53 protein-coding genes and 5 tRNA genes (2 of these 58 running past the window's edge) are annotated in these 56,238 nt (G+C 66.3%); 38 read left to right on the top strand and 20 right to left on the bottom strand.

The features are described 5' to 3' along the window. The 9 genes from rlmN to aroQ form a co-directional block, all read left to right on the top strand. On the top strand, window positions 1–1,010 hold the 3' portion of the coding sequence (gene rlmN / locus GV044_RS06665; RefSeq protein WP_159867129.1) for a 23S rRNA (adenine(2503)-C(2))-methyltransferase RlmN. The gene continues 271 nt to the left of window position 1, outside the view; the window shows 1,010 of its 1,281 coding nt (coding positions 272–1,281); the start codon falls outside the window, past its left edge; the stop codon is at window positions 1,008–1,010. Window positions 1,011–1,159: 149 nt separating this feature from the next. Beyond that, on the top strand, window positions 1,160–1,489 hold the full coding sequence (locus GV044_RS06670) for a glycine zipper 2TM domain-containing protein (protein ID WP_159867132.1): 330 nt from the start codon (window positions 1,160–1,162) through the stop codon (window positions 1,487–1,489). Window positions 1,490–1,648: 159 nt separating this feature from the next. Next, the gene (locus GV044_RS06675) at window positions 1,649–2,449 is read left to right on the top strand and encodes an SDR family oxidoreductase (protein ID WP_159867135.1); all 801 of its coding nucleotides are present in this window, start codon (window positions 1,649–1,651) and stop codon (window positions 2,447–2,449) included. A gap of 110 nt (window positions 2,450–2,559) precedes the next feature. Further along, window positions 2,560–3,813, top strand: a complete 1,254-nt coding sequence (locus tag GV044_RS06680) for a cyclopropane-fatty-acyl-phospholipid synthase family protein (protein WP_159867138.1) — start codon at window positions 2,560–2,562, stop codon at window positions 3,811–3,813. Beyond that, window positions 3,810–4,334: a hypothetical protein gene (locus tag GV044_RS06685; protein ID WP_159867141.1), complete on the top strand. Its 525-nt coding sequence runs from the start codon at window positions 3,810–3,812 to the stop codon at window positions 4,332–4,334. Before GV044_RS06680 ends, GV044_RS06685 begins: the two co-directional genes overlap by 4 nt. Before the next feature lie 73 nt (window positions 4,335–4,407). Continuing rightward, complete coding sequence (locus tag GV044_RS06690; protein ID WP_159867144.1) at window positions 4,408–5,625, top strand: argininosuccinate synthase; 1,218 nt, start codon at window positions 4,408–4,410, stop codon at window positions 5,623–5,625. Window positions 5,626–5,763: 138 nt separating this feature from the next. Next, on the top strand, window positions 5,764–6,306 hold the full coding sequence (locus GV044_RS22085; protein ID WP_236554762.1) for a septal ring lytic transglycosylase RlpA family protein: 543 nt from the start codon (window positions 5,764–5,766) through the stop codon (window positions 6,304–6,306). A 258-nt stretch (window positions 6,307–6,564) separates the two neighbouring features. Next, window positions 6,565–6,930 carry a 3TM-type holin gene (locus tag GV044_RS06700; protein WP_159867147.1) on the top strand — a complete coding sequence of 122 codons (366 nt, stop codon included), beginning with the start codon at window positions 6,565–6,567 and terminating at the stop codon, window positions 6,928–6,930. A 57-nt stretch (window positions 6,931–6,987) separates the two neighbouring features. Further along, window positions 6,988–7,431, top strand: coding sequence for a type II 3-dehydroquinate dehydratase (gene aroQ / locus GV044_RS06705; RefSeq protein WP_159867150.1), 444 nt, complete (start codon window positions 6,988–6,990; stop codon window positions 7,429–7,431). 5 nt (window positions 7,432–7,436) lie between these two features. Here the strand turns inward: aroQ and GV044_RS06710 are convergent, their stop codons facing one another. Both GV044_RS06710 and GV044_RS06715 read right to left on the bottom strand, forming a co-directional pair. Then, complete coding sequence (locus GV044_RS06710; protein WP_159867153.1) at window positions 7,437–7,724, bottom strand: hypothetical protein; 288 nt, start codon at window positions 7,722–7,724, stop codon at window positions 7,437–7,439. A gap of 21 nt (window positions 7,725–7,745) precedes the next feature. Beyond that, window positions 7,746–8,210, bottom strand: coding sequence for an Lrp/AsnC family transcriptional regulator (locus GV044_RS06715; protein WP_159871013.1), 465 nt, complete (start codon window positions 8,208–8,210; stop codon window positions 7,746–7,748). A gap of 255 nt (window positions 8,211–8,465) precedes the next feature. On the opposite strand from GV044_RS06715, the gene GV044_RS06720 reads away from it, so the two are divergent. The 11 genes from GV044_RS06720 (at window position 8,466) to GV044_RS06765 (ending at window position 23,651) form a co-directional block, all read left to right on the top strand. Next, entirely contained in the window at window positions 8,466–10,124 is a 1,659-nt protein-coding gene (locus tag GV044_RS06720) for a HAMP domain-containing sensor histidine kinase (RefSeq protein ID WP_159867157.1), read from the top strand. Between the two features lie 73 nt (window positions 10,125–10,197). Beyond that, the gene (locus GV044_RS06725) at window positions 10,198–11,202 is read left to right on the top strand and encodes a polysaccharide deacetylase family protein (RefSeq protein ID WP_159871016.1); all 1,005 of its coding nucleotides are present in this window, start codon (window positions 10,198–10,200) and stop codon (window positions 11,200–11,202) included. Window positions 11,203–11,280: 78 nt separating this feature from the next. Beyond that, window positions 11,281–11,356: transfer RNA gene (locus GV044_RS06730), tRNA-Ile, on the top strand. A gap of 35 nt (window positions 11,357–11,391) precedes the next feature. Continuing rightward, window positions 11,392–11,468, top strand: a tRNA-Pro gene (locus GV044_RS06735). Between the two features lie 129 nt (window positions 11,469–11,597). Then, on the top strand, window positions 11,598–14,720 hold the full coding sequence (locus tag GV044_RS06740) for a response regulator (protein WP_159867160.1): 3,123 nt from the start codon (window positions 11,598–11,600) through the stop codon (window positions 14,718–14,720). 18 nt (window positions 14,721–14,738) lie between these two features. Next, window positions 14,739–15,605 carry a protein-glutamate O-methyltransferase CheR gene (locus tag GV044_RS06745; RefSeq protein ID WP_159867163.1) on the top strand — a complete coding sequence of 289 codons (867 nt, stop codon included), beginning with the start codon at window positions 14,739–14,741 and terminating at the stop codon, window positions 15,603–15,605. Then, complete coding sequence (locus GV044_RS06750; RefSeq protein WP_159867166.1) at window positions 15,595–17,433, top strand: response regulator; 1,839 nt, start codon at window positions 15,595–15,597, stop codon at window positions 17,431–17,433. Before GV044_RS06745 ends, GV044_RS06750 begins: the two co-directional genes overlap by 11 nt. A 104-nt stretch (window positions 17,434–17,537) precedes the next feature. Continuing rightward, window positions 17,538–17,687, top strand: a complete 150-nt coding sequence (locus GV044_RS21805) for a hypothetical protein (RefSeq protein ID WP_201299026.1) — start codon at window positions 17,538–17,540, stop codon at window positions 17,685–17,687. Window positions 17,688–17,830: 143 nt separating this feature from the next. Continuing rightward, the gene (locus tag GV044_RS06755) at window positions 17,831–19,747 is read left to right on the top strand and encodes a prolyl oligopeptidase family serine peptidase (RefSeq protein ID WP_159867169.1); all 1,917 of its coding nucleotides are present in this window, start codon (window positions 17,831–17,833) and stop codon (window positions 19,745–19,747) included. Window positions 19,748–19,900: 153 nt separating this feature from the next. Beyond that, window positions 19,901–20,701, top strand: a complete 801-nt coding sequence (gene purC, locus GV044_RS06760; RefSeq protein ID WP_159867172.1) for a phosphoribosylaminoimidazolesuccinocarboxamide synthase — start codon at window positions 19,901–19,903, stop codon at window positions 20,699–20,701. A 103-nt stretch (window positions 20,702–20,804) separates the two neighbouring features. After that, entirely contained in the window at window positions 20,805–23,651 is a 2,847-nt protein-coding gene (locus GV044_RS06765; protein ID WP_159867175.1) for a pitrilysin family protein, read from the top strand. Here GV044_RS06765 and GV044_RS06770 read toward each other — a convergent pair whose 3' ends face one another. Together GV044_RS06770 and GV044_RS06775 are read right to left on the bottom strand one after the other, a co-directional pair. Further along, window positions 23,652–24,536, bottom strand: a complete 885-nt coding sequence (locus GV044_RS06770) for an oxaloacetate decarboxylase (protein WP_159867178.1) — start codon at window positions 24,534–24,536, stop codon at window positions 23,652–23,654. Window positions 24,537–24,621: 85 nt separating this feature from the next. Then, entirely contained in the window at window positions 24,622–25,293 is a 672-nt protein-coding gene (locus GV044_RS06775; RefSeq protein WP_159867181.1) for an HAD-IA family hydrolase, read from the bottom strand. Window positions 25,294–25,353: 60 nt separating this feature from the next. Between GV044_RS06775 and glmU the strand changes: the two genes are divergently transcribed. The 3 genes from glmU to glmS all read left to right on the top strand — a co-directional run bounded on the left by glmU (window position 25,354) and on the right by glmS (window position 29,597). After that, window positions 25,354–26,742 (top strand): bifunctional UDP-N-acetylglucosamine diphosphorylase/glucosamine-1-phosphate N-acetyltransferase GlmU, encoded by a 1,389-nt coding sequence (gene glmU, locus GV044_RS06780; protein ID WP_159867184.1) that lies wholly within the window; start codon window positions 25,354–25,356, stop codon window positions 26,740–26,742. 14 nt (window positions 26,743–26,756) lie between these two features. Next, complete coding sequence (locus GV044_RS06785) at window positions 26,757–27,608, top strand: TIGR00266 family protein (RefSeq protein WP_159867187.1); 852 nt, start codon at window positions 26,757–26,759, stop codon at window positions 27,606–27,608. Window positions 27,609–27,773: 165 nt separating this feature from the next. Beyond that, complete coding sequence (gene glmS, locus GV044_RS06790) at window positions 27,774–29,597, top strand: glutamine--fructose-6-phosphate transaminase (isomerizing) (RefSeq protein ID WP_159867190.1); 1,824 nt, start codon at window positions 27,774–27,776, stop codon at window positions 29,595–29,597. A 92-nt stretch (window positions 29,598–29,689) separates the two neighbouring features. Here glmS and purQ read toward each other — a convergent pair whose 3' ends face one another. Beyond that, window positions 29,690–30,370, bottom strand: coding sequence for a phosphoribosylformylglycinamidine synthase subunit PurQ (gene purQ / locus GV044_RS06795; protein ID WP_159867193.1), 681 nt, complete (start codon window positions 30,368–30,370; stop codon window positions 29,690–29,692). Further along, window positions 30,367–30,603, bottom strand: a complete 237-nt coding sequence (gene purS / locus GV044_RS06800) for a phosphoribosylformylglycinamidine synthase subunit PurS (RefSeq protein ID WP_159867196.1) — start codon at window positions 30,601–30,603, stop codon at window positions 30,367–30,369. The genes purQ and purS overlap by 4 nt, the downstream gene beginning before the upstream one ends. Before the next feature lie 121 nt (window positions 30,604–30,724). On the opposite strand from purS, the gene GV044_RS06805 reads away from it, so the two are divergent. Next, window positions 30,725–31,633 (top strand): SDR family NAD(P)-dependent oxidoreductase, encoded by a 909-nt coding sequence (locus tag GV044_RS06805; RefSeq protein ID WP_159867199.1) that lies wholly within the window; start codon window positions 30,725–30,727, stop codon window positions 31,631–31,633. A gap of 87 nt (window positions 31,634–31,720) precedes the next feature. Here GV044_RS06805 and GV044_RS06810 read toward each other — a convergent pair whose 3' ends face one another. Genes GV044_RS06810 through GV044_RS06825 form a run of 4 tightly spaced genes read right to left on the bottom strand, consistent with a single transcriptional unit; the run spans window position 31,721 to window position 34,760 of the window. Beyond that, window positions 31,721–32,086: a DUF2794 domain-containing protein gene (locus GV044_RS06810; RefSeq protein ID WP_159867202.1), complete on the bottom strand. Its 366-nt coding sequence runs from the start codon at window positions 32,084–32,086 to the stop codon at window positions 31,721–31,723. 7 nt (window positions 32,087–32,093) lie between these two features. Further along, window positions 32,094–32,795 carry a serine O-acetyltransferase EpsC gene (gene epsC, locus GV044_RS06815; protein ID WP_159867205.1) on the bottom strand — a complete coding sequence of 234 codons (702 nt, stop codon included), beginning with the start codon at window positions 32,793–32,795 and terminating at the stop codon, window positions 32,094–32,096. Between the two features lie 46 nt (window positions 32,796–32,841). Further along, window positions 32,842–33,453, bottom strand: a complete 612-nt coding sequence (locus GV044_RS06820; protein WP_159867208.1) for an ATPase — start codon at window positions 33,451–33,453, stop codon at window positions 32,842–32,844. A gap of 14 nt (window positions 33,454–33,467) precedes the next feature. Further along, the gene (locus GV044_RS06825) at window positions 33,468–34,760 is read right to left on the bottom strand and encodes a heavy-metal-associated domain-containing protein (protein WP_159867211.1); all 1,293 of its coding nucleotides are present in this window, start codon (window positions 34,758–34,760) and stop codon (window positions 33,468–33,470) included. Between the two features lie 71 nt (window positions 34,761–34,831). Between GV044_RS06825 and purM the strand changes: the two genes are divergently transcribed. Then, a complete protein-coding gene (gene purM / locus GV044_RS06830) occupies window positions 34,832–35,947 on the top strand; it encodes a phosphoribosylformylglycinamidine cyclo-ligase (protein ID WP_159867214.1) in 1,116 nt (371 codons plus the stop codon). A gap of 132 nt (window positions 35,948–36,079) precedes the next feature. Here purM and GV044_RS06835 read toward each other — a convergent pair whose 3' ends face one another. After that, a complete protein-coding gene (locus GV044_RS06835) occupies window positions 36,080–37,129 on the bottom strand; it encodes an AI-2E family transporter (RefSeq protein ID WP_159867217.1) in 1,050 nt (349 codons plus the stop codon). Window positions 37,130–37,292: 163 nt separating this feature from the next. Between GV044_RS06835 and purN the strand changes: the two genes are divergently transcribed. Continuing rightward, window positions 37,293–38,249 (top strand): phosphoribosylglycinamide formyltransferase, encoded by a 957-nt coding sequence (gene purN / locus GV044_RS06840; protein ID WP_256377247.1) that lies wholly within the window; start codon window positions 37,293–37,295, stop codon window positions 38,247–38,249. A 79-nt stretch (window positions 38,250–38,328) separates the two neighbouring features. On the opposite strand, the gene GV044_RS06845 is transcribed toward purN, so the two are convergent. Both GV044_RS06845 and GV044_RS06850 read right to left on the bottom strand, forming a co-directional pair. Continuing rightward, a complete protein-coding gene (locus GV044_RS06845; RefSeq protein ID WP_159867220.1) occupies window positions 38,329–39,051 on the bottom strand; it encodes a hypothetical protein in 723 nt (240 codons plus the stop codon). Between the two features lie 55 nt (window positions 39,052–39,106). After that, the gene (locus GV044_RS06850) at window positions 39,107–39,535 is read right to left on the bottom strand and encodes a flavodoxin family protein (RefSeq protein WP_159871022.1); all 429 of its coding nucleotides are present in this window, start codon (window positions 39,533–39,535) and stop codon (window positions 39,107–39,109) included. 140 nt (window positions 39,536–39,675) lie between these two features. Here GV044_RS06850 and recJ point away from each other — a divergent pair, with 140 nt between their 5' ends. The 10 genes from recJ to GV044_RS06900 all read left to right on the top strand — a co-directional run bounded on the left by recJ (window position 39,676) and on the right by GV044_RS06900 (window position 49,141). Further along, the gene (gene recJ / locus GV044_RS06855; protein WP_159867223.1) at window positions 39,676–41,457 is read left to right on the top strand and encodes a single-stranded-DNA-specific exonuclease RecJ; all 1,782 of its coding nucleotides are present in this window, start codon (window positions 39,676–39,678) and stop codon (window positions 41,455–41,457) included. A 242-nt stretch (window positions 41,458–41,699) separates the two neighbouring features. Continuing rightward, window positions 41,700–41,774: transfer RNA gene (locus tag GV044_RS06860), tRNA-Glu, on the top strand. A gap of 39 nt (window positions 41,775–41,813) precedes the next feature. Beyond that, window positions 41,814–41,888: transfer RNA gene (locus GV044_RS06865), tRNA-Glu, on the top strand. Between the two features lie 212 nt (window positions 41,889–42,100). Beyond that, window positions 42,101–44,446: a TonB-dependent receptor domain-containing protein gene (locus GV044_RS06870; protein ID WP_159867226.1), complete on the top strand. Its 2,346-nt coding sequence runs from the start codon at window positions 42,101–42,103 to the stop codon at window positions 44,444–44,446. A gap of 3 nt (window positions 44,447–44,449) precedes the next feature. Next, entirely contained in the window at window positions 44,450–45,787 is a 1,338-nt protein-coding gene (locus GV044_RS06875; protein WP_159867229.1) for an alkaline phosphatase family protein, read from the top strand. A gap of 142 nt (window positions 45,788–45,929) precedes the next feature. Continuing rightward, window positions 45,930–46,106, top strand: coding sequence for a hypothetical protein (locus tag GV044_RS06880; protein WP_159867232.1), 177 nt, complete (start codon window positions 45,930–45,932; stop codon window positions 46,104–46,106). Window positions 46,107–46,214: 108 nt separating this feature from the next. Beyond that, window positions 46,215–46,481, top strand: a complete 267-nt coding sequence (locus GV044_RS06885) for a DUF2171 domain-containing protein (RefSeq protein ID WP_159867235.1) — start codon at window positions 46,215–46,217, stop codon at window positions 46,479–46,481. A gap of 32 nt (window positions 46,482–46,513) precedes the next feature. Next, on the top strand, window positions 46,514–47,149 hold the full coding sequence (locus GV044_RS06890) for a YbhB/YbcL family Raf kinase inhibitor-like protein (protein WP_159867238.1): 636 nt from the start codon (window positions 46,514–46,516) through the stop codon (window positions 47,147–47,149). A gap of 130 nt (window positions 47,150–47,279) precedes the next feature. Next, entirely contained in the window at window positions 47,280–48,344 is a 1,065-nt protein-coding gene (locus GV044_RS06895; protein WP_159867241.1) for a sensor histidine kinase, read from the top strand. Continuing rightward, on the top strand, window positions 48,344–49,141 hold the full coding sequence (locus tag GV044_RS06900; protein WP_159867243.1) for a LytTR family DNA-binding domain-containing protein: 798 nt from the start codon (window positions 48,344–48,346) through the stop codon (window positions 49,139–49,141). The genes GV044_RS06895 and GV044_RS06900 overlap by 1 nt, the downstream gene beginning before the upstream one ends. 208 nt (window positions 49,142–49,349) lie before the next feature. Here the strand turns inward: GV044_RS06900 and GV044_RS06905 are convergent. From GV044_RS06905 to grxC, 4 genes are all read right to left on the bottom strand, one after another. Continuing rightward, window positions 49,350–49,426, bottom strand: a tRNA-Arg gene (locus GV044_RS06905). 39 nt (window positions 49,427–49,465) lie between these two features. After that, window positions 49,466–49,966, bottom strand: a complete 501-nt coding sequence (locus tag GV044_RS06910; protein WP_159867246.1) for a DUF1178 family protein — start codon at window positions 49,964–49,966, stop codon at window positions 49,466–49,468. A 9-nt stretch (window positions 49,967–49,975) separates the two neighbouring features. Then, window positions 49,976–50,791, bottom strand: coding sequence for a carbon-nitrogen hydrolase family protein (locus GV044_RS06915; protein ID WP_159867249.1), 816 nt, complete (start codon window positions 50,789–50,791; stop codon window positions 49,976–49,978). 8 nt (window positions 50,792–50,799) lie between these two features. Continuing rightward, window positions 50,800–51,060, bottom strand: coding sequence for a glutaredoxin 3 (grxC, locus tag GV044_RS06920; protein WP_159867252.1), 261 nt, complete (start codon window positions 51,058–51,060; stop codon window positions 50,800–50,802). Between the two features lie 164 nt (window positions 51,061–51,224). On the opposite strand from grxC, the gene GV044_RS06925 reads away from it, so the two are divergent. Then, window positions 51,225–51,695: an Hsp20 family protein gene (locus GV044_RS06925; protein WP_159867255.1), complete on the top strand. Its 471-nt coding sequence runs from the start codon at window positions 51,225–51,227 to the stop codon at window positions 51,693–51,695. Window positions 51,696–52,015: 320 nt separating this feature from the next. After that, a complete protein-coding gene (locus GV044_RS06930; protein WP_256377261.1) occupies window positions 52,016–53,077 on the top strand; it encodes an acyltransferase in 1,062 nt (353 codons plus the stop codon). Between the two features lie 199 nt (window positions 53,078–53,276). Here GV044_RS06930 and GV044_RS06935 read toward each other — a convergent pair whose 3' ends face one another. From GV044_RS06935 to tpiA, 3 genes are all read right to left on the bottom strand, one after another. Then, a complete protein-coding gene (locus GV044_RS06935; RefSeq protein ID WP_159867261.1) occupies window positions 53,277–54,908 on the bottom strand; it encodes a CTP synthase in 1,632 nt (543 codons plus the stop codon). A gap of 119 nt (window positions 54,909–55,027) precedes the next feature. Then, window positions 55,028–55,423, bottom strand: a complete 396-nt coding sequence (gene secG / locus GV044_RS06940; protein WP_159867264.1) for a preprotein translocase subunit SecG — start codon at window positions 55,421–55,423, stop codon at window positions 55,028–55,030. Window positions 55,424–55,611: 188 nt separating this feature from the next. Continuing rightward, window positions 55,612–56,238 carry the 3' portion of a triose-phosphate isomerase gene (tpiA, locus tag GV044_RS06945; RefSeq protein WP_159867267.1) on the bottom strand. 132 nt of this gene lie beyond the right edge of the window, so 627 of the gene's 759 nt are visible here — the last part of the coding sequence; its start codon lies beyond the right edge, outside the window — the gene reads right to left on this strand; it ends in the stop codon at window positions 55,612–55,614.

Below are 56,238 nucleotides of genomic sequence, written 5' to 3' on the forward strand. Positions count from 1 at the left end.
GGCTTGCCGAGCGGTTCGTGATCGGCCGGCCCGACATCGTCGAAGCGCAGCATTCGACCGACGGCACGCGCAAGTGGCTGTTGCGCACGCCGGACGGCCACGACTTCGAGATGGTGTTCATCCCCGATGCGGACCGCGGCACGCTCTGCGTGTCCAGCCAGGTCGGCTGCACGCTGAATTGCCGCTTCTGCCACACCGGCACCATGCGCCTCGTGCGCAATCTGACGGTGGGCGAGATCGTCGGCCAGGTCATGCTCGCGCGCGATGCCCTGGGCGAATGGCCCAAGGGCGCTGGCGAGCTGACCGGCACCATGGCTGGGCTCGACGACGACGAAGACGAAGGCTCTTACTCCGCCGATGGGCGCCTGCTGACCAACATCGTGATGATGGGCATGGGCGAACCGCTCTACAATTTCGACAACGTGCGTGACGCGCTCAAGCTGGTGATGGACGGCGACGGGCTCGCCTTGTCCAAGCGCCGGATCACGCTCTCGACCTCGGGCGTCGTGCCGAAGATGGCGCAATGCGGCGAGGAAATCGGCGTCAATCTGGCAGTGTCGCTCCACGCGGTGACGAAGGACGTGCGCGATGAGATCGTGCCGATCAACCGCAAGTACGGCATCGAGGAACTGCTGCAGGCCTGCGCCGATTACCCCGGTGCCAGCAATGCGCGGCGGATCACCTTTGAGTACGTCATGCTCAAGGACAAGAACGACAGCGACGCGGACGCCCGTGAGCTGGTGCGCCTGATCAAGCAGTACAATCTGCCTGCCAAGGTCAACCTGATCCCGTTCAATCCCTGGCCCGGCGCCCCATACGAATGCTCGACACCCGAGCGCATCCGCCGCTTCTCGGACATCGTGTTCGAAGCGGGTATCTCGGCCCCGGTGCGCACCCCGCGCGGCCGCGACATCGATGCCGCATGTGGGCAGCTGAAGACCGCGGCGGAGAAGAAGAGCCGTGCCGAGTTGGACAGGCTCTACGAGGAGAAGCAGGCCGCACTCAACTAGGTGGCGGCCGTTGCACTCAGCTGGTCGTGCATTCAGCCCGCCTGGGCGCGCTGCGATAGGGGCAAATGCTCGTTCATCTGACGTTGTGGATCAATGAACGAAGTACGGCGTTACCCCATCACCAAGCGCAATTACTGAGGGCATAGACCATGCGTAAACTCGTTCTCACCGCACTTCTCGCCGCCGTGACCGTTCCGGTCATGACCAGCGCGCCCGCTGAGGCTCGCCGTCGCGACGACCGCCGCTACTACCAGACCGACAACGGTGTTCGCTACTGGCGCGGCAACGACGGCCGTTACCGCTGCCGCAAGTCGAACGGCACCACCGGCCTCCTGATCGGCGGCGTCGGTGGCGCCCTGCTGGGCCGCACTATCGACGGTGGCCGTGACAAGACGTTGGGCACCGTTCTCGGCGCGGGCGCCGGCGCTCTGCTCGGCCGCGAAGTGGACCGCAACAACTCGCGTCCGCGTTGCCGCTAAGCCGAACCTGAGTTCCCCTGCAAAGGCGCGTCGTTCCCCTGAACGGCGCGCCTTTTCGCATGTGCGATGGATCGGTTGCGCCCTTCCCCCGATCGCGTTCCTATGCTCGAACCGCCCATGCAGCCCATGCCGACGAGGTGAACCGATGCAAGGCATTCGATGTCGATAGTTGATCGGCCCGCAGTGCTGGTCACCGGCGGCGCTCGCCGGATCGGCGCGGCGATCGCCGCCGCGTTCGGCGCAGCGGGGTGGCACGTGCTCATCCACTACGGGACGTCGCGTTCAGAGGCCGAGGCGCTTGCCGCCAGGATCGAGTCGGCCGAGGTGATCGGCTGCGACTTGAGCGACATAGCCTCGGCCACCGCCATGATCGCCGATCTCGCCGAACAGCTTTCCGATTGGCGCGTGCTGGTGAACTGCGCCAGCGTGTTCGAGCTGGACGAAGTTACCGGCCTCCAGCGCGCGGTGTTCGAGCATGCCATGCAGGTCAACGCGGCGACGCCCGCGGCCATGGCGCAGGCATTTCTCCGCCACGCGAGGGCGCAAGGTGGCCGCCGAGCAATCTCGGTCACGGACCAGAAGATCGCCAACCCCAACCCGGACTTCTTCTCCTACACTATGAGCAAGCATGCGCTCTCCTCGACGGTCCCCATGCTGTCGATCGCCCGCACGGACCCGCGTGACCGCATCTATGGCCTGGCGCCCGGAGCGATCCTTGCCAGCCACGATCAGGTGGAAGCGGAGATCGAGTGCTCGCATCGCATGAACCTGCTGAAGCGAAAGACCGGCGCCGACGAGATCGCGCAAGCCGCACTCTTCCTGGCCGAGGGCTGGCTCGCGAGCGGCGAGACGCTGTTCATCGATTCGGGCCAGCACTTGCTCGCCCAGCCGCGCGACGTGCTGTTCCTCGCGCGAGAAATGGGCAGTGGCAATGCTGCATCTGGCGCAAGTGCAGCATAGGCCCTTGTCTCACCACATGATGAAGTTAGGTATGCGCTCCATGGCATCCTACACCGATACGCGCCGCCACATCTCTCCCCAGATCAGAGCTGCCGAGGCTCAGTAGAATCGTGGCGAAAAGGCTGCTCGATCGCTTTCTCGGCCGCGTCGTCCGCAAGGGCACGCTCGAAATCCTACGCGCCGATGGTTCCACCACACGTCTCGGGACCGCGGAGCCGGGCTACCCGGACGTCGCCATTCGCTTTACCAGCGCAGCGGGCGAGCGGCGCATCTTGCTCGACCCACGCCTGGGCGCGGCCGAAGCCTTCATGGACGGCCAGCTCGTCATCGAGCGCGGCGACATCATGGACCTGCTCGCGCTCATCCGTGCGAACGGGCCGTGGGATCGCGGCGGCAGCTTGCGCGCGCCGACACTTTCGCGGCGCATCCGCAATCGCTTGGCGCATCATCTCGAAAGCTTCAACAAGGCGCGCAAATCCAAGGCCAACGTCGCGCATCACTACGATGTCGGCAATGCGCTGTACCGGCTCTTCCTCGACACTGACCATATGCAGTATTCGTGTGCCTACTGGCCGCGGGACGACATGACGCTGGAGGAGGCGCAGGAGGCCAAGCTCGCGCATATCGCTGCCAAGCTGGCGCTCGCGCCTGGTCAGCGCGTGCTCGATATCGGTTGCGGCTGGGGCGGGATGGCGATCTACCTTGCCCGGCACGCCGACGTGCGCGTGCACGGCATCACCCTCAGTGAAGAGCAACTCGCCCTTGCCCGCGAGCGTGCCCAGGCGGCCGGCGTTGCCGATCGCATCACTTTCGAACTGGTCGACTATCGCGACCTTCCCAGGCGCGGCGAGCGTTACGACCGGATCGTCTCGGTCGGCATGTTCGAGCATGTCGGCCAGCCGCAGTTCGAGACCTACTTCCGCGCCTGCGCCAACATGCTCACCGCGGACGGCGTCATGCTCCTGCACACGATCGGCCGCATGGGCTCCCCGGGGTCGACCGACGCCTTCACGCGCAAGTACATTTTCCCAGGCGGCTACATCCCCGCGCTGAGCGAGACCGTCGCCGCGAGCGAGAAGGTCCGCCTGATCGCGACGGACGTCGAGACGCTGCGGCTGCACTACGCGAAGACCTTGCGTGAGTGGTACGTGCGCTGCGTCGCCAACCGGCAAGCAATCGTGGCGATGTACGACGAGCGGTTCTACCGCATGTGGATCTTCTATCTCGCCGGCGCGACTGCCGCTTTCGAGAGCGGTGGCATGTGCAACTACCAGATCCAGTACGCGCGGTCGCGCCACGCCTTGCCCTTGACCCGCGATTACCTTGCCGACGCAGAGCGGCGTTTGCTGGGCGCGGGCGGATGAGACTCCTCGCCGCCTTGCTGGCAGCGTGGGCGGCGCTGACCGCGGCCGGCGCAGAGGCGCGGGTCATCGTATCGTTCTACAGCGTGCCAGGCTCGGTCATCACTGGCCGCTCGGTGCACGCCTTCGTGACGCTCACCGGCACGCTCGATGCGGACGGACGCGCCGTGAACGAGAACTACGGCTTTTCGGCATTGACCTGGAACCCGGCCGGCTTCTTCCGCCCAGTCCCGCAAACGATGCTGATCGAGAAGCCGGATTATATCCGCCGCGCGCATTATCACTTCCGCACGCCCATCAGCGATGCCGCCTATCACCGCATCGTCCAGGAAGTGCAGCTGTGGTGGCACGATCCAGCGCACTTGTGGGACATCGACAAGCGCAACTGCGTGACCTTCGTCGGCGTCGTCGCGCAGATCAGCGGGCTGCAGGCGGACTTTCCGCCCAAGATCATGCGCAAGCCGCGCACTTACCTCGACCATCTCGCCACCTTGAACCCGCAGGTCGATCGCAACGCAAAGTAGTGCGTCGTTGCGCGCGGGGACCAGCGCTGATACCGGCGCTCGCGTATTTTCCCGAGCGGAGCAGTTCCTCACGATGTCCGAGATCAAGAAGGTCGTCCTCGCCTACTCTGGTGGCCTCGACACCAGCGTCATCCTCAAGTGGCTGCAGGTGACGTACGGTTGCGAGGTGGTGACCTTCACCGCGGACCTGGGCCAGGGCGAAGAGCTTGAGCCGGCGCGGGCCAAGGCCAAGCTGCTCGGCATCCCTGACGAGAACGTCTACATGGACGACCTGCGCGAAGAGTTCGTGCGCGACTTCGTCTTCCCGATGATGCGCGCCAACGCCCGCTACGAGGGCGACTATCTGCTCGGCACCTCGATCGCGCGTCCGCTGATCTCCAAGCGGCTGATCGAGATCGCGCACGAGACCGGCGCCGACGCCATCGCCCATGGCGCGACCGGCAAGGGCAACGACCAGGTCCGCTTCGAGCTGTCGGCCTATGCACTCGATCCCAGCATCAAGGTGATCGCACCCTGGCGCGAGTGGGACCTGACCAGCCGCACCGCGCTGATCGCCTGGGCCGAGCAGCACCAGGTGCCCGTCCCCAAGGACAAGCGCGGCGAGAGCCCGTTCTCCACCGACGCGAACCTCCTGCACACCTCGTCCGAGGGCAAGGTGTTGGAGGATCCGTGGGAGGAGACCCCCGACTACGTCTATTCGCGCACCGTCGATCCCGAGCAGGCGCCCGATGCGCCTGAGTACATCACCATCAACTTCGAGCGCGGCGACGGCGTCGCGCTGAACGGTGAGGCGATGAGCCCGGCAACGCTGCTGACCGCGCTCAACGAACTGGGCCGCAAGCATGGCATCGGCCGCCTCGATCTGGTCGAGAATCGGTTCGTCGGCATGAAGAGCCGCGGGATGTACGAAACGCCGGGCGGCGAGATCTACGCCCGCGCGCATCGCGGCATCGAGCAGATCACGCTCGATCGCGGCGCTGCGCACCTCAAGGACGAGCTCATGCCCAAGTACGCAGAGCTCATCTACAACGGCTTCTGGTTCGCTCCGGAGCGCGAGATGCTGCAAGCTGCGATCGACCACAGCCAGGCGCGGGTGAACGGCACCGTGCGTCTGAAGCTGTACAAGGGCCTGGCCTCGGTAGTCGGCCGCAAGTCGCCCGACAGCCTCTATTCGGAGCGTCACGTGACGTTCGAGGACGATGCCGGCGCTTACGACCAGAAGGACGCGGCGGGCTTCATCAAGCTCAACGCCCTGCGCCTTCGCCTCCTGGCTCAGCGCGATCGAAGTTGAGGTAGGTTGCTAACAGGAACTTACCCAAGCGGGATAAGCCGTTCACCGTACGGGGTGACCCGTCCCTGAAGGGGTGCCTTTCTCAAGTTTGTGCCTGTACCCATCATCTCGCATCTGCGGGACGGAGTGGGAACACCAATGACAGCCAACAGGAAGCCGCTTTCGGCGCGCGCGAAGCTTGCGCCCAAAGTCGCCCTCCACGCCGCGCTGGCGCTGCCTTTCGCGGGCGTATTGTTGGCAGCGGGTGCTTCGGTACCGGCGTTGGCCGAGCAGCCGATCGCCCTGATGGCACCCACGGCGGCGCCGTTTGCGGCGATCGCAGCTTCGGGAACGCTGGTAGAACAGGCTCCGCTCACCGCGCCTCAGAAAGACGTCGAGCCCACCTACCAGAAAGTAGGCTCCGGCATGGCAAGCTACTACGGTCGCGAACTTGCCGGCAATCGCACTGCCAGTGGCGAACGGTTTAATCCATCAGCCCTCACGGCGGCTCATCGTACGCTGCCGCTCGGCAGCATGGTTCGCGTGACAAACCCGCGTACAGGCGATTCAGTGATCGTGCGCATCAACGATCGTGGCCCGTTCCACAGCAATCGTCTCATCGATCTATCCGAGGCTGCTGCCCGTCAGATCGGCATCCGCGCTGCCGGTAGCGGTGTCGTCGAGCTTTCCGTCGCGGACTGATTTACTGATCGCCGCTTACCAGGTTGCGCCCTAAGGAAAGACCAGCGCAGCGGGTGGGGGGGGGGTGGGGGATCACCGCGCCGGCCTTCATTCACACAAACGTGATCACGAACAGACCGTTCCGGCCCAGCGTTGAAACGTGCGACTGTGTAGACGAGCTGAGTGCCTGCTTCGTCTCCGTCGTCACCCGCTAGAGCGCCTTTCCTACACGAACCATAACGGTTATGTTGTCGCGCTTCGTCCACAGGAGCGCCATGCATGTCCTACATCCACCGTCTTCTTGGTACCGCCAGGCGGTGCGCGCAGTGCCGTGCGATCACTTCGCTGGCTGCCCTGAACGAACCTGCGCCAGTGCAAGCGGTCTCAGCCGATCGTCAAGCGCCCGAGACTTACGCAGCGCGAGCGCGTCCCACGTTTCTCTATGTCATGTACGCGATGATTCTCTGGTCCGTGCCTATCGGGCTGGTGGCGGCCGTCAGTCCGGGTACGGCACGGCAGATCGCCGACGGGATGACGCGCTACCTCGCCGCCCTGCCCGAACCCTTGTACGCGCTCTTCGGTACCGGTTACCTCGGCTATGCGACGCTGCGTCAGTGGGGCAAGTCAAAAGGCCTCGAACGCTGAGGGTCCGCTTGCGCCGCACGGCATCTCCGGTATGCACGGGCCGACATTCGGGAGGCCATGACGTTGTCGCAGAAACTGGTGCTGGTTCTTAACGGACCGAATCTGAACCTGCTCGGCACGCGCGAGCCCGGGATCTACGGCTCGGCAACCCTCGATGACATCGCATCGGCCTTGGTCGAGCGCGGCAAGGCGCTGGCCCTTGTGGTCGAGAGCCGACAGTCGAACCATGAAGGCGCTTTGGTAGACTGGCTGCACGAAGCACAGTCGCGGGGCGCAAGTGCGGTGATCCTGAATGCCGGCGCGTACACGCACACCTCGGTGGCGCTGCTCGACGCGATCCGAGCCATCGACGTACCGGTCATCGAGGTGCACTTGTCCAACCCACACGCGCGCGAAGATTTTCGCCACACCTCATGGATCGCACTGGCCGCGAAGGGCACGATCGCCGGCTTCGGCGCGGACAGTTACCTGCTGGCACTGGAAGCCGCGGCGCGACTGTAGCGCGCTCAAAGCAGCCCCACTGCGCCCTGCACCCAAAGCAGGAGCATCGCCGCGACCAACAAACCTGCTGCCCCTATGCGAAGCGTGGGATGCATGATCCGGCTTATCGCAAGCTCATAGATCAACCCGCCCCCGACCAGCAGGAATGCTGCAGCGGCGAAATCGGATGCAGTCCAGTTAACCTCGCGTGTGAACCGCATGGCAAGAGCAGGCAGGATCAGGAGGAGTGCGATGACCGACCACATCAACTTCCGGCGCAGCCGCACTTGCGTTGACATGCCTGGCGCGTTCATCGCGCGTACTCCTGTTGCTTGTTACTCTAATGGAACGCCCGGCAGGCTCTTGGCAGTGCGGATCGTCAGCGATGTCTTCACGCTGGCCACGTTGGGCGCCGGCGTCAGCTTGGACGTCAGGAACTCCTGGAAGCTCTGCAGGTCGCGGCTGACGATCTTGATGATGAAATCGATCTCGCCGTTCAGCATGTGGCACTCGCGCACTTCGGGCAAATCGCGCATATGTTCTTCGAACGCGCGCAACGCTTCCTCGGCCTGGCTCTTTAGGCTGACGAGCGCGAAGACCGTGATCGTGAACCCTAGCTTTGAGGCGTCGAGGTCGGCGTGATACCCCTGGATGACGCCCGCCTCCTCAAGGCTGCGCACGCGGCGCAGGCACGGCGGAGCCGTCAGGCCCACGCGGTGCGCGAGCTCGACATTGGTAATCCGGCCCTCATCCTGGAGCTCGGAGAGGAGTCGGCGATCGATGTCGTCGAGATTGATCATGGGCATGCGTTGCGTGCCTCGTTAGCAACAAGGTGGGTCGTCAGGCAACAAAGCGAAGACGTGCCTGCCGCTGACGAAATATTATTGTTCCCTAGCGCAATTGTCCCGCTTTGCAACGCTCCTGCCTCGGCGCTTTCCGCTGAGCCGGGGTTTGCTAGTGAGAGCCCCCCTACGGGTATTTCCGATGATCGCCGCCGCGTCGATGGCCGTCGCCGCGCTCGCGTCGGACGTGCCCGTGAGCGCCGCAAGGACTTGATGCACTTCGACGATCGCCTGGCTACCGTGCTGCAGATGCCCATCCATGGGCCTGCGATGGCGCGCATACAGTTCCGGCAACTGCTCGATCTGCTCGCGCAGGACGAACAGCGCGCAGAGCACAGCGAAGCGCTCGACGCGGCGTTCGCGCGGCTGGAGGAACTCAGCGGCGAGATCGCGGCGAGCGAACGCGCCGCAATCCTGCGTGAGCCGATGATGCGCATCGCCAATCCGGAACTCGTCGGGCACTTGGCCACCGCAGAGCCGGAAGTCGCCACCGCCGCCATCGCAGCGGCCGAGCTGTCCGACGCTGATTGGCTGGACATCATCCCTGCGCTGCCGGTGGCTGCACGCGGCATCCTGCGCCACCGTGCCGGCTTCAGCCTTGCCGTGCTCACGCTGCTCGACCGGCTCGGCATCCAGGATCGCGGGCTCCCTTCCGCAGACGTCTCCATCCCGGAGCGGTCACGCCCCGAACTCGTAGTGCTCGAAGGCGGCGCCGCCGGTCTTGCCCGCGCGCCCATGCCCGAGCAGCCGGACGGCGCAGGGATCGGCGCCATCGTCCGCCGCATCGAGGAATTCCGCAAGGCACGCGCGTCGGATGGCAGCGCCGATGCCAATCAGCAGTCTCTGGAGAGCGTCGCCCCTACCCGCGCGACCGTTCTGGCGGCGGACTTCGCGACCGACCCCAGGGGCCGGATCGACTGGGCCGAAGGCGCGTTGGGTTCGTCGCTCGTAGGCACGATGCTCGGGGGTTTGGACGCCGACGCGGCCGACCTTGGCTCGGCCATCAGGCTGCGCCAACCGCTTCGTAACGTGGTCGTGACCTTGTTCGGAGCGCCTGATCTTGCCGGTGAGTGGCGGCTGGATGCGCTGCCGCAGTTCGCGGCGTCGGGTGGCGCCTTCGTGGGCTATGCGGGTCGGCTGCGTCGATCGGCTCGCGTCGGGGAGACCGGGCGCGCCAACGAGGGCGACAGCATGCGCCAGGTGCTGCATGAGCTACGCACGCCGGCGAACGCCATCCAGATCGCGGCCGAGATCATCCAGCAGCAGCTTTATGGCCCTGCCCCGCACGAGTACCGCGCACTCGCAGCGTCGATCGCGGGAGATACCGCGCAGATCCTCGCCGGATTCGATGAGCTCGACCGCCTGGTAAAGCTGGAGAATGGCAGCCAGGTTCCTGCTGCAGGAGAGTGTGACCTCTCCGTGATCGTCGAGGAGACGGTGGCGCGGCTGCAGGCCTGGACGGCGCCGCATGGCAGCGGCTTTGTGCTGCCGGACGCCGCTCCGTCGCTGACGATCGGCATCGAAGAGGACGAGATCGCGCGCCTCGTATGGCGCGTGCTCGCGGGCCTCGCTGGACTGACGGCGCCTGGCGAACACCTCCAGCTCGAACTCGCTCGCGAGGGCACTCACGCCACGCTGGCGGTCCGGATGCCCGACGCCATGATCGAGCGTCTGGATGCAGCTGCGATCAGCGGGCAGCCGGTCGAGGGCGCCCGCTCGCTGTCCTCGGGCATGTTCGGCATCGGCTTCACCTTGCGCCTGGCCGCGGCAGAGGCGGCGGCCGCAGGCGGTGCATTACGGCGTGTTGCTGGCGCCTTTCATCTCAGCCTTCCCGGGTTGACCCCCGCCGCGGTACGCCATACCCACAGGTGACGATCGCTCACGTCGGGGCGTGGAGCGGACCGAGGGTGGCCCGAACGCGATCGAGGTGGTTGGGGATTACGCGTTGCCAGGCCCGAACATCCTCGACCGACCTGCACCACCGGATTTCGTCCAGTTTGGCGCAGACTTCGGTCAGCGCTTCCTCGTCACGGTCGACACCGAGGAGGAGTTCGACTGGGACCAGCCCATCCAGCGCGACCGCCATACCCTAGACACCATCCCGGCGCTGCGCACCTTCCAGGATTTCTGCGAGAACTTCGGCGTCGTTCCCGTCTACCTCGTCGACTACCCCATCGCGAACTCGCACCAGGCAGTGGAGGCTATCGGTGAGGCTGTCACTGCCGGACGCGCCGAAGTGGGCGTGCAGCTTCACCCCTGGGTCAGCCCTCCCTTCGAAGAGGAGGTGACCGAGATCAACAGCTACGCCGGCAATCTGCCGTTCGAGCTGGAACGCACAAAGTTCCGGATTCTGCGCGACACGATCGAGAGCCGCTTCGGCAAGGCTCCGCTCATATACCGCGCCGGCCGCTATGGCCTGGGCCCGCGTACGGCCGAGATCCTGGCCGAGAACGGACTGACGATCGACACCTCGGTGCGCGCCCGCTTCGATTACAGCGGCACCGGCGGGCCCAACTATCGCGACCATCCCTTGCGGCCCTATTGGATCGATCGGGCCAGCAACCTGATGGAATTGCCGCTGACGACGGTGTTCTGGGGCCCGCTGCGGCAACTCGGCGGCGCAATCTACCCGCAGATGTGGCGTGCGCCGTCGGCCCGCGGCATGCTGTCGAAGGCGGGCCTGCTGGAGCGCATCCCTCTCACCCCGGAAGGCGTGACCGCAGAGGAGGCGATCCGCGGCATCGACGTGGCGATCGACGACGGCCTGCCGGTGCTGGTGCTCTCGTTCCACAGCCCCTCGCTGGCGACCGGGTACACGCCCTATGTGCGCAATGCGGCGGACTTGGAGACGCTCTATGGCTGGTGGCGCCAGGTCTTCGCCCATCTTGCCCGGCGTGGGGTCCAGCCGACCAGCGTTGCCGACATCATGGCGCGCGTCGCGCTTGCCTAGTGCCTCCGTGCAGTCTAACGGGCCTCGTCCGGCAGATCGCAAGGCCTGCTGGATCCGGTCGGATCGTCGGCGGCGGCCGGGCCTGTAGCTCAGCGGTTAGAGCTGGCCGCTCATAACGGCTAGGTCGCGGGTTCGAATCCTGCCGGGCCCACCATCGCCAGGTTCAGTCCGGGCGAGGATACATAGCGTCGGGGAGTGGCGCAGTCTGGTAGCGCGCTTGCTTTGGGAGCAAGATGTCGCAGGTTCGAATCCTGTCTCCCCGACCACTTCCGCTGGCCGCTTCGGCCGAACGCTGGAACCATGCGGCTAGAAGTGTGTTGTCGCTAGGTTGTGGTGGATCGCGCAGACGGGGGATGCGGTCCCCTTGCCTTTCGCCTGTCCCCTAGAGATGATCGATGCCGGCCCAGCAAGGCTACGATAAGCGTTACATCCTGTACTACGTCTTGCCCGCATTGCTGGCGTTGTGTTTCATCGGCGACGTAAATTCGCCGCTTGGGCGCGCGGTGTGGGTCACGTATCTGATCCCCACGGTGCTGGCGTTCCTGGCGGTGCACCGGATCACCCCCTTGGCCGTGGCGCTGGCCGGCATTGCCCTGTCCATGGTCGGACTGGTCTATGCGCCGGCAGGCGTCGACCCGAGTATCTCGGTCTTCAATCGCACCGTCGGTGGCATCGTCAACCTGACGATCTCCGCCATCGGCATGACGTTCATCACCTACCGCATGGCCAATCGCCGACTCGCTTGGCTGCGCGAGGCGGAGGTCGATCTCGCCAAGGCGACCGCCGGTGATGTGACGCTTGCGCAAGTGGGCCAGGCAACCCTGGCGTGTCTGGCCGAGCGCTTCGGCGCGTCGGTCGCGGTGATCTACGTGCGTGATGCCGTCACCTTCCGCCGCACCGCGTCCTATGGCGTACCCGACAATGCCGCGATCCCCGATGAACTGGGCGAGAACGACGGCTTGCTCGGCGAGGCGATCCGCACGGGGCAAAGCCGCATTATCGAGGACGTGCCGACCGGTTACCTCGCCTTCGGAACCGCCCTCGGCAGCGCACCGCCCCGCACGCTGGTGATCGGCACCACGGCGACCGACGGTGTGGTCAATTCGGTGATCGAGCTGGGCTTTGCGGACAAGCGCGGCCATGTCGCGGAGGCGCCCGAGTTCCTGCGGCTCGTGTCCTCCTCGCTGTCGGTGACGCTCCGCTCGGCCAAGTACCGCTCCCGGCTCCAGGCGCTCTTGGCCGAGACGCAGCAGCAGGCGGAAGAGCTGCAGACGCAGAGCGAAGAGCTGCAGGCCACCAACGACGAACTGGAAGCACAAAGCAAGTTGCTGCTTGCCTCTCAGGCGCAGCTGGAAGACCAGCAGGCCGAGCTGGAACAGAGCAATGCGCAGCTGGAGGAGCAGACGGTATCGCTCGAAGCCCAGCGCGACGAACTGACTCGCGCGCAGGCCTCGCTCAAGGCGCAGGCCAGCGAGCTGGAGCAGGCGAGCCGCTACAAGTCCGAATTCCTGGCCAACATGAGCCATGAACTACGCACGCCGCTCAATTCACTGCTGATCATGGCGCGCCTGCTCGCCGACAATCGCCCCGGCACTTTAAATGCCGAACAGATTCGCTTCGCCGAGACAATCGAGACATCCGGCAACGATCTGCTGACGCTGATCAACGACGTGCTCGACATTTCCAAGATCGAAGCCGGCCGCCTCGAACTGGAGCCGCAGGCGGTGCCAATCGATGCCATCACCCGCAAGCTGCAAGCCGGCTTCGCGCCTTTCGCCGAGAAGAAGGGCCTCACCTTCCGCATCGCCAAGGCGCCCGATGCACCTGTTGAAGTCGAGACTGATTCGCTGCGGCTGGAGCAGGTGCTTCGCAACTTCCTCTCCAATGCGATCAAGTTTACCGAGCGTGGTGAGGTCGCGGTGGAGATCGCGGCTGCGGCGGGCGGCCGCATCCGCTTCACCGTGCGCGACAGCGGCCCCGGCATCGCTCCCGAGCAGCACGGTGCGATCTTCGAGGCGTTCCGCCAAGCCGATGGCGGCATTGCTCGCAAGTTTGGCGGCACAGGCCTTGGATTGTCGATCGCGCGCGAACTGGCGCAGCTGCTCGGCGGCGAAATCAGCCTCGAAAGCGAGCCGGGCAAAGGCAGCGCCTTCACGGTCGAGTTGCCGCTGACATTCGAGCCCGGCCACACCGTCACGCCGGGTGGGCTTGAGGCGGCCATCCGGCGGCCGGCTCCCTCTGCCAGCTCATCATCCGGCTCGTCGGCGGTACCGTCTCGCCAGCGCACCGCACCCGCCGTGCTCGACGATCGCGAAACACTCACCGGCGATTCGCGCCTGATCCTGGTGGTGGAGGACGATCCCGCCTTCGCGCGCATCCTGTTCGACCTTGCGCATGAACTCGGCTTCAAGTGCCTGATCGCCGGCACCGCCGACGAGGGCGCCCTGCTCGCGCGGCAATACGTGCCGCACGCCGTGATCCTCGACATGCACTTGCCCGATCACACCGGTTTGTCGGTGCTCGACCGCATCAAGCGCGACACCCGCACACGGCACATCCCAGTGCACGTCGTCTCGGCGGACGAGGACAACCGCGCCGCGCTCGAGAGCGGGGCGGTGGGCTACTTGTTCAAGCCGGTTAGTCGCGATTCGTTGATGGACATGCTGGAAGGCCTGGAAACGCGGATGGACCAGCGCCTTCGCCGCGTGCTGGTGATCGAGGACGACCCCAAGCAGGCCGAGAGCATCCACCACCTGCTCGCCTCGCGCGACGTCGAGACGGTCGAGGTGCACACCGCCGCAGAGTGCCTTAGCAAGCTGGGCAGCGAGACGTTCGACTGCATGGTCCTCGACCTCAATCTGCCCGACATGCCCGGCCTCGACTTGCTGGAGCGTCTTTCCGGTGACGAGAGCCTCGGCTTCCCGCCGGTCATCGTCTACACTGGCCGCGATCTCTCCTCCGAGGAGGAGATGCGCCTGCGCCGATACTCCAAGTCCATCATCGTCAAGGGCGCCAAGAGCCCGGAGCGCCTGCTGGACGAGGTGACGCTGTTCCTCCACCAGGTTGTGTCGGAACTGCCGGACGAACAGCAGAAGTTGCTCGCCAAGTCGCTCGGTCGCGACGCCGCACTGGAGGGCCGCCAGGTGCTGGTGGTCGAAGATGACATCCGCAACGTCTATGCGCTCACCAGCGTGCTGGAGCCGCATGGCGTGCAGGTCCGGATCGCGCGCAACGGGCTTGAGGCGCTGTCCGAACTCGCGCGCGCTGCGGATGGCGATGGGCGTCCCGTGGACCTCGTGCTGATGGACGTGATGATGCCCGAGATGGACGGGCTCACTTGCATGCGCGAGATTCGCAAGGACCAGCAATGGTCGGATCTGCCGATCATCGCGCTCACCGCCAAGGCCATGGAGCGCGATCACCAGGAGTGCCTGGAAGCGGGCGCGAACGACTACCTCGCCAAGCCGCTCGACGTGGACAAGTTGCTCAGCCTCGTGCGCGTCTGGATGCCCCGGTGAGAGCAAGAGCTTAAGATCATGAGCGGAGTGCGCGTGCCCGAACCGGTGGAGGACATCGAACTCGACCTGCTGGTCGAGGCGATCTGGCGTCGGTACCAGTACGATTTCCGCGACTACTCGCGCGCATCGCTTCATCGTCGGCTTGAGCGGGCGCAGGGGCATTTCGGCTGCACCAGCTTCTCAGAATTGCAGCACCGCGTCCTGCGCGATCCGGCCAGCCTCAACGCGCTGCTCGGCTTCCTGACCATCCAGGTGAGCGACCTGTTCCGCGATCCCGAGTACTTCCGCATGATCCGCGAGCAAGTGGTGCCGCATTTACGCACCTGGCCCTCGATCAAGGTTTGGATTGCCGGCTGCGCCAACGGCGAGGAGTTCTACTCGCTCGCCATCCTGTTCCGCGAGGAAGGCCTGGCGGAACGCACGCTGTTCTACTGCACGGACATTAACACCGCCGCGCTCCAGAAGGCCGAGGCAGGCATCTTCGAGATCGACCGCCTTCCCGGCTTTTCGCGCAACTATCGCGAGGCGGGCGGGCGCGGTTCGCTTTCTGACTACTACACCGCCGCGTTCGGCGCGGCGCGGTTCGACCCAACGTTGCGCAAGCGCGCCGTCTTCGCCGACCACAATCTGGCGAGCGATGCGGTTTTCTCCGAGGTTCAGCTGGTGTCCAGCCGCAATGTGCTGATCTACTTCGATCGCCCGCTGCAGGACCGCGCGTTGGGATTGTTCGCCCAGTCGCTGACCCAGGGCGGGTTCCTCGGCCTGGGCTCGAAGGAAACGATCCACTTCTCGCGCCATGCCGAACTCTTTTCCGACTTTGCTCCCGGCGAAAAGATCTACCGCCGCAACACCTTGCCAGCGCGGGAGCCGGCCCTTGCCGAATAGCGCCATCAAGATCCTGGCCGTCGACGATGTGAAGGAGAACCTCGTCGCGCTGGAGGCCGCGCTCGATCAGCCCGACGTGCAGCTGGTGACCGTCAGCAACGGCTTTGAGGCGTTGGAACTGCTGCTGCGCGACGATTTCGCGCTCGCCCTGCTCGACGTGCAGATGCCCGAGATGGACGGCTTCGAGCTGGCCGAGCTGATGCGCGGGACCGAGCGCACGCGCGCGGTGCCGATCATCTTCCTGACCGCCGTCGCTACCGACGAGCGCCGCAAGTTCCGTGGCTTCGAGGCCGGTGCAGTCGATTACCTGCTCAAGCCGCTCGACATCCATGTCCTCAATTCCAAGGTCGCCGTCTTTGTCGAACTGGCGCGGCAGCGGCGCGAGATCGCCCGCCAGCGCGACGAGCTTGCGATGGCGCTGGGTAGGTTGCGCGCGCACGACGACAATTCGCCGCTCGCCGTGGTCGAACTCGATGCCGATCTGCGGATCGTGACCTGGGCTGCGGGCGCGGAGCGGCTGTTCGGCTTTGGCGCGGCGCAGATGCTGGGTCAGCGGCTGGAAAACGCGCCGTTCCTCTCCGACGAAGACCGTGCCGGCGTGATCTCTTCACTGCGCGGTTTGTTCGCCGGGGAGGATCGGCGCGAGATGCAGGAGCATAGCTTCGTCCATGCCGACGGCTCGGTGCGCGAGGCGGAGTGGTACTGCTCGTCGCTCGCCGGCAGCGGCGCCCGCCAGCGCAGCGCCATGCTCCAGTTGCTCGACATCACCGCGCGCCACCGCGCCGAGGAGACGCAGCGCCTGCTCATCGGCGAGCTCAACCACCGGGTGAAGAACACGCTGGCGACGGTGCAGGCGATCGCCGCGCAGGGTTTTCGGCACGCGCGCAATCACGACGAGTTTCGGGACGCCTTCACCGGCCGCATCCAGGCGCTCGCCCGCGCACACTCACTGCTTAGCGCGACCACCTGGGAGCGGGCCAGCCTGCGTGGGCTGATCGCCGACCAAGTCGCGATCGGCGCGATCTCGCTCGACCGGCTGCGGCTGGAGGGACCCGATGTCGACTTGCCACCCGAGCTGTCGCTGCGCTTCGCCCTGGTGCTGCACGAACTGACCACGAACGCGCACAAGTACGGCGCGCTGTCGAACGACGCCGGCCATGTCGCGATCGCCTGGACCTTGGGCGACGGCTTGCTGAGCCTGGTGTGGAGCGAACACGGCGGCCCGACTGTCGCAGCGCCCGAGCGCAAGGGTTTCGGCACCACGCTGGTCATGAGCAGCCTGGCAGGCGAGGACGCCGACATAACGGTCGACTACGCCAGCGAGGGCGTGCGCTGGCGCATGGCGCTGCCGCTCGACCCGATCAAGCGCGCCCCCGCCGCGCCTGCGCCCGCGATCGTGCAAACGGTCGCACCTGCGCCTTCATCCGAGCGGGCCTGCCTGCCGCCGGGCATGACAGTGCTGGTGGTGGAGGATGAGCCCCTGCTCGCGATGGAACTGATGACCGAACTGGAGGAGGCAGGCGCCCTTCCGCTCGGCCCCGCTTCGTCATGCACGCAAGCCCTGGCGATGATCCGCGAGGAAGCGCCTGATCTGGCCCTGCTCGACGGCAATTTAAACGGCGAGCGGATCGATGCCGTCGCCGATGAACTGGCCACACGCGGGATCCCCTTCGCATTCGTCAGTGGCTACGGTCGAGAGCACCTGCCGATCGGCCATCAGGACCGCCCGATCATTACCAAGCCGTTCATCGCCGCGGAAATCTGCGATCTTGCCGGGCAACTCGCAGAGCAAGTCAGGACCGAACAGCGGCACCGCGTGATCGGCTGAGAGTTACCTCCAAAAGCGATGTTCTGCGTAGAGTTACGGGAACCAAGCTCTGTTCGCCGCATTGATCTTTCAGATCGCCGTACGCGGAACCGGGTAACCAGAACATGATCTCTTCGCGCTATCGCTCCAGTCGTCCCTACACCACCGCCACCCCGCGCCCTCAGATGGACGCGCAATCGCGGTACCGTGTCTATGGCCCGGTGCAGCCGATGGAAGAGCCGGGCTTTCTCAAGCGCTTGTTCGGTCGGCGCTGAGGCCCGCTCTCGATCCCTCCTAATTGGTGTCGAGCTTCCCGGCACCGATGTCCCCCAAGCGCGTTATTGCGACAGTGGCGTGCCGGCGGCAGACCGGACTACCGCTATCAATCGGGCATCCGCCAACAGGGGAGATCACTGAGATGTTGAAGAAGGTCCTGCTTGCAGCCGCAGCGCTGGCGCCGCTCGCACCTGCATATGCCGAGGCACCCAAGCCCGCCGCGCTCGTTGCCGACGGCATTCCGCCGGTCCCCGATGAAATTCCCGCCAGCATGCGCCCCTACGGCGAGAGCCGCAGCGCAGTGGCGCAGGGCTGGAATGCCAAGACCGGCGCGCTGATCGTCTCCACACGCTTTGGCAACACCGCTCAGCTCCACACCGTCTCCGGGCCGGGGATGAGCCGGCAGCAGATCACCTTCGAGGCAGAGCCGGTGCAAGGCCTGCCTTCGCCCGTCGGCGACACGCTGGTCATCCAGAAGGACATGGGCGGGAATGAGTTCTATCAGCTCTACCGCTTCGACCAAGGCCGCTTGCAGCTGCTGACCGACGGCAAGAGCCGCAACGAGTTCGGCGCCTGGAGCGAGGACGGCAAGCTCGTCGGCTACAGCTCGACCCGCCGTAACGGGACGGACAGCGATCTGTACGTGATGAACCCGCTCGATCCGAAGACCAACCGCATGGTGGTGCAGGTCAAGGGCGGCGGCTGGGCGATCACCGGCTTCTCGCCCGACAACCGCACGGCGTTGGTGCAGGAATACGTCTCGATCCAGAAGTCCAACTTGTGGCTGATGGACGTGCGTACCGGCAAGCTGACGGCGTTGGGCGATCACAACCAGAGCATCGCCTACACGGGTGCGACTTACGCGCCTGACGGCACTATCTGGGCGACCAGCGACGAGGGATCGGACTTCCAGCGCCTCGGCACGATCGATCCGCGCAGCGGCCGCTTCACGCCGAAGAGCCCGGAACCGCGCTGGGATGTCGACAGCTTCGAGATCGCGCGTGACGGGTCGTACATCGCCTATGTCGTGAACGAGAAAGGCAGCTCCAAGCTGCGCCTGCTCGATCCCAAGACCGGCGCGGTGCGCGAGGCGCGCAACCTGCCCCTCGGCGTGATCGGCGGGCTCCATGCCGGACCGGATGGCCGCCTGGCGTTCACGATGAGCTCGGCCAAGTTCCCTGCCGACAGCTTCACGCTCAGCCCGGTCTCGCTGGAGCCGACGCGCTGGACGCAGAGCGAGACCGGCGGCCTCGATCCCGCGCTCAACCCCGAGGCCGAACTGGTCGAGGTGAAGAGCTTCGATGGCGAGACGGTCTCGGGCTTCCTTTACCGGCCCGACCCCAAGAAGTTCCCCGGCAAGCGCCCGTTGATCGTGGACATCCACGGCGGTCCTGAGGGCCAGTACACGCCGGGCTTCCGGGGCGCCGGCAACTACCTGACCAACGAACTAGGCATCGTCGTCTTCGCGCCCAACGTGCGCGGCTCCAGTGGCTTCGGCAAGCGCTTCGTCAGCCTCGACAACGGGCCGACCAAGCGCGAGGATTCGGTGAAGGACATCGGCGCCTTCCTCGACACGCTGCAGAAGGACTCGCGCATTGACCGCGCGCGCATGGCGGTGACCGGCGGGTCATACGGCGGGTACATGTGCTATGCCTCGGCGATCCGCTACGGCGACCGCTTCAAGGCCGCGGACTGCATCGTTGCCATCAGTAATTTCGTGACGTTCCTGGAGAACACGCAAAGCTATCGCCGCGACTTGCGGCGGGTGGAATACGGCGACGAGCGCGATCCGGCGCAGCGCACCAAGCTGACCGAGATCTCGCCGCTGACCAGCGTCAACCGGCTGAAGATCCCGCTGATGGTGGTCACCGGGGCGAACGACCCGCGGGTGCCGGAGAGCGAAGCCAACCAGATCGTCGCCGCGGTGCGTGGCAATGGCGGCATCGCCTGGCACCTCGTCGGCAAGAACGAAGGCCATGGCTTCCGCAAGAAGGAGAACCGGGATTACGAGTCCTGGGTCGAGACGATGTTCTGGCAGAAGTACCTGTTGGCCCAGTAAGCTGTTTCAGTAACGGGGCGGGCCCCTCGCCTTTCCAATTGAGGTTCGCTGGCCTATATGCCATCGCGCAACCCCGGCCGAGCAGTTCGCACCCGCGCTCTGCGCGTGCCGGGGTCCGCTTTTTACGCAGTCAGGTTGCAAGGATTCTCGCCCATGTCCCGCAGGCGCCAGATCTACGAAGGCAAGGCCAAGATCCTGTACGAAGGCCCTGAGCCCGGCACCCTGATTCAGTACTTCAAGGACGATGCCACTGCGTTCAACGCGCAGAAGAAGGGCACCATCCAGGGCAAGGGCGTGATCAACAACCGCATCAGCGAGTATGTGTTCACCCGCCTCAACCACATCGGCGTGCCGAACCACTTCATCCGCCGCCTAAACATGCGCGAGCAGCTGGTCCGCCAGGTTGAGATCATCCCGATCGAGGTCGTCGTGCGCAACGTCGCCGCCGGCTCGATCTCCAAGCGCCTCGGCATTCCTGAAGGTGAGCCGCTGCCGCACACCTTGCTGGAATACTACTACAAGGACGATGCGCTGGGCGATCCGATGATCGCGGAAGAGCACATCGCCTGCTTCGGCTGGGCCACCAACGAGGAGATGCAGGACATCTCGGCGCTGGCGATCCGCGTGAACGATTTCCTCTGCGGCATGTTCGCGGCGATCAACATCCGCCTGATCGACTTCAAGCTGGAATTCGGCCGCATCTGGGACGGCGACTACAGCCGCGTGATCCTGGCCGACGAGATCAGCCCCGATGGCTGCCGCCTGTGGGACATGGTCAGCGGCGAGAAGCTGGACAAGGACCGCTTCCGCCAGGACTTGGGTGGCGAGGAAGAGGCCTATCAGGAAGTCGCGCGGCGCCTTGGCGTGCTGCAGGACGATCCGGGTCCGAGCGAAGTGTTCGACCTGACGGCGCACCGCGGTAAGCTGCGCGGGGGCAAGTCGACCTCGAAGTAAGCCGACCCCATCGTCGTCCCGGGTCAAGCCCGGGCGACGTAGCGGCTCGAAAATGCTTAACAGGCGCTTGTTTTCCCGTACCCAGTCGGGCACGTCACGGTAGATGCGTGCCTGCCTTGCCGTCCTCCTCGCCACCTCCGCACTCCTTTCCGGACCCGCTCTCGCCAGCAACGCCGACAAGCTTGCGCGCCAGGCGCAGTGGGCCTTCGAGCGCAGCGACATCCGCCCCGATCCGGCGTTCCGCTTCGGCCGCCTGCCCAATGGTCTGCGCTACATCATCCGGCGCAATGCCAGTCCGGCGGGTACCGCGCTGGTCCGCATGGACGTGGCCGTGGGGTCGCTGGACGAGGGCAAGAAGGAGCGCGGCTATGCTCACTTCGTCGAGCACATGGCCTTCAACGGCAGCACGCATGTCGCCGAGGGCGAGATGGTGCGCCTGCTCGAACGCCACGGCCTGGCCTTTGGAGCGGACACCAACGCATCGACCAGCTTCGACCGCACGCTCTACAAGCTCGACCTGCCGACCAACGACGCTGCCCTGCTCGACACCGCGCTCATGCTCATGCGCGAAACCGCGAGCGAGCTGACGATCGCGCCGGAAGCCGTCGCACGCGAACGCGGAGTGATCCTCGCCGAGATGCGCGATCGCAACACCTGGCAGCTGCGTGACACGATTGCGAGCACGCAGTTCCTCTACCCGCGCTCGCTCTTCGCCGAGCGCTTTCCGATCGGCACCGCCAAGACGCTCGACGCCGCGACGGCAGAGCGGCTGCGCGCGTTCTATCGCCGCGAGTACATTCCGCAGAAGATGACGCTGGTCGTCGTCGGTGACTTTGATCCCACGATCGTCGAACAGCGCATCCGCTCGCATTTTGAGAGCTGGCAGTCCGGCAAGGCGGAGCTGCAACCGACCGCAGGCCCCGTGCGCAGCAAGGACCATGGCCGCACCACGATCTACATCGATCCCGCCGTGTCGGAACGGGTAACAATGGTGCGCAGCGGGCCTTTGATGGACGAGCCGGATACCGTCGCACAGCGTCGCGAAAGCCTGCTGCGGCAAGTCGGCTACGATGTGATCAACCGCCGTTTCCTGCGGCTATCACGCCAGGAGGACCCGCCGTTCCGCGGCGCCGGGTTCGGCACCGGCAATGTCTTCGAGGCGGGCCGCTCGACCCGGTTGATCGTCGACACCGTGGATCGCAAATGGCGCCGCGGGCTGATCGCCGCCGCACGCGAGTACCGCCGCGCGCTCATCTACGGCTTCACCAAGGCCGAAGTGGCCGAGCAGGTCGCCAATATCCGCACCGCGCTGGAAGATGCCGCCGCCTCTTCCGACACGCGCACGAATGGCGCGCTGACCGGCGTGGCCCTGGCGCTGGTGACCGACCGAGTTGTGCCCTCGCTCCCCGCTGATGCGCTCGCCCGGTTCCGCGCGCTTGCTCCGCAGATCACGCCGGAGGCGGTGCTGGCGGCGATGCAGCGGGAAGCGGTGGCGATCGACGATCCGCTGATCCGCTTCCGCAGCCGCTACGAGCCCGCCGGCGGACCCAAGGCGATCCGCGCCGCCTGGGAAGAGGCAATGAAGGCGGAAGTCGCGCAGGAAAGTTCGACCGACCTTGCCGGCTTCGCCTACACAGACTTCGGCCCGGCCGGCCTCGTCGTCTCCGACCAGCGTGAGCCGACGCTGGGCATCCGGCAGGTGCGGTTCGCTAACGGCGTGATGCTCAACATCAAGCGCACCGCGATCGAGAAGGACCGCGTGCGCGCCAGCCTGTCGGTGGATGGCGGCGACCGGCTGGACACCAGGGCCAATCCGCTGGCGACCGAGATGCTGCCGTTCCTCGACGAAGGTGGCCTCGGCAAGCACAGTGCCGACGATCTCCAGACCATCCTGGCGGGCCGCAGCGTCAGCGACGCGTTCGGCACCGGCGAGACTAGCTTCGATGCCGACGCGCTGACCACGCCGCGCGACCTGGAGCTGCAGCTGCAGTTGTGGAGCGCCTTCCTGACCGACCCCGGATATCGCACCGAGGGCGAGGTCCAGTACCGCCACAACATGAACAACTACTTCGAGCAGCTGCGCGCGACGCCCACCTCGGCTCTTCGCGCGGAGTTGGGCGGCATCCTCTCTGACCGCGACCCGCGCTTCACCCTCCAGGATGTGAAGGCCTATCGGGCGCTGACCTTTGCCAAGCTGAAGCGCGACATCGGCGAGCGACTGGCGCACGGTGCGATCGAGATCGGCGTCGTCGGCGACGTGGACGAGGATCAGACGATCGCGCTCGTCGCCGCGACGCTCGGCGCCCTGCCCGCGCGTGAACCGGCGTTCCACGACGGCAAGGACCGCCCGCCACGGCCGTTCACCGCCGATCGGCGGCCGCGCGTGGTCCGGCATTCCGGACCGGCCGACCAGGCGCTGCTCCGCCTGACGTGGCTGACGCGCGACGACGCCGATCCGGTCGAAGCACTGAAGCTGCAACTGCTCGAGCGCGTGGCACGGATCGAGCTTACCGACACCTTGCGCGAGGCGTTGGGCAAAGCCTACTCGCCCAGCGCCGCCAGTTCGCTGTCGCGCACCTGGACCGGCTACGGTACCTTCGGCGTGGCGGCATCGATCGACGTGCGCGACGTCGCGGCCACGCGCGCGGCGATCCGCAAGACGCTGGTCGCGTTGCGCGAGACGCCGGTAGACTCCGATGTCCTGCAACGCGCGCGCCAACCCCTGCTGGAGGGGCTCGAAAACGGGCTCAAGTCGAACGAAGGCTGGCTGTCCCTCGTCGATCGCGCGCAGAGCCAGCCGGACCGCCTGGCGCGCTATACCAAAGCGAAGGAGCGGCTGTCGGCCATGACGACGAGGGACGTACAGGCCATGGCCGCCAAGTACCTCGACCCGGCAGTTGGCCTGGAAGTCCTGGTACTGCCCAACGGAGTGGCCGAACCCGCCGCCTGATCAGCTGGCGTGATTGGGCCGGGTTTGCCGCCCGGTCTTGTTCGCCCAGTCGACGATCAGGTCGTCGTAGAAGTCCTGGTCGATCAGCTCGTACTTTTCGGGAAAGTTGGCAAAGGCCTCGCGCGCGCTGGCTATCGAACCGGTCTCCATCAGTTCGCGTGCCATCCTGAGGTGATTGACCGCCGCGACCACCCAGCCGCCGGTCGCCATGTTGAACGCGGTACCCGGCACCGTGAACCCCATCGTCGCAATCGGGACCTTGCCGTCGAACGCTTTGACGATCTCGGCCACGGGCGCCGGACTCGGCGGGTAGAACAGCACGTCGGCCCCTGCCTCGACATAGGCGTGGCCGCGGCGGATCGCCTCTTCCATGTCACCGCCACCGCCGCCGCCGGCTTCGCTGGGGTAGAGCTCGTCGCAGCGGGCGATGATCACGAGGTCCTGGCCGCTGTCGCGCCGCGCCCGGACACCGGCATCGATCCGCGCCTGCTGGTCCTTGATCGACCACAGGCCGTTGACGAGCTTGCCGTGCTTGGGATTGCGCTCATCCTCGACGTGGTAGCCGGCGATGCCCTGCTGGATGTAGCGGCGCGTGTAATGGTACGCGTCCGCGACAGTCTCGCCCAAGGTGTCGGCGTCGGCGATCAGGGGAATGGCGATGGCATTGGCGATCCGGCTCGCCTGCTCGATCTGTTCGACCTGGCTGTATACGCCATTGTCAGGCACCGCGTAGTGGAAGGCGCTGCAGGCATGCCCGCCAAGGTAGGCGGCGGGAAAGCCGACGTGCTCGACAATCCGTCCGGTCAGCGCGGAGAAAGTGTCGCCCGCAACGAAGTGCTCGCCCTTCTCGATCAGCGCGCGCAGCTTCTCACCTTGTCCCGGCATCGTCCTGTCTCCCGATTTTTGTCTCGGCAAACGGTTGCACGGGGCGGCACGGGGCGCAATCGCCGGTGCGTTTCTTGAGCCCTGATCAGAGGCTTTCGAGCGTGGGTACCAGCTGGTCGAAGTGGTCGATGACGGCCGCCGCGCCCAGCTGGTCCGCCCGCAAGTCGTTGAAGCCGAAGCTCACGGCCACGCAGGGGATGCCGGCGGCCTGCGCGGCGCGGGTGTCGTACGTCGTGTCGCCGACATAGGCTGGCCGGCCGCCGCCGGCGCGCGCGACCATTTCGAGCAGCAGGTCCGGCCTGGGCTTGGCCCGGCCATCGCCGAGCGTGTCGCCGCCGATGATCGTGTAGAAGCGCCCGCTCAATCCCAGTTTGCCGAGCAGCTTGACCGCGAGCCCTTCGAGCTTGTTGGTCACAAGGGCCAGCCGCACGCCGCGGGCCTCCAGCGCGTCCAGCATCGCCGCACCGCCGGGATAGAGCTGCGTGTGCACGGCGATGTTGTCGCCGTAGAAGTCGATCAGCTCGGCGGATAGAGTATCGAAGCGCGCGTCAGAAACCGGACCGCCGGTCTCTTCCAGCGCGCGTGCGAGCATCTTGCGCGACCCGCCTCCGACGAGGTGCCGCACGTTCTCGACCGGGATGGACGCACGTCCTTCCAACGCGAGAGCATGGTTCACCGCCGAAGCAAGGTCGCCCAGAGTGTCGAGAAGCGTGCCGTCGAGATCGAACCCGACGATATCGAAAGGGAAGTCCGTCATCGCCGCCGCAAGTGGCGGCTTGTGGTGGAAACGGCAAGCATTTGCTGGCAAGTGCGGCACATGACTTCAGCCGGCCCTGACCCGACCTCGATGCCGACCCCGCTCGCCATCGTCATCCTCGCCGCGGGCAAGGGGACGCGGATGAAAAGTGACCTGCACAAGGTGCTTCATCCGATCGCCGGGCGGCCGATGCTGGAGCACCTGCTGGAGCATGCCGGCGAACTCGCGCCCGAGCGCCAGGTGGTGGTCGCCGGGCATGGTCGCGAGCAGCTGGAGCGCGCGCTTGCCGGACGCGCCACCATCGCCTTGCAGGAACCCCAGTTGGGCACCGGGCACGCCGTGGCGCAGACGAAGGCGGCTCTGGACGGCTTCGTAGGCGACGTCCTGATCCTCTACGGCGACGTGCCGTTCGTGCGCGCGCAGACGATGCAGTCCATGCTCGATCGGCTGCACGGCTCCGACGAGCCTCCGGTGGTCGTACTCGGCTTCGAGCCGGAGGATGCGCTGCAATACGGCCGCATCATCGCGCAAGGCGATCGCATCGAGCGCATGGTGGAGCACAAGGACGCAACCCCGGAACAGCGTGCCACCCGGCTGTGCAACTCCGGGCTGATGGCGGTCCGTTCGCAGGACCTGTTCGCCTTGCTCGACCGCGTCGGCAACGACAACGCGCAGGGCGAGTACTACCTGACCGACATCGTCAACGTCGCGAACGAAGACGGGCGGTATTGCGCGGTCGTCGTGACCGACGATCCCGACGAGGTCGCGGGCATCAATTCGCGCGGTGAGCTGGCGCAGGCCGAGGGACGCTGGCAGCAGAAGCGCCGCGCACAGGCCATGGTGGACGGCTCCACGCTGATCGCGCCGGAGACCGTCTGGTTTTCCTGGGACACGCAGCTCGGCCGCGACGTGACGGTAGAGCCCAACGTGGTGTTCGGTCCCGGCGTCACCGTGGCGGACGAGGTGGTCATCCACGCCTTCTCGCATCTGGAAGGCGCCACGCTGGAGAGCGGCGTGTCGATCGGGCCCTACGCGCGCCTGCGGCCCGGGGCCGTGCTCAAGAAGGGCTCGCGCGTCGGCAACTTCGTCGAGATGAAGCAGGCGGTGCTGGGCGAAGGCGCAAAGGCCAACCACCTGACGTACTTGGGCGATGCCGAAGTCGGCCCGGGCGCGAACATCGGCGCAGGCACGATCACCTGCAACTACGACGGCTACTTCAAGCACAAGACCGTGATCGGCCCGCGAGCGTTCATCGGCTCCAACAGTGCGCTGATCGCTCCGGTCAGGATCGGGGCCGACGCCATCGTCGGCGCGGGCAGCGCGGTCAGCCGCGATGTCGGCGATGGCGAACTGCGCCTCGTGCGGGCTGAGCAGCTGGTGAAGCCCGGCTGGGCCGATAGCTTCCACGACGCGATGAAGAAGAAAAAGGCCGAGAAGTTCGCCAAGTAACGAGGAGCAATCCGATGCCGAACAGTCCGTGGCAGCACAGCCGCAACGCCGCAATCAGCGACGATGTCGATTTCGAGATCAAAGGCCAGGAACTGCAGTTCGTCGAGATCGAGCTCGATCCGGGCGAAAGCGCGGTGGCTGAGGCCGGCGCGATGGTCTGGAAGGACTCCAGCATCGACATGACCACGGTCTTTGGCGACGGTTCGACCAGCCAGGGCGGCAGTGGCTTCATGGGCAAGCTGCTCGGTGCGGGCAAGCGGCTGGTGACGGGGGAAAGCCTGTTCACCACCGTCTTCACGCACCAAGGCAGCGGCAAGGCACGTGTGGCCTTCGCCTCGCCGATCCCGGGCTCGATCGTGCCGCTGCGGCTCGACAGCGTCGGCGGTCGGCTGATCTGCCAGAAAGACGCGTTCCTGTGCGCCGCGCGCGGCGTCTCGATCGGCATCCACTTTCAGCAGAAGATCATGACCGGCCTGTTCGGCGGCGAAGGCTTCATCATGCAGCGCCTCGACGGAGACGGCTGGGTCTTCGTGCAGATGGGCGGCACCGTGATTGAGCGCGAGCTGGCGCCGGGCGAGGAGCTGCACGTCGACACCGGCTGTGTCGCCGCCTTCACGGCCGACGTTGACTTCGACGTGATCCGCGCCGGCTCGATCAAGTCGATGTTCTTCGGCGGTGAAGGCGTGTTCTTCGCGCGCCTGCGCGGCCCCGGCAAGGTGTGGATCCAGTCACTGCCGTTCTCGCGCCTCGCTGGACGGATGATGGCGGCGGCCATGCCGATGGGCGGGCAGAACCGCGGCGAAACCTCGCTGCTGGGCCTGGGTGCGCTCGGCGGTCTGGGTGCGATGATCAGCGGCGACGATTGAGGCTTTTATCGACGCTCAGCCGGTCGCATGGCGCCTTTGTAATTTTTCCGTAAGAGCGCCAAGTAGGCGCCGGCCTATATACGAAGAGCCAAGACATCCCCCCTTAGGGTCTGCCGGGGCGAAGTATCGCCTCGGGCCCGCGGACATTCGGAAAGCATCAGCAGCATGTGCGGAATCATCGGCATCGTCGGCAAGGAAGACGTGGCGGACCGGCTCGTCGATGGCCTGCGCCGCATGGAGTATCGCGGCTACGACAGTGCCGGCGTGTGCACGCTGTATGATGGGCAGTTGGTACGCCGGCGTGCGCAAGGTAAGCTGCTCAACCTCGTCAAGGAACTCGCCGTCGATCCGGCACCGGGCACGACCGGCATCGCCCACACTCGCTGGGCGACGCACGGCGCGCCGACGGCCGCGAACGCACACCCGCATGCCACCGGCGAGCTGGCGCTGGTGCACAACGGCATCATCGAGAATTTTAAGCAGCTACGCGACGGCCTGGAAGCGCGCGGCCGCAAGTTCGAGAGCCAGACCGACACCGAAGTCGTCGCCCACCTGATCTCCGAACTGGTCGAAGGCGGCCTGTCGCCCCAGCAAGCCGTACGCGAGGCTTTGCCGGAGTTGCGCGGCGCGTTTGCGCTCGCCATCGCCTTTCGCCGGTTCCCCAACATGCTGATCGGCGCCCGCCTCGGTTCGCCACTGGTGGTCGGCTATGGGGATGGCGAGACTTATCTCGGCTCGGATGCGCTCGCGCTTGCGCCCCTCACCCAGCGCATCAGCTATCTGGAAGAAGGCGATTGGGTGGTCATCACTCGTGACGGCGCACAAGTCTACGATGCGTCGAATCATACGGTGGAGCGCGAGATCGTCTCGTCCGGCGCCTCGGCTGTGGCGATCGAGAAGGGCAACTATCGCCACTTCATGCAGAAGGAGATCTTCGAGCAGCCGACCGTGGTCGCACAGACGCTCAACAGCTACGTGCGCCAGGCTGATCAGTCGGTGGCGCTGCCGCAGATCGACTACGACCTTTCCAAGATCAACCGCGTCACGATCGTCGCCTGCGGCACCAGCTACTACGCCGGCATGGTCGCCAAGTACTGGTTCGAGCAGTTCGCGCGGCTACCGGTCGACATCGATGTCGCCTCGGAGTTCCGTTATCGCGATCCGGTGCTGGAGCCCGGCGGCCTCGCGCTGTTCATCTCGCAATCGGGCGAGACTGCGGACACGCTGGCAGCGCTGCGTCACTGCAAGGCGGCGGGGCAGACCATCGCCGTCGTCGTCAACGTGCCGACCAGCTCCATGGCGCGCGAGGCGGACCTGCTGCTGCCCACCCATGCCGGACCCGAGATCGGCGTGGCGTCCACCAAGGCATTCACTTGCCAGCTCGCAGTGCTGGCGGCGCTAGCAGCACACCTCGCAGTCCTGCGCGGGCGGATCGACCGTGCCGAGGAGATCGAGGTGGTACGCCACCTGGTCGAGACACCGTCTTGCCTCAACGCTGCGCTGAACCACGACGAGGAGATCGCCGCGATGGCACACCTGATCGCCCCGGCGCGCGACGTGCTCTATCTCGGCCGGGGTCCGGACTTCCCGCTCGCGCTGGAGGGTGCGCTGAAGCTGAAGGAAATCAGCTACATCCACGCCGAAGGTTATGCATCTGGTGAGATGAAGCACGGCCCGATCGCACTGATAGACGAGGCGGTGCCGGTGATCGTGCTCGCCCCTTCGGGCCCGCTGTTCGAGAAGACCGTCAGCAACATGCAGGAAGTCCGTGCGCGTGGCGGCAAGGTGGTGCTGATCTCCGACGCTGACGGGATTGCCGAGGCCGGCGAAGGCTGCATCGCCACGATCGAGATGCCCAAGGTGCACCCGCTGATCGCGCCGCTGGTCTATGCCGTACCGGTGCAGCTGCTGGCCTACCACGTGGCCTGCGTAAAGGGCACCGACGTCGACCAGCCTCGCAACCTGGCGAAAAGCGTGACCGTGGAGTGATGCGGAGCCGCGGTACCGCCGCCCTCATCTGGACACATCGTCACCCTAAACTTGTTCCAGGGTGACGGTGGGTGCAATGGCGGCCTTAGCGCTTAAGCCCCGACCAGACCCTTGATCGCGCTCTCGAACAAGGCCCGGCCGTCACTCCCACCATGCGCGGCTTCGATAGCCCGCTCGGGGTGGGGCATCATGCCCAGCACGTTGCCCGCCTTGTTCAGGATCCCCGCAATGGAGCGGGCCGAGCCGTTTACGTCCTCGGCATAGCGGAAGGCCACCCGACCCTCGCCTTCCAGCCGATCGAGCGTCTCGTCGTCGGCATAGAAGTTGCCGTCATGGTGCGCGACCGGAAGGCGGACAATTTGCCCGGCCTCGTAGCCGCCGGTGAACAGCGTCTGGTTGTTCTCGACCACGAGCGGCACTTCGCGACAGACGAAGCGGATGCCTGAATTGCGCAGCAAGGCGCCCGGAAGCAGCCCGCTTTCGGTCAGCACCTGAAAGCCGTTGCACACGCCCAGCACTGGAACGCCACGCTCCGCCGCCTCGATTACCGCGCGCATGACTGGCGAACGCGAGGCGATCGCGCCGCAACGCAAATAGTCACCGTAGGAGAAACCACCGGGCACGCCGATGAAGTCCAGGTTCTCCGGCAATTCGGCATCGCCATGCCAGACGCGCAGCGGCGCGGCGCCGGAGACCTTCTCCAGCGCGTCGGCCATGTCCCGGTCGCAGTTCGAGCCGGGAAACGTGATCACCGCGCCGCGGAAGCTGCTCATGCGGCGACCTTCTCGATGCGGTAGTTCTCGATCACCATGTTGGCGAGCAGCTTGCGGCACATGTCGTCCAGCGCGCCGTCGGGGGTGCCCTCGTCGACGTCGAGCTCGATAAGCCGACCCGCCCGCACGTCGTTGACGCCGGAAAAGCCCAGCCCCTCGAGCGAGTGGTGGATCGCGCGCCCTTGCGGATCGAGCACACCGGGCTTGAGGCTGACATGGACACGCACTTTCATCGCCGGGCCTTTCGCGTTGGCGCAAGATTGCGCCGCCTATGCCCCTGCAGGCGATTCGGGGCAAGGCGCAGGCCCGCTTTGCGGTTGAACCCCGATCGGCTGCGTGTCATCCCATCGGCACATGGACATTCGCTTCGACGATCAGGTCGCCATCGTGACGGGCGCCGGCAACGGCCTTGGCCGCGCCTATGCGCTGGAACTGGCCCGGCGCGGCTCCAGGGTGGTGGTCAACGACCTGGGCGCGGCCCGCGACGGCACCGGCCACTCCGATGCAGCCCTCGCCGTCGCCGAAGAAATCCGCAGCTTGGGCGGAGAGGCCATCGCCGACGGCAGCGACGTGTCCGACTTCGCGCAGATGGAGGCGCTCGCCGCGCGTACGCTCGAAGCTTGGGGCGGCGTGCATATCCTGATCAACAACGCCGGGATCTTGCGCGATCGCACGTTCGCCAAGATGGAGGCGGCCGACTTCGAGGCGGTGATCCGCGTCCACCTGCTGGGCAGCGCCTTTGCCACCAAGGCGGTGTGGAACGTGATGCGAGAGCAACGCTATGGGCGCGTGCTGATGACGAGCTCCGCTTCGGGCATGGGCGGCAACTTTGGCCAGGCGAACTACAGCGCAGCGAAGCTCGGCGTCGTCGGCCTCGCCAACACATTGCGGCTGGAAGGCGTCAAGTACGGGATACGGGTAAACAGCATAGTGCCGGCCGCTGGCACGCGGATGACCGAAGACATCTTTCCGAACAGCGCCTTTGACGCGTTCGGCGTGGAGAACGTCGTGCCGGCCGCACTCTTCCTGGTCAGCAAGGACGCCCCGAATGGCGAGATCCTCAGCGCCGGCGCCGGCGTGGTGCAAGGCGGCTGGGTGACCATGGGCGACGGCGTACTTCTGCCGGAAGCGAACCGCACCGTCGAAGGCGTCGCCCGTGCGTGGGCACAGGTCGCAGCGCAGGAGCCGGGCGAGCCGGTGCGCAATGGGCTGGAGCAGGCGCACCGGATGTTTGCGCTGTTGGGTGGCGCGAATGGAGGGTAGCGCAAAGCCCGCGATGGGTTCCAAGCAGGCCGGCTACCTTGGTGCGACAAAGCTCAGCAAAGTCGGCGAAGGAGCGAAGCGGCGTCCTTAATCCTCGACCACCTTCAGCAGCCGCCGCTCCAGCGGCACGAGAACGCCGGCAAGCTCATGCCCGCGCTTCAGCACCTGGCCGGCCTCGCCGAAGAGCGTCCACATGCCCTGCTTGCCTCGTAGCGCTGGTCGCTTCTCGATGCGGGCCTGGGGCCGTTCGGCAGCGCGGCGGAAAGCGGAGAAGTTCGCAGCATCGCGGCCGAAATCCATCGCGTAATCGCGCCACTGGCCAGCCGCGACCATGCGGCCATAAAGGTCGAGAATACGCTGCAATTCGATGCGGTCGAAGCCGACCTGCAGCGGCCGGATGCCCGGAAAGGCGATGACGTTGGCGCCCGGGGGTCCGGATGCAGGTGCAGCCATCGTGCCGTCAGGTACCCGTCAAGTTCGTGGAAGCCGGCACGCTCGACGCGCTATGCTCCAGCAGCAGCGCAACCTGGTCACGCAAGCGGGCGACCTCGGCTTCGAGGAACTCGACGCGCTGCACGCCCGAGGGTTCGCACGGCTCCTTGCAGGGCGTACCGTAGGGCATGAACTCCTTGGCCCAAGTCTCGGCCGCCACCAGCGTGGAGCGTGCCTTGACGCCGATCATCGTCGCGCCTTCGGGCACGTCCTCGGTGACGACGGCGCTGGCGCCGATGCGGGCGCGCCGGCCCACCGTGATCGGCCCCAGGATCTGCGCGCCCGACCCGAGGATCACGTTGTCCTCCAGCGTGGGGTGGCGCTTGCCCGGCCTGCCATTCGTGGGATTGGTGCCGCCCAGCGTCACGCACTGATAGATCGTCACGTTGTCACCGATCACGGCAGTCTCGCCGATGACGGAGAAGCCATGGTCGATGAAGAAATTGCGGCCGATCGTAGCGCCGGGGTGAATGTCGATCGCAGTGAACATGCGCGACATGTGGTTGATCGCGCGCGCAAGGAAGAACAGGCGCGCCTTGAACAGGCGGTGCGCGACCTTATGCCAGAACAGCGCCCAGACGCCGGGGTACAGCAGCACTTCCCAGCGCGAACGCGGCGCCGGATCGCGCGCTACGATGGAGTCGAGGTAGCGGATCAATCCGTTCAACATCGCCCCGTTTCTCCTACCAATCTCACGACAACGCAACCTGCACGGGTCAGGTTGCGTCGCGGGAGGCCCCTGTAGTCTCGTTCACCGCATCGCGCCAGATCGATAACGTCGGCGCCTGCTTGCGTTCCAGACTGAGCCGATCGATCGCCTCGACCAACCGCTCCGCGCCCAGATGGCTACGCTCGGCCCTGGGTACAAGGTAGGCCAGCGCTGCGGGATCGAGTACGAGCCCGCGCATTTCCGCATGGAGTGCCAGCAACTCGTCCATCATCGCCTCGTCCGGCGCACCGATCCGCAACGGCAGCGCCGCACCCATGCGCGAGGCGAGATCGGGCAAGGCTATGCGCCACTCGCCGGGCGGTGCTGCGCTGACGACCAGCAAAGGCCGGCCGCTTTCCTGCGCACGGTTCCAGCGGTGGAACACATCGGCCTCGACCATGCGATCGGCGTCGTCGAGCACGTCGCCACTGCCGCTCTCGGCGAACCACCGCGCCAGGAGCGACTTGCCCGAGCGCGGCTCTCCCGTCAGCACGGCTGTGCCGAAAGGCCAGCGCGACGGTTCCTGCAATGCCGTCACCGCGGCTGCATTGGCGTTGCCGACCACGATCCGCGGCGGACCACTTCCGACAAGCGTCAATGGCAGGGCGATCTGGCGCATGCGCATGGCGCGCCTTAGCGGCTGATCCTGAGCACGCTGCCGCTCGCCGCCACCTTCCAGCCGCGCGCCTGCAGCGCCGTGATCAGCGCACCCTGCCCGCCCGATACCGACACGCGCATGACCGAAGTACCGCCGATCGCCAGGCTGGTCGTCGCTGCATTCTGAACACCGGGCGCACCGCGCACGGCGGAGAGCGCCGCGTCGACAGCGGCCGCATCGGGAGAGGCGAACTGGACCGTCACGGTCTGCACTTCCAACTGTGCGACAGGCTCGGGCGTGATCGTCGGGACGGCCGAGGGCGCCGTCTCGGCAGGTCGCGGTGCCTTGTCGACATCGCGCTCCATCAGGCGGGTGCGCAGTTCGGCCAGCGCATTGTCGAAGGCAATGCGTCCGCTCAGCAGCGTCGGATCGGGCGTAAGCTCGCCGCGGATCAGCGCGTCGCGATAGATGCCGTCGATCCGCTCGACCGCCTTGGCCAGCATCTGCGGCACCGCCTCGTCGTTGCGGACCGTCATGCTGAAGGTCTCCAGCACTTTGCTGTCCGGGCCATAGCGTGCGGTGAAGGTGCCGCGCACGGGACCGCCAGGCCATTGGCGCTCCAGCCGGGCGACGGGCACGACGACATCGGCGGCGTTGAACTGGTCAAGAATGTTGCGCCACCACAGGCGGCTGCGGCGACCGGGCTGGCCGGCGGTGAGGATCAGCGATTCGCCCCCCGAACCTGCAGGCCGCACGTAATCGACCGGGCTGGCGGAGGCCTGGAATTCGGCCCAGGCCTTTTGCCAGGCGCCGCGCACTTCGAAGACCTGGCGCACGCCGCCCGAGGAGAGCACCGGGATCACCAGCATGGGCGCGGAGTGGACGCCCCCGCCCTCGCCGCCCCCGACATACTGCCCGGCCTTGGTGCGGTCGAAGATGACGCCGAGCCGCGCGACGTACCGATGCGGGCCGATCTGCTCGCGCTCGATCACGACGGAGGAAACCATCGCATCGATCGCCTCGACCGGCATGGCGGGGCCGTTCAGCTTTTCCCAGGCCTTCTTCTCGGCCAGCTTCCAGCCTTCGATCCGTGCCTCCGCACCGGTCTTGCCGGTGACGTCGACGACAATGCCGTTGACCTGGATATCGACCGAGTTGGCGACCGGAAGAACACCGCGGTCACCCTCGACCTGGGCGATCAGCCGCGAGGTGCCGAAGGCCAGCACACCGATTAGCGCCGCGGCACCGATCATCAACCCCGCCCTGCCCCGTGGGCCAGCTTCGACTATGCGCATGCGCAGGTTCTTGTGGGGAAGTGCGGTGGTCATCGTCAAAGCCGCGCGCCTTTTGCCCAAACGCCGATGGAAATCCAAGCGGTAAAGCGTTAGTCGCACCCGCCATGTCAGATGAACCCGCCCAGAGCAGCCAAGAGAACCGCTACAGCTACGCCCAGGCAGGCGTGTCGATCGCCGCCGGCAATGCGCTGGTGAAGGCCATCGCGCCGCTTGCCAAGGCCACCGCCCGCCCCGGCGCAGACGCTGAGCTCGGCGGTTTCGGCGGCTTCTTCGACCTTCGCGCAGCGGGCTATTCCGATCCGCTGCTGGTGGCGGCGAACGATGGAGTCGGCACCAAGGTCAAGCTGGCGATCGATCACGACCGGCATGACCAGATCGGCATCGACCTGGTTGCTATGTGCGTCAACGACCTGATCGTCCAGGGCGCCGAACCGCTGTTCTTCCTCGACTATTTTGCCACCGGCAAGCTGGAGAACGGCATCGCCGAGCGCGTCGTCGCCGGCATCGCCGAGGGCTGCCGGATCGCCGGCTGCGCCCTCATCGGCGGCGAGACGGCTGAAATGCCAGGCATGTATGCGGCCGGCGACTACGACCTTGCCGGCTTCTGCGTCGGCGCGGTGGAGCGCGGACAGCAGCTGACCGGCGACAAGGTGGCCGAAGGCGACGTGCTGCTGGGCCTCGCGTCATCGGGCGTGCATTCCAACGGCTACTCGCTGGTACGGCGCCTGGCTGCGGACAAGGGCTGGAAGCTGGACCGGCCGGCGCTGTTCGACTCCGACGTGCTGCTGATCGAGGCGCTGATCGCGCCGACCCGCATCTACGTGAAGAGCCTCCTGCCGCTGGTACGCTCGGGCAAGATCCATGCACTGGCGCACATCACCGGCGGCGGCTTGCTGGAGAACATTCCGCGCGTGCTGCCTGAGGGTCTGCGCGCTCATGTCGATGCCGACGCCTGGGAGCAGCCGCGGCTGATGGCGTTCCTGCAGGCGCAAGGCAACATCGAGCCGGCCGAGATGGCGCGCACCTTCAACTGCGGCGTGGGCATGGTGCTGTCGGTCGCGGCCGAGGACGTGGCGGCCGTCACTGCGGCTTTGACCGAGGCTGGCGAGACCGTCCACCGCGTCGGCGAGATCCGGGCAGGCCAGCGTGGCTGCACCGTGACCGGCAGCGCCGAAGTCTGGTCCGCGCGCGAGTCCTGGAGCGCCGGGCACGACGCCTGAGCCGAGCGGCAGCGGGCAGGCTTCGACAAGCTCAGCCTAGGCGGTATCTGGGTAAACCGATGCACTCGAGGCTGGTTTTACATCTACACCGCCCAGGCTGAGCTTGTCGAAGCCCCTGCCCGAGCCAACGGTTTAATCCCGCGGCACCCCGTCGATATCCTCGCCCAGGGTGTCGCGCAGGTAGAACTCGCGCACGCCTACGAAAGCGATGACGAGCAGCGCGCCCGCGAAGAACACGCCGTAGACCCCGAACACAGCGCCCACCCCCAGGATCGTGAACAGCGTCAAGGCGGGCGGAATGCTCACGACCGTTCGGTTTATAAAGGGGGTCAGCATGTACCCCTCGATCACCCGCACGGCCAAGTATGCGACCACCGTCTGCCACAGCACGTCGCCGCCTTCCGATGCGGCGAGGCCGATCGCCGGCAGCATGGCGACCGCCGGCCCGACATAGGGGACGAATTCGCTCAGCCCGCCGAGCAGGCCGAGTGCCGCCCACGATTCGAGCCCGGCCAGCCACAGCGACCCGCCGATCACCAGGGCCATCAGCGTCATCGTGATCAGCTTCGCTTTGAGCCAGAGCTTCAGCGCCAGCGACATCTCGTCGAGCGCGCGCTCCATCGTCGGCCGGCCCGGCGGCGGTGTCAGCAGGACGACGGCATTTCGGTAAGGCGTGGGATTGCCGGCGATGAACATGGCGCCCACGATCACGATGGCGAAGTTCAGCAGGATCTCCCCGGCGCCGCGAACCAGGTCGCTCAAGCTGTCGGCGATCTTGCTGCCGCCGGCCGCCGCTTGTCCGGCCTGGACCACGGCCTTGCCGACCTGGGTAGTGGAGAGCCCGCGCTCGATCGTCTCCAGCGTGCCGGGCAGGTTGCCCAGCATGGCGCCCAGCTCCGTGCCGAACTGCACCGTCAGCAGATAGCCGATCGCTCCGAATGCGGCGAGCACCAACAGCGTGCCGAGCCCCAGCGCCACGCTCCAGTTGCGCACGCCGATGCGCTGCATCAGCCGAGCCGCGCTGCGGAACATGACTGCGCCCAGCAGCGAGCCGAAGGCCAGCAGCAGCAAGTCCGACGCGCGCCAGGCCATCATCAGGATGGCGGCGATCAGCACCGTCCATCCCAGACGGCGCAAGTAGGTCAGGTCTTCTGGGCTGGGCTTGAAGGGCGCCTGCATCATCGGGCCCGCATCATCGGGTTGCCCGTCTGACGGCAAAAGCATAGGGGCAGCGCGATGCAGCCGGGGCGTGCGCCAGGATACGTGCCGAGATTCTAGGGGGGCGACCAGCCATGACGCGCCAAACGTATGGAACAACCATGCTGTTCCTCGCGGCCTCGCGATCGTGAGCGCGCCACGCGCGAAAGTCGCGGTGCTGATCTCGGGCAGCGGCACCAACATGGCCTCGCTGCTCTACGCCAGCCGCGCCGCCGACTGCCCGTTCGAGCTCGTACTGGTCGCCAGCAACAAGCCGGAGGCAGGCGGCCTGCGACTAGCCGAGGCAGAGGGCGTGCCGACTTACGCGCTCTCGCACAAGGGCATGGCGCGCGAGGATCACGATACGGCCATGGATGCCGCGATCCGCGCGAGCGGTGCGCAGTGGGTCGCGCTTGCCGGCTACATGCGCATCCTGACGCCCGGCTTCGTGGCCGGTTGGGAGGGCCGCATGGTCAACATCCACCCCTCGCTCCTGCCCAAGTACACTGGCCTCCACACGCATGAGCGCGCGATTGCCGCGGGCGACAGCCATGGCGGCGTCACCGTCCACCTGGTCACGGCCGAACTCGATTGCGGACCGATCCTGGGCCAGACGCCCGTCGCGATCATGGCGGGGGACACGCCGGACAGCCTCGCGGGCCGCGTGCTGATAGCGGAGCACCAGCTCTACGCGCGCTGCCTGGCCGACCTGGTCACGCGCGAGAGCGCACCCGAATGGATCCTTGGCCAAGTGCGCGAGCGCGCCATGGCACTGCCCGAGGCCGAGGAAACGGTGAGCCATGGCATGCCCTGCTTCGGCGTGATCAAGGGCAAGAAGTTTGCCTACTTCTCGTCCGACCACCATGGCGACGGCCGGGTAGCGCTGCTCGTGAAGATCAGCGGCGTCGACGAGCAGGCGCAATTGGTCGAGCAGGATGAGGAACGATATTTCCGGCCCGCGTACTTCGGTGATGGCTGGATCGGTCTACGGCTGGACCTGGGCGACACCGACTGGGACTCGGTCGCGGATTGGCTCGCGCGGTCCTGGCGTTCGATCGCGCCGCGCAAGTTGACGCAGTTTCTGGACGCGGCTGGGGAGTTCTAGGCCCTCAGGTTAGCTGGCGCGCTTTGATAAGGTCAGGCTGAGCTCGTCAAAAGCCCGCCAGCCAACACCGCCGCCAAAACTAATCCGCCGGCCACACCAGGATCTGCCCGGCATGGCGCGCGGGCTCGGCTCGAAACGGGCGGCCTTCGATCACCCACTCGGTCACGGACGCAAGGGCGCCGCTACGAACGATGCGATCCACCGCACCCACGGCGACGGCCAGCGAATCGTCTCCACCACGCACCGTTACCTCCTGGCCGGCGAAGTGGCTCAGTCCTCGGCTCACGACGATACCCTCGCCCAGCCGCGTCAGGGCCGTCAGCCCGAGTGCCGGGAATGCACCGCCGGCCAACCAAGCCAGAACCGTGCGTGAGAAGCGCTGCGGCTCGATGGCGGCGTCGGCCGGGTGCCAGATCACACCGCGCACCGGCAAACTCACCGCCAACTCTGCTGCCAGCGCCAGTAGCGCTCGAGACACAGGCGCCATGGTGAGACCGCCCGACAGATGCGCGCCCGGGTGTAGCTGCACAGCCTCCAATCCCTCGAACGATGATTCTTCTGCAAACCCGTAAGCCGCGCCCGGTGCATCGGCTAAGCTCGCCGCCCCCGGCGCCAGGCCCATGCACTCGAACGTCAAACCATTGGCCACGATCTCGACCGCGTCGCCCTCCTCGCGCGTGATCTGCGCCTGCGCCTGGCACGCTGCCAAGGCCGTCTGAAACGTCGCCACCTCCGGCCGCGCGCCCGGCTCGAACAGGAACGACAGCCCCGCGGCTGCAAGCTGTGCTGTCTGATCGATCATGTCCGCCCCGTCCGTCAGAGCCGCACCATGCCCGTGTGACGCGCGCGCGTCGAGCCTAGAAGATGCCGAGCCGCAGCCCTTCCGCCATGGCCTCACCCAGTTCGCGGCAGGCCGCCAGGGCCGGCTCGGGCACTACCTTCTCGGCCAGCATCGCCTCGGGGGTCTGCGCGGCGAAGTTGACGATCAGCGGCTCGGCCACCCGCCGCAGGCGCCATCCGGTGACGATTCGATCGACTTGCGCCTGCGCCCCGTGCCCGTCCGATCCTGCCGCGATCGCCGTCGCGTAGGCGCGTCCCTCCACTTGCCCGAGCAGGGGATAGTAGCAGCGGTCGAACATCTCCTTCATCGCGCCCGACAGCGATCCCAGATTCTCGGGCGCGACGAATACATAACCGCGTGCTGCGAGCAGGTCGTCGGGTGTCACCGCATCTGCGGCCATCAGTCGAGCCCCCTCGCCGGCACCCTTGGCGACGGCCTGCGCCATGCCGGCAGCCCCGCCGGTGCGGCTGTGCCAGACGATCGTCAACATGGCTTCACGCGTCGCATCACGCGGTGACACGTGCCGCGATCGGGCGGTGCAGGGCAAGACTTTCCGCTGCCGATACTCTAAGCTAGGCGCGACGCATGGCTTCCCTCTCCCATCCTGTTTTCGGCATCGAGTGCTCACTCTCGGGCAAGACCTGGCGCTGGCGGGGCGGCAACATGGACCTGAGCGCGGGCAGTGCCGGGCTCGACGACATCGTGACGCAATTGCTGCTCTCACGCGGAGTGGACCGGGACGACCTCGCCCGCCACCGCACCCCCTCGCTGCGCGCCTTCCTGCCCGATCCGTCCGAGTTCCGCGACATGGACGCGGCAGCCGAGCGTCTGGCCCAAGCGGTGATGACCGGCGAGACGGTCACCGTCTATGGCGACTACGATGTCGACGGCGCCACGAGCGCGGCCTTGCTGATCCTGTTGCTGCGCGGCCTCGGCCACGATGCGCGCTACTACATCCCGGACCGGCTGCTCGAAGGCTACGGCCCCTCGGGCGAGGCGCTGGTGCGGATCGCCAGCGAAGGCTCCAGCCTGATCGTCACCGTCGATTGCGGCGCCATGGCGCACGAGGCCCTGGCGATGGCGCACGATGCTGGCGTGGACGTGATCGTGGTCGACCATCACAAGTGCGCCGCCGAGCTGCCCCGCGCTGCCGCGCTGGTCAATCCCAACCGCTTGGACGAAGGCGTGATCGCCGCCGGGCACGGGCACCTCGCGGCCGTCGGCGTCGCGTTTCTCTTGGCCGTTGCCACCGTGCGTGCGCTGCGCCGGCGCGGCTGGTTCGAGACGCGCCGCGAGCCCGACTTGTTCGCGCTGCTCGATCTAGTCGCGCTGGGCACGGTCGCCGATGTCGCCGCGCTGCACGGCCTCAACCGCGCGCTGGTGGCGCAAGGGCTGAAGGTCATGGCCAAGCGCGAGAACATCGGCATGTCGGCGCTGATCGACGCCAGCCGTCTGTCGCGAGCGCCGACTTGCAGCGATCTGGGCTTCGCGCTGGGTCCGCGCATCAATGCCGGTGGCCGAGTGGGCGAATCGTCGCTGGGCGTGCGGCTGCTGACGACGCTGGATCCGGATGAAGCGCGCGAGATCGCCGCGCAGCTTTCGCGTCTCAACGACGAGCGGCGCGCCATCGAGCAAGCGGTGCAGGAAGAGGCCGAGGCGCAGATCGCCAGCCAGCACAACCGCGCCGTGCTCGTGCTCGCCGGGCGCGGCTGGCACCCCGGCGTGATCGGCATCGTGGCGGGGCGGGTGAAGGAGAAGACCGGCAAACCGGCGCTGGTCATCGCGCTCGACGAAGAGGCGGGCCACGGCAAGGGTTCGGGACGCTCCATCAGCGGCGTGGACCTGGGTGCCGCGATCATCGCCGCGCGCGAGGAGGGTCTGCTGGTTGCCGGTGGCGGACACGCCATGGCCGCTGGACTGACGATCGCGCCGGACAAGCTGTCTGCCTTGGCCGATTGGCTCGATGCCAAGCTGGGTCGCGATGTCGCCGCGGCGGGGGAGAGCCGGTCGATCCTGCTCGACCTCGCGCTGGCGCCGGGGGGCCTGACGCCCGAGCTGGTCACGACGCTCGACCATGCCGGACCATTCGGCATGGGGTGGCCAGGGCCAAAGGTGGCGGTCGGTCCGGTGCGGTTGGTCAAGGCCGAAGTCGTCGGCAACGACCATGTGCGCGTGATCGCCAGCGGGCCCGACGGCGGACGGATCAAGGCGATCGCCTTCCGCTCGGCCGAGAGCGAAATGGGGCAGGCACTGCTCCACGCCTCGCAGGGGCGCCGGCTGTGGCTCGCGGGGCGGGCGAAGATCGACGATTGGGGGGCACGGCCGCAGGCGGAGCTGCTGCTGGACGATGCGGCCTGGGCGGATTGAGCCCAAGGTCGCGGGCGGCCTTCGACAAGCTCAGGCTGGGCGGTGTTGGGGTAAACCGCCCCTAGCTGTTGGCCCGCCACGGAGTCCCCGCCATACCGCCTATGCTGAGCTTGTCGAAGCATGCCAGCCGGCGCCGCCACTAAGCCACTCCACACAATAACCTTGCCGCATGAGAAACCTGCTTGACCCCCATGTCTGCCTTGCCTAAAGGCGCGGGCCTGCAAACGGCGCAGCACGGGAATGGCCCCTTCGTCTAGCGGTTAGGACGCGGCCCTTTCACGGCTGAAACACGGGTTCGATTCCCGTAGGGGTCACCATCTCGTGCGCCGGTTGCGGGAACAGATACATGGCTTCACGGCCCCTTCGTCTAGCGGTTAGGACGCGGCCCTCTCACGGCTGAAACACGAGTTCGATTCTCGTAGGGGTCACCATGTATAGCCAACACCGCGCGTGTTGGACTTCAGGCGTCAAGAGCGCCCCTCACACCTTACATCCGGCAACATCAATGTCCGCGCTTCCTGCGTGGCACGTGCTGCGCGCGCATCACGCTGCGGCGCTATCATCGTTCCGTCATCCAATGGACGCGCAGGTGTAATCGACAGCGCTCATGGGCTCTGGGCCACAGCGGCTCGGGGAGTTTACCATGAAGTTTGCACATCGCATTCTGGCCAGCGCAGCGTTCATGTCTTCGGCTCTGCCGATGGCGGCGCATGCCGAAGACGCCGCGCCGGCGCCGACCTCGACCGAAGCGAGCGACGAGCGCGAGATCGTCGTCCTCGGGTTCGGGCAGAGCCGCCAGGTGCAGAGCGTCACTGCCGACGACATCGCCCGCCTCACGCCCGGCTCCAGCCCGCTCAAGGCGATCGAGAAGCTGCCCGGCGTCAACTTCCAGGCTTCCGACCCGTTCGGCGCCTACGAGTGGGCTGTGCGCATCTCGCTGCGCGGGTTCAACCAGAACCAGCTGGGCTTCACGCTCGACGGCGTGCCGCTGGGCGACATGACATACGGCAACGTCAACGGCCTCCACATCAGCCGCGCGATCATCTCCGAGAACGTCGCGCGAACCGAAGTGGCGCAAGGCGCAGGCGCGCTCGGCACCGCATCGACCAGCAACCTGGGCGGCACGATCGAGTTCTTCAGCGCCACGCCCAGCGACACCGCCAACGTCACCGGCGGCGGCACCTATGGCTCGGACAACACCTGGCGTGCCTTCGCCCGTCTCGACAGTGGTGACCTCGGCAATGGCCTCAAGGGCTACCTGAGCTATGCCTACCTCACGACCGACAAGTGGAAGGGCGACGGCGTGCAGCGCCAGCACCAGGCCAACGGCAAGATCGTCAAGGACCTGGGCGCGCTCGGCAGCATTACCGCCTTCCTCAACTTCTCGGACCGGCGCGAGCAGGACTACCAGGACCTCAGCTACGACATCATCGCCCGGCGCGGCCTGAATATCGACAACATCGCCGGCGACTACCCGCTCGCGCTGGGTCTGGCCAAGATCTACCAGAACCAGGTCGCGCAAGCATCGGGCGCGCCGCTGCCCTGGGCTGGCGTCGGCACGACTCTGCCCGCCAATACCACGATCGACGACGCCTACTTCGACGCCGCCGGCCTGCGCCGCGACTGGCTGGGCGGCGTGACCTTCAACGCCAATCTGACGCCGGAACTCTCGCTCGTCACCACCACCTATTACCACGAGAACAAGGGCCAGGGATCGTGGATCACGCCCTACTCGCCGACGCCGGTGGGCGCATTCAACCAGGATGGCTCGGCGATCACCGCGGCGAGCCCGCTCGGTTTCCGCACCACCGAGTACCGCTTGAAGCGCGTCGGCATGATCTCCACGCTGGCGTATGACACCGGCGCCAACCGCTTCGAAGTGGGCGGCTGGTACGAGAACAACCAGTTCGTCCAGGCCCGCCGCTTCTACGGCATGACCGATACGGCCGAGCCCAACCGCGATCCGCTCGAGTTCCAGAAGAACCCCTACCTTACGCAGTGGGACGGCAAGTACGGCACCGACACGCTGCAGTACCACGTCGAGGATACGCTGCACCTCGCCGACGACCGGCTGGTGCTGAACGCGGGCTGGAAGGGCCTCTACGTCATCAACACCGCGCGCATGCTGCCCGACACCACGTCGCCGCTCGCGACCGGACGCATCACCGCGCGTGACCTGTTCCAGCCGCAAGCGGGCGTGCTGTTCAAGCTGACGCCCGCGGCCGAGCTGTTCGCCGACTATACCGAGAACCTGCGCGCCTACACCTCGTCGGCCACGACCGGACCGTTCTCGACCACCCAGGCCGGGTTCGACGCCATCCGTGGCGAGCTCAAGCCCGAGCGTTCCAAGACGATCGAGGGCGGCCTGCGCTTTCGCACCGGCACCTTTCAGGCCTCCGCGGTCGGCTACTACGTCAACTTCTCGGACCGCCTGCTCGCCTTTGCCAACGGTGCGGGCATCATCGGCAACCCGGCGACGCTGAACAACGTGGGGAGCGTGCATACCTACGGCGCCGAACTTTCGGCCAACTACCGCATCCTGCCGCCGCTCTCGCTGTTCGCCAGCTACTCCTACAACCACTCGGAATACGCCAACGACGTGCGCAACGCCGCGGGCGTGCTGCTGGTGGCGACGGACGGCAAAGCGGTGGTCGACACGCCCAAGCACATGCTGAAGGGCGAAGTGGTGTTCGATCAGGACGGCTTCACGGCCCGTGTCGGCGCGGACTACATGAGCAAGCGCTACGTCACCTACCTGAACGACGTGGTCGCCCGCTCGCGCGTGCTGATCGATGCCAGCATCGGTTATCAGTTCCAAGGCGAAGGGGTGCTCCACGGCGTCGGCATCGAAGGCAGCGTCACCAACCTGACCGACAAGAAGTACATCGCGACGATCGGCTCGAACGGCTTTGTGGCTAGCGGCGACAACCAGACCCTGCTCGCCGGCGCGCCGCGCCAGTTCTTCGTGTCGGTCAAGAAGGGGTTCTGAGCCATGGCGGTGCGCACCTTCACCCGCGTGCTGGCTACCGCCCTCGCAATGCTGGCGATCGCGTCGGGAGCAGCGGAGGCATCGCCGGTCCTGATGATTTCGCTGGACGGGCTTCGGCCCGACGACGTGACAAAGGCCGGCGAACGGGGGATCAAGGTGCCGCACTTGCAGGCGCTGCTGCAGGAGGGCGCGAATGCCAGCGGCGTGGTCGGCGTGCTGCCCACGCTGACCTACCCCAGCCACACGACGCTGGTCACCGGCGTTGCGCCGGCGCGGCACGGCGTGTCGAACAACCTGACCTTCGACCCGCAGGCGACCAACCAACAGGGCTGGTACTGGTACGCCAGCGACATCCGCGTGCCGACGCTATGGCAGGCTGCGCACGCGGCCGGGCTCAAGACCGCGAGCGTGCACTGGCCGGTGACCGTCGGCGCTACCGGCATCGACGCAAACCTGCCGCAGATCTGGCGCACCGGCTGCGCCGACGATGCCAAGCTGCTCGTCGCGCTGGCGACACCGGGCCTGCTTCCGCGCCTGGAAGCGAAGCTCGGACCCTATCGTCAGGGCATCGACGAGACGGTGGAAGGCGACGCCGTGCGCGTGAAGTTCGCGCAAGCCCTGCTCGCCGAACGGCCCGCCTTCACCACTGTGTATCTCGCGGGCATCGACCATCAGGAACACCGCAGCGGCCCCGGCTCGCCAGAGGCGATCGCGACGATCGAGAGGACCGACGCGCTGGTGGGCGACCTCGTCGCTTCCGCCCGCGCGGCGATGCCCGACGTGACCGTGGTCGTCGTGTCGGACCACGGCTTCCTGCCGATCACCACCGACATCAACCTGTTCGCGCCTTTCATCGCCGCCGGCCTCGTCACGCTCGACAAGGACGGCAAGGTCGCCTCGTGGCAAGCGGAACCTTGGCTGGCTGGAGGAACCGCTTTCGTGGTGCTGGCGAGGCCCGATGACGCCTCCTTGCTGGCGCGCACGACGGCTCTGGTCGACAAACTGGCGAGGGATCCCGCCTACCACATTGCCCGCGTGCTGGACCACGCCGAGACCCAGCGCCTGGGTGGGCCGGCAGAGGCTGCCCTCACCATCGCCTTCGAACCGGGCTACGAGTCCGGACACGATCCGCGTGCCGCCGTCGCGACGCCGGCATCCTACAAGGGCATGCACGGGTTCATGCCCGACTTGCCGGCGATGCGCTCGACCCTGATCGTGTCCGGCCCGAAGCTGCGCCGGCGTGGCGACCTAGGCGTCGTCGACATGCGATCCATCGCACCGTCGGTCGCGCGCATCCTGGGTGTGAAGCTGCCGGACGCGCAGGCCGATGCGGTATTCTGATCGGAGCGTGCCGAATACCCGCCGACTGCAACCGATCTGACACCAAATGATCGCCAAGCTGACCAAGCGCCTTGCTGTGCGAGGCTCCGAACAACCGAGCCGCATCTCGTCCGTTCTCCTCTCGACAACCAGGAGATCGATCATGGCAGACCCAGACACCAGCACGAGCGGCGACACCGGCGCCAAGCCCGATGACGCCACTCGCCCCGCGAAGCCCGGCGACACCGACACCACCCGATTCGGAATGGAAGACGGCGACAACACCGACGTTCCTGCTACCGGCGCCGACCCGGAGCAGCAAAGTCCCCCGCCCGAGTGAACCCCTCTGTCGACCCGCCCTCCAGCCACGTCGAAATGGCCGCGAGGGCAGGCATCCTATATCAAGTTCGCTCGTTTTGCTGAGCGACCCTTAAGCAGGAGAATACACATGGTCGACCTCACTCAGATCACCGAGCACATGGAAGTCATAGGCGCCGACGGCGTGCATGTCGGCACCGTCGACAAGGTGGACGGCAACCGCATCAAGCTGACGAAGTCGGACAGCGGCGCAGGCTCGCACAGCGGCCACCACCACTACATCTCCGAGGGCCTCGTCGCCGGCATCGAAGGCGACAAGGTGCGCCTCTCGGCCAACGCCGACGTGGCGGTGACATTCGAGGAAGAAGAAGGCGGCAGCTCGACCTCGGACCAGTAAGCAAAGACAAACAAAGGTCGGACGGACAAGCCATGCTCGAACACGTGCCCCACTGGCTCGGCGCCATGCTCACCAACGTGCGGGCAGGCCACGCCAGGCTCGCCATCGTTCAGGACGGCGTGGCGAGCGGGGTGGAGCGGATCGACTTGTCCAGTCCGGCCTTTGCCGATGGCGCCCGGTTGCCCGAACGCTTCACCGCCGACGGCTCCGGCATCTCGCCCCCACTGATCTGGGGCGAGGTGCCGCCGGGCACGTCTAGCCTGGCGCTGCTGGTCGAAGATCCCGACGCACCCGCGCCCAACCCGCTCGTGCACGCGCTGGTGTGGAACCTGCCGCCTGACGAGCGCCGGTTGGCCGAAGGCGAGATCGCACAGGATGGCGATGGCGATGCCGACGGGCGCGATGTCGGTCGCAACAGCTACCTTGGCGAAGGATGGCTCCCACCCGATCCGCCGACCGGTCATGGCAGCCACGACTACGTGTTCCAGCTTTTCGCTCTGCGCTCGACGCCCGATCTCGGCAGCAATCCCGGCCGCTCGCGTATGGCCGAAGCTTTGAAGGGCAACGTCCTGGCCGCCGGCCTGCTGGTCGGCACCTACTCACGCGGGGAAGACGCACCGCTTCAGGACAGCACCACCACGTTCGGCAGCGGCCCCGCGCTCGCCTGAGCCAAACCGCAGGCCAATCGACGAACGACAAGCCTGAACCGACGGGCGTGTTCGACAAGGCGACGATCTGCGCCGATTGACGGGTCATGGCTGCCCATACCCTCCACCCGTGAACTCACCCGGATCCCCGATGCCGCGAGCCGGGCGTCGCGCGATCGTGTGGTCAATCGCGGCGTTCTGGAGCCTGCATCTGCTCGTGCTCGCCGCAATCTCGGCGGCAAGCTCGCAGGATCCCGCGGGGGTTCTCGCCAGGCGCATGGGGCTTGTCGTGATCGCCGCAGGCCTTTGCTACGCCATCCACCTCGTCCTGCGGCCTGTTCGCGCCCGGCCCTTCTGGCAGATGGCGCTGATCGCCGGCGCGTTGGCGCTGGTCGGCGCGGCGATCTACGGTGCGGTGACGACGGCGATCCTCTACTACGGCATCGGCTATCCCGACATGCCCTACAAGGGCCCGCTGCGCCCCTACACGATGAGCATGTTCATCGAGGATGCGTTCCTGTGGCTCTACTCGTTCTTCTCGTGGACGGCGCTCTACCTCGCGCTGGTCTACCAGTTCGACTTGCGTGAGCGCGAGCGGCTGCTCGCCCAGGTCGAAGCGCTGGCCCACAAGGCACAGGTCCGCGCGCTGCGTTATCAGATCAACCCGCACTTCCTGTTCAACACGCTGAACTCCATCTCGGCGATGATCTGGGAAAAGGACCTGCAGCGCGCCGAGGAGATGGTGCTCGGCCTCTCATCCTTCCTACGCACCACCTTGGGGATCGACCCGTCCGAGGACGTGACCCTGGCGCAGGAGATCGCGTTGCAGCGGCTGTACCTCGACATCGAGCAGATCCGCTACCCCGAGCGGCTGAAGGTCGAGATCGACATCCCCGCCGAACTCCAGGACGCCCGCGTGCCCAGCCTGATCCTCCAGCCGCTGGTGGAGAACGCGATCAAGTATGGCGTTGCCCGCTCCTCCAGCACCACCAAACTGCGCATCGCCGCGCAGCACAGCCGCGACGCGCTGATGCTCTGCGTGGAAGACGATGCGCATCCCAGCTCCAAGGAGGCCCCAACCAGCACGGGCTTGGGCCTCCTCAACGTCCGTCAGCGTCTCGCCACCCGGTTCGGCGAGCGCTGGTCCCTCAACGCCGCACCGGGAGGGTCACGCGGCTTCCGCGTCGACCTCGGCATTCCCTTGAGGTACGCATGATGACCTTACGTGTCCTGATCGTCGACGACGAACCCCTCGCCCGCCGCCGCAACGCCACCATGCTGCGCCATATCGATGGCGTGGAGATCGCCGGCGAGGCCGAGGATGGCGAGCAAGCCATCCGCATGATCCGCGAACTCACGCCCGATGTGGTCCTGCTCGACATCAAGATGCCGGGCATGAGCGGGTTCGAATGCCTAACCATGCTCGATCCGAAGGTGCTGCCGATCGTCGTCTTCGTGACGGCGTTCGACCACTATGCGGTGAAGGCGTTTGACGTCTCGGCGGTCGATTACCTGCTCAAGCCAGTGTCGTTCGACCGCATGCGCTCGGCGATCGTGCGGGCGCGTAATGCGCTCGAAACCCGCGATGCCGACAGCCGCATGGCCGAGATGACCGGCGTCATCGCCGCACTGCGCACCGAACCCGAGGAGCGGCCAGCGACTCCCGCCTACGACACCGAGTTCTGGGTGCCCCGCCGCGGCGAGTTCGTCCGCGTGCCCGCCGCGCAGATCGACTGGGTCGAAGCCGAGCGCGACTACGTGCGCCTACACACCCGCACCACCAGCCTGCTCCTGCGCGAGACGATGGCGAGCATGGAAGCCCGGCTCGATCCGATGCAGTTCCTGCGCGTGCACCGCTCGGCCATCGTGCGCCAGTCCCTGATCAGCGCAATTCGCCAGGGCGGCTACGGCACGATCAAGCTGGGCTTGACCACGGGTGTGGAGGTGCCGATCGGGCGGACTTACACGGCGCGGGTGCGGCAACTGCTGTCGCGGCGCGACTTGGCGGCTTGAGGCGGGCGAAGCACTCCGCCTACTCGCCCGTCTGCTCGCCCACACCCACTCACTTCGTCATCCCCGCGACGGCGGGGATTTCCTGACCTCGCGTAACAAGAGCCACCTGGAGATGAATGCCTGCCGTCGCGGGGACGACGACGCTTTAGCGAGCATGCGGGCGCGTCACGCTTGCGGCTGTCCAAGCCACTAGCCGTTATAAAAAGATTGGTGCGCCCGACAGGATTCGAACCTGTGGCCCCTAGATTAGGAATCTAGTGCTCTATCCTGCTGAGCTACGGGCGCACGCGAGCGCTTCTTACGCAGCGAGCGCCGAATTGGCAATCAGTTCGCCTGCTCGGGCGGCACGACCGGAAACGGCAGCGGGGCAACCGCGATGCCCTCTTCCAGCAGCTCCTTCGCTTCGGCGATCGTCGCCTGGCCGTGGATGATCTCGGCCTCCCGCTCACCATAATGCATGGCGCGCGCGTCCTCCGCAAAGCTCTCGCCGACGAAGCGCGATGACTTCAGCGCTTCGGCCTGCATGCTGGCGAGCTTGTGCATCAGCGCCACCGCTTCGGGCGGCAGCGGCGCGGAAGCGACGGGCGCCGGCGTATTTGCCTCGGGCACGGGACGCTTTGGACGGGTGGCGCGCACGGGTTCGGGCAATTGGTTACCCTTGCGAGCGACGCGCGGCGCCATCAGCGCCTTGCCGACTTCCGCCGAGCCGCAATGTGGGCAGGTCAGCAGCCCGCGCTCCTGCTGGCGCGCAAAGTCGTCCGACGAGCCGAACCAGCCCTCGAACTTGTGCGCCCCTGCGCGGCATTCCAGATCGTAGACAATCATCGCGCGCGCCTAATTGGCGATCGCGCGGCGGTTGGCAAGGCTCGGCAATTGCGACCGAACGTCGGCGATGCGCGTGCGGTCGATCTCGGCAAAACCCACGCCCGGTGCGTCGCCACCCATGTCGAGCAGCACCTCGCCCCACGGATCGATCGCCAGGCTGTGCCCGTATGTTGCCCGCCCATCCTCGTGTCGCCCGACCTGCGCTGCGGCCAGGACGTAGGCGCTCGCCTCCACGGCCCGCGCGCGCTGGAGCAAGTGCCAGTGCGCGGCTCCGGTCGGCACCGTAAAGGCCGCTGGAATGGCGATGACGTCGCATTGCGCCCGGCCGAGCGCCTCGAACAACGCGGGGAAGCGAATGTCGTAGCAGATTGCCAGGCCAAGCCGCCCGAGCGGCGTCTCGACCGTCGTGACGCTCTCGCCCGCCGCATAGGCGTTCGATTCGCGCCAGGACTCGCCCGTGGCGAGGTCGACGTCGAACATGTGCATCTTGTCGTAGCGCGCCACGATCTCGCCAGCATCGTCGATGACGAAAGACCGGTTCGCCCACCGCCCGTCTTCGCGGGCGACCGCCAACGATCCCAACGCCACCCACACGCCCTCACGCGCCGCCGCTTCGCGCGCCGCGGCAAGCACACGGTCGTCGTCCTCCCGCACGATTGCGGCCGCGGCGCGCTTGCGATCGCGGTCGAGCAGGCCGGACATCTCGGGCGTAAACAGCATCGCCGCTCCGCCCGCCTTGGCCTGCGCCACAGCATCGACGATCGCCGCGGCGTTCGCAGCCGGGTCGATGCCCGTGGTCATCTGAAGGATCGCTGCGCGTGCCATGCCGGCGGTCAGATCCCCAGCAAGGTGTCGAGTTGGCCCTGGCTGTCGAGGGCACTGATGTCGTCAAAGCCACCCAGCGCCTTGCCACCCACCAACACCTGCGGAACGGTCCGCGCACCGGGCACACGCTCGAGCATTTCCGCCTTCTTGGGCCCGCCCATGGTCACGTCGAATTCCTCGTAGGACACGCCCTTTTTGTCGAGCAGCGACTTGGCGGCGACGCAATAGGGGCAGCCCCACTTGGTGTATATCTCGACCTTTTCAGCCATCTGACTCACTGTCCTTTTTTGCTTTTGCAGACCCACTTGAAACGCGTGACGCCTGCCATATCTTGGCGTTCGAGCGATCGCCCGCAAGGGGATAGCTCGCTAGTGAGGCGCCGGGTTCCCGGGCCTCACCCCACACGAAGATTGCTCATTGGAGGATTTTTGTCATGAACCGTATCGACTTTTCGCCCTATCGCCGCACCATGGTCGGCTTCGACCGCCTGTTCGACATGATCGAGAACCAGGCCCGGGTGCAAGGCGGGGACAAGTACCCCCCCTTCAACATCGAGCGCCGCGGCAGCGACGCCTATCGCATCACCCTCGCAGTCGCCGGGTTTAAGCCCGCCGACATCGACATCACGGCGCAGGCCAACCTGCTGGTGGTGAAGGGCCAGAAGCCCGACGAGGATGGCGAAGGCCAGTTCCTGCACGTCGGCATCGCCCAGCGCGGGTTCGAGCGTCGCTTTGAGCTGGCGGACTACGTCCGCGTGCAGAACGCCGACCTTGCCGATGGGCTGCTCGTGATCGACCTCGTGCGCGAAGTGCCCGAGGCGATGAAGCCCAAGAAGATCGCGATCGGCGGCAACACCCTGACCGTGGTCGAAGGCCAGAAGGACGGGGAGGCAGCGGCAGCATAAGCTGCACTGACTTGCCGAAATGACGGGGGCGGTCCGGGTGATCCGGGCCGCCCTTTTTGCGTCTGCGAGGTTGCCCGGGAGCAAGTCGCACCATTTTGGTGGAAGGTCCAAGGGCGTTTGCACATCCGTTGATCGGCCAAGGTCGCGATCTCAAGGGCAGCACCCAGGCGCTTCCACCAAGAGTTTGGGGGTGTCGCGTTCCCCTGTGGCTAAACGGCGGGATCTTCCGTCCCAACACGTTACGGCAGGAACCGAGGCGATCGCCCACACGGGCCCGCCTCTTTCCAGTACATCACGCAGAGCCGAGGTGGGGAACGGGTGTGAGTGTAAGCGGGACTGCGAAGCGGTTGGACGAGCGGGTACACACCCTCGATGGTCTGCGCGGCGTCGCCGCATGCCTGGTGGCCTTGTACCACTTCTCGCACCCGCTAGCGCCTGCGGGCTACATCGCCGTCGACTTGTTCTTCATAATGAGCGGCTATGTGATCGCGCAAGCCTATACCGTTCGTCTTGAGCGCGGCCTCGGTGCGCCTGACTTCCTGCGCATGAGGCTGCTTCGGCTCTATCCCCTCTACGCCGTCGGACTTGTTCTAGGGCTGGTGGTGACGACCCTGTTAGGCCTGCTGCCGCTCAAGCAAACCCTCGCCAGCCTTGCTGCGAATTCGCTCATGCTGCCCGCGCCGCTTCTGCACGGCGGCTACCTATATCCATTTAATCCCGCGAGTTGGTCGCTCTTCTTCGAGCTCGTGATCAATCTTGCCTTCGCGCTGTGGATGTTCAAGGCCAGGAGTTGGACGCTTACCCTAATCATGCTGGCCGCAGCCATTGTCATGGTCCCGATCGCGCCAGGGCATTACAACCTCAATGTGGGTTTCAGGATCCTGCCGGAACAGATCATCGGCGCGACAGCGCGGGTATGCTTCTCCTTCTCAGCGGGCATTCTGGTCTATCGCTGGCAGCAAGGCCGCGTTCGCACCGGGAGTTGGCTTGCCGTCGTGCTGTTGCTGCTCACCGTCGCAGTGCTCATGTTATCGGTTCCCACATCCTGCCAGGCCGGGCGCGATCTGCTCCTCGTGCTGATCGTTTCGCCACTGCTCGTCATCGTGGGGGTTCGGATCGACCCGCCGGCGAGCCTGCTGCCGGTCTTCCGGTACCTGGGCGACATCTCCTATGCACTGTATGCCGTGCACATGGCGGTCGTGAACGCATGGCTGCTGTGGAGACCGGGTGACGATCACACCGCAGCGTCCAGCATTATCGCGTACCTGCTGCTGATCATCGTGCTGGCGACCGGATTGGAGCACTTCTTCGACAAGCCGGTGCGGCTATACCTCGCGCGACGCCGCCGCATCGCCACAAGTGCGATACCGCAGTCTGTGTAGCTGACTTTCAACAGCCCTTCTCTCTTCATCGCCGGGCCGAACGATCGATCCTCTCACCTCGCCTAATAAAAGACCAGGCGGGCATCCTACCTACCCGGGAACGACGAGGATGAGAGACCTGAGGAAGAGAGCGATACCGACGGAGCCTGCATCGACTCAGGCTTTAAGGCTGTGACCGCCGTATGCGCGCCCGCCCAGATCAGACCAGACGCGCCTGCTGTACGGCTGCTTCGATGAACCCGGCGAACAGCGGATGCGGCTCGAAGGGCTTGCTCTTCAGTTCCGGATGGAACTGCACGCCGATGAACCAGGGATGGTCCGGCCGCTCGACGATCTCGGGCAGCAGGCCATCGGGTGACATGCCCGAGAAGATCAGCCCATTGCCTTCAAGCGCCTCTCGATAGGTGCCGTTCACTTCGTAGCGGTGGCGGTGGCGCTCCGAGATCTGCGAGGCGCCATAGATCGACGCGACGCGGCTGTTGCCGGTCAGCTCGGCCGGATAGGCGCCGACGCGCATCGTGCCGCCAAGGTCACCGCCGGCGGCTCGCTGCTGCAGGCCGTCCTTGCTCATCCACTCGGTGATGATGCCGACCACCGGCTCGTTGGTCTCCCCGAACTCGGTGGACGAGGCATCGGCGATTCCCGCCGCGCGCGCGCCTTCGATGCAGGCCATCTGCATGCCTAGGCAAATGCCGAAGAACGGCACCTGTCGCTCGCGCGCGAAACGGACGCTGGCGATCTTGCCCTCGGTGCCACGCTCGCCAAAACCGCCGGGTACGAGGATGCCGTGCATTGGCTCGAGCAGCGCGGCGATCTCGGATTTGTCCTCACGCTCGAAGATCTCGGCGTCGATCCAGTTGATATGGACCTTCACCTTGTTGGCGATCCCGCCGTGGAGCAGCGCCTCGTTCAGCGACTTGTAGGCATCGGGCAGGCCGACGTACTTGCCGACGACGCCGATCGTCACCTCGCCCTCGGGGTTCTGGTAGCGATCGACGATCTCGGTCCAGCGCGCGAGCGGCGGGGCGGGCGCCGTCATCCCGAAGTGGTGCAGCACCTCCGCATCCAGCCCCTCGGCATGGTACTGGAGCGGCACCGAGTAGATGTTGGGCGCGTCGAGCGCGGGGATCACCGCCTCGCGCCGCACGTTGCAGAACAGCGCGATCTTTGCGCGCTCGTTCTCGGGCAGCGGACGCTCGCAGCGACACAGCAGGATGTCGGGCTGGATGCCCAAGCCGGTCAGCTCGCGCACCGAGTGCTGCGTCGGCTTGGTCTTCAGCTCGCCCGCAGCGGCGATGTAAGGCACCAGCGTCACGTGCACGAAGCAAGTCTGCTCGCGCCCTAGTTCGTTTCGCAGCTGGCGGAGCGCCTCGATGAACGGCAGGCTCTCGATGTCGCCTACGGTGCCGCCGATCTCGCACAGAACGAAGTCGAGGTCATCGGTGTCGGCCTGCGCGAACTGCTTGATGGCGTCGGTGACGTGCGGGATCACCTGGACGGTCGCGCCGAGGTAATCGCCGCGGCGCTCCTTGGCGATGATGTCGCGGTAGATGCGGCCCGAGGTGATGTTGTCGCCCTGGTGCGCCGACACGCCGGTGAAGCGCTCATAGTGGCCAAGGTCGAGATCGGTTTCGGCACCATCATCGGTGACGTAGACTTCGCCGTGCTGGTACGGGCTCATCGTGCCAGGATCGACGTTCAGATAGGGATCGAACTTGCGAATGCGGACCTTGAATCCGCGCGCTTGCAGCAGCGCCGCCAGGCTCGCCGCCATGAGGCCCTTGCCCAGCGAGGAGACCACGCCGCCGGTGATGAAAATATGCCGCGCCATGGGAGATGGGCCTTAAAACGCAAGGAGGCACCTGGGCAAGCGCCCGGAACCTCAGTCCACAACAAATGAAGCTCAAGCGAGGGCTCGGCGCGCCGAGCCCCGCGATCGATCAGGCCGGCTTACTTCGCGGCCGAACCTGCCAGCGGGTCGTTAGCCGGGACCGGGCTGGCCGGCGCCCGCTCGACCGGCGCGGGCGCCGCGCCCGGGTTGGTAGTGCCGGCGAGCGGATCGGCCGGCGCATGCACGGGCGCATTGCGCTGCAAGGAGGTATCGAGCTGGCGCCCGGTCGTCACGTCCACCGCCAGCGCGGCCAGGATGATGCTGAGCACGACAAACAGCGTCGCCAGCACGGCCGTGGCGCGCGTCAGGAAATTGGCCGCGCCGCGTGCCGACATCAGCCCCGAAGGGTTGCCGCCGCCAGTGCCGAGGCCACCGCCTTCCGACTGCTGCATGAGGATCACGCCCACCAAGGCGGCGGCGATCAGCGCCTGGACAACGGTCAGGAACGTAAACATGCAATCTTCCAGATAAGTCGCGAACGATCAGGGCCGCTCGCCATTACGCCCGCGCAGATAGGCTTTTGGCCGCGATGGTGCAAGCGGGTGTGCTGCCAGCGAGAGCGCACAAGCCGCTCTCCACCTTCGGCTAGGCTGCAAGCAGCCAAGCCTGTGTATCCTCTCCCCGTCCGGAGAGAGGGAGCACGTCAGGACTCTTCCAGCGCAGCAGCTGCGCCGACGATCGCCAGGAAGCTTTCGGCGGTCAGGCTCGCGCCGCCAACCAAGGCGCCGCCGACGTCGGGGATCGACAGCAGTTCGCCCGCGTTGTCCGCCTTGACCGAGCCCCCGTAGAGGATGCGCACGGCCGCGCCGGCCTCGCCGTAGATCGCGACCAGCTTGCCGCGGATGGCCTTGTGCATGGCAGCGACGTCTTCGACTGACGGAACCCGGCCGGTGCCGATGGCCCAGACAGGTTCATAAGCGACCGTCAGCTTATCCACCGCGCCGTCGACCTGCGGGCACGATCCGTCCAGCTGCGCGCCGACCACGCTCTCGGCATTGCCGGCGTCGCGCTCTGCCTCGATCTCGCCAACGCACAGGATTACTGCCAGCCCGGCCGCAAGCGCTGCCTCGCCCTTGGCACGCACGGTCGCATCGTCTTCCCCATGCAGCGTGCGCCGTTCGGAGTGCCCGACGATCGTGAAGTCCGCGCCCGCATCCTTCAGCATGGCGGCGGAGATATCGCCGGTGAAGGCGCCGCTATCCTTGACGTGGCAGTCCTGCCCGCCAACGCCGATCAGCTCCACCGCCTCGCGCGTGCGGTGGATCAGCGT

It is taken from the genome of Novosphingobium sp. 9U, assembly GCF_902506425.1.
GTDB lineage: Bacteria > Pseudomonadota > Alphaproteobacteria > Sphingomonadales > Sphingomonadaceae > Novosphingobium.

What these genes read in the sequence shown, in the direction of transcription:
- GV044_RS06900 (WP_159867243.1), top strand. Translation starts at nt 48,344, where the DNA reads ATGACCTTACGTGTCCTGATCGTCGACGACGAACCCCTCGCCCGCCGC.
- grxC (WP_159867252.1), bottom strand. Translation starts at nt 51,060, where the DNA reads ATGGCTGAAAAGGTCGAGATATACACCAAGTGGGGCTGCCCCTATTGC.
- GV044_RS06745 (WP_159867163.1), top strand. Translation starts at nt 14,739, where the DNA reads ATGAGCGGAGTGCGCGTGCCCGAACCGGTGGAGGACATCGAACTCGAC.
- GV044_RS06720 (WP_159867157.1), top strand. Translation starts at nt 8,466, where the DNA reads ATGCACTTCGACGATCGCCTGGCTACCGTGCTGCAGATGCCCATCCAT.
- GV044_RS06885 (WP_159867235.1), top strand. Translation starts at nt 46,215, where the DNA reads ATGGTCGACCTCACTCAGATCACCGAGCACATGGAAGTCATAGGCGCC.
- glmS (WP_159867190.1), top strand. Translation starts at nt 27,774, where the DNA reads ATGTGCGGAATCATCGGCATCGTCGGCAAGGAAGACGTGGCGGACCGG.
- GV044_RS06825 (WP_159867211.1), bottom strand. Translation starts at nt 34,760, where the DNA reads ATGACCACCGCACTTCCCCACAAGAACCTGCGCATGCGCATAGTCGAA.
- purM (WP_159867214.1), top strand. Translation starts at nt 34,832, where the DNA reads ATGTCAGATGAACCCGCCCAGAGCAGCCAAGAGAACCGCTACAGCTAC.
- GV044_RS21805 (WP_201299026.1), top strand. Translation starts at nt 17,538, where the DNA reads ATGATCTCTTCGCGCTATCGCTCCAGTCGTCCCTACACCACCGCCACC.
- purC (WP_159867172.1), top strand. Translation starts at nt 19,901, where the DNA reads ATGTCCCGCAGGCGCCAGATCTACGAAGGCAAGGCCAAGATCCTGTAC.
- GV044_RS06835 (WP_159867217.1), bottom strand. Translation starts at nt 37,129, where the DNA reads ATGATGCAGGCGCCCTTCAAGCCCAGCCCAGAAGACCTGACCTACTTG.
- GV044_RS06895 (WP_159867241.1), top strand. Translation starts at nt 47,280, where the DNA reads ATGCCGCGAGCCGGGCGTCGCGCGATCGTGTGGTCAATCGCGGCGTTC.
- GV044_RS06880 (WP_159867232.1), top strand. Translation starts at nt 45,930, where the DNA reads ATGGCAGACCCAGACACCAGCACGAGCGGCGACACCGGCGCCAAGCCC.
- GV044_RS06715 (WP_159871013.1), bottom strand. Translation starts at nt 8,210, where the DNA reads ATGATCAATCTCGACGACATCGATCGCCGACTCCTCTCCGAGCTCCAG.
- purQ (WP_159867193.1), bottom strand. Translation starts at nt 30,370, where the DNA reads ATGAGCAGCTTCCGCGGCGCGGTGATCACGTTTCCCGGCTCGAACTGC.
- GV044_RS06890 (WP_159867238.1), top strand. Translation starts at nt 46,514, where the DNA reads ATGCTCGAACACGTGCCCCACTGGCTCGGCGCCATGCTCACCAACGTG.
- GV044_RS06915 (WP_159867249.1), bottom strand. Translation starts at nt 50,791, where the DNA reads ATGGCACGCGCAGCGATCCTTCAGATGACCACGGGCATCGACCCGGCT.
- GV044_RS06765 (WP_159867175.1), top strand. Translation starts at nt 20,805, where the DNA reads ATGCGTGCCTGCCTTGCCGTCCTCCTCGCCACCTCCGCACTCCTTTCC.
- GV044_RS06810 (WP_159867202.1), bottom strand. Translation starts at nt 32,086, where the DNA reads ATGGCTGCACCTGCATCCGGACCCCCGGGCGCCAACGTCATCGCCTTT.
- GV044_RS06820 (WP_159867208.1), bottom strand. Translation starts at nt 33,453, where the DNA reads ATGCGCCAGATCGCCCTGCCATTGACGCTTGTCGGAAGTGGTCCGCCG.
- GV044_RS06805 (WP_159867199.1), top strand. Translation starts at nt 30,725, where the DNA reads ATGGACATTCGCTTCGACGATCAGGTCGCCATCGTGACGGGCGCCGGC.
- GV044_RS06685 (WP_159867141.1), top strand. Translation starts at nt 3,810, where the DNA reads ATGAGACTCCTCGCCGCCTTGCTGGCAGCGTGGGCGGCGCTGACCGCG.
- GV044_RS06670 (WP_159867132.1), top strand. Translation starts at nt 1,160, where the DNA reads ATGCGTAAACTCGTTCTCACCGCACTTCTCGCCGCCGTGACCGTTCCG.
- GV044_RS06935 (WP_159867261.1), bottom strand. Translation starts at nt 54,908, where the DNA reads ATGGCGCGGCATATTTTCATCACCGGCGGCGTGGTCTCCTCGCTGGGC.
- GV044_RS06875 (WP_159867229.1), top strand. Translation starts at nt 44,450, where the DNA reads ATGGCGGTGCGCACCTTCACCCGCGTGCTGGCTACCGCCCTCGCAATG.
- epsC (WP_159867205.1), bottom strand. Translation starts at nt 32,795, where the DNA reads ATGTTGAACGGATTGATCCGCTACCTCGACTCCATCGTAGCGCGCGAT.
- glmU (WP_159867184.1), top strand. Translation starts at nt 25,354, where the DNA reads ATGACTTCAGCCGGCCCTGACCCGACCTCGATGCCGACCCCGCTCGCC.
- GV044_RS06845 (WP_159867220.1), bottom strand. Translation starts at nt 39,051, where the DNA reads ATGATCGATCAGACAGCACAGCTTGCAGCCGCGGGGCTGTCGTTCCTG.
- GV044_RS06775 (WP_159867181.1), bottom strand. Translation starts at nt 25,293, where the DNA reads ATGACGGACTTCCCTTTCGATATCGTCGGGTTCGATCTCGACGGCACG.
- GV044_RS06910 (WP_159867246.1), bottom strand. Translation starts at nt 49,966, where the DNA reads ATGATTGTCTACGATCTGGAATGCCGCGCAGGGGCGCACAAGTTCGAG.
- GV044_RS06785 (WP_159867187.1), top strand. Translation starts at nt 26,757, where the DNA reads ATGCCGAACAGTCCGTGGCAGCACAGCCGCAACGCCGCAATCAGCGAC.
- GV044_RS06675 (WP_159867135.1), top strand. Translation starts at nt 1,649, where the DNA reads ATGTCGATAGTTGATCGGCCCGCAGTGCTGGTCACCGGCGGCGCTCGC.
- recJ (WP_159867223.1), top strand. Translation starts at nt 39,676, where the DNA reads ATGGCTTCCCTCTCCCATCCTGTTTTCGGCATCGAGTGCTCACTCTCG.
- secG (WP_159867264.1), bottom strand. Translation starts at nt 55,423, where the DNA reads ATGTTTACGTTCCTGACCGTTGTCCAGGCGCTGATCGCCGCCGCCTTG.
- purS (WP_159867196.1), bottom strand. Translation starts at nt 30,603, where the DNA reads ATGAAAGTGCGTGTCCATGTCAGCCTCAAGCCCGGTGTGCTCGATCCG.
- GV044_RS06770 (WP_159867178.1), bottom strand. Translation starts at nt 24,536, where the DNA reads ATGCCGGGACAAGGTGAGAAGCTGCGCGCGCTGATCGAGAAGGGCGAG.
- GV044_RS06710 (WP_159867153.1), bottom strand. Translation starts at nt 7,724, where the DNA reads ATGAACGCGCCAGGCATGTCAACGCAAGTGCGGCTGCGCCGGAAGTTG.
- GV044_RS06700 (WP_159867147.1), top strand. Translation starts at nt 6,565, where the DNA reads ATGTCCTACATCCACCGTCTTCTTGGTACCGCCAGGCGGTGCGCGCAG.
- GV044_RS22085 (WP_236554762.1), top strand. Translation starts at nt 5,764, where the DNA reads ATGACAGCCAACAGGAAGCCGCTTTCGGCGCGCGCGAAGCTTGCGCCC.
- GV044_RS06740 (WP_159867160.1), top strand. Translation starts at nt 11,598, where the DNA reads ATGCCGGCCCAGCAAGGCTACGATAAGCGTTACATCCTGTACTACGTC.
- GV044_RS06870 (WP_159867226.1), top strand. Translation starts at nt 42,101, where the DNA reads ATGAAGTTTGCACATCGCATTCTGGCCAGCGCAGCGTTCATGTCTTCG.
- GV044_RS06925 (WP_159867255.1), top strand. Translation starts at nt 51,225, where the DNA reads ATGAACCGTATCGACTTTTCGCCCTATCGCCGCACCATGGTCGGCTTC.
- aroQ (WP_159867150.1), top strand. Translation starts at nt 6,988, where the DNA reads ATGACGTTGTCGCAGAAACTGGTGCTGGTTCTTAACGGACCGAATCTG.
- GV044_RS06690 (WP_159867144.1), top strand. Translation starts at nt 4,408, where the DNA reads ATGTCCGAGATCAAGAAGGTCGTCCTCGCCTACTCTGGTGGCCTCGAC.
- GV044_RS06755 (WP_159867169.1), top strand. Translation starts at nt 17,831, where the DNA reads ATGTTGAAGAAGGTCCTGCTTGCAGCCGCAGCGCTGGCGCCGCTCGCA.
- GV044_RS06850 (WP_159871022.1), bottom strand. Translation starts at nt 39,535, where the DNA reads ATGGCGCAGGCCGTCGCCAAGGGTGCCGGCGAGGGGGCTCGACTGATG.